This window comes from Pseudomonas sp. R37(2017) (genome assembly GCF_002113375.1).
Classification (GTDB): domain Bacteria; phylum Pseudomonadota; class Gammaproteobacteria; order Pseudomonadales; family Pseudomonadaceae; genus Aquipseudomonas.
In genome coordinates, this window is the sequence record NZ_NEHO01000023.1 from 1 (window position 1) to 56,297 (window position 56,297).

Annotated in this window: 55 protein-coding genes and 3 pseudogenes; 25 read left to right on the forward strand and 33 right to left on the reverse strand. The window is 59.1% G+C overall.

Annotated features, from left to right (window positions below):
* The 3 genes from CAG47_RS25115 to CAG47_RS25125 form a co-directional block, all read left to right on the forward strand.
* Positions 1-166 (forward strand): oligopeptide/dipeptide ABC transporter ATP-binding protein (locus CAG47_RS25115; protein ID WP_371917245.1); only part of this gene is annotated, 166 nt, incomplete at its 5' end.
* Positions 167-485: 319 nt separating this feature from the next.
* On the forward strand, positions 486-887 hold the full coding sequence (locus CAG47_RS25120) for a GFA family protein (protein WP_085728500.1): 402 nt from the start codon (positions 486-488) through the stop codon (positions 885-887).
* Positions 888-964: 77 nt separating this feature from the next.
* Complete coding sequence (locus CAG47_RS25125) at positions 965-1,585, forward strand: tyrosine-type recombinase/integrase (RefSeq protein ID WP_085728502.1); 621 nt, start codon at positions 965-967, stop codon at positions 1,583-1,585.
* A 90-nt stretch (positions 1,586-1,675) separates the two neighbouring features.
* Here CAG47_RS25125 and CAG47_RS25130 read toward each other — a convergent pair whose 3' ends face one another.
* The 3 genes from CAG47_RS25130 to CAG47_RS29125 form a co-directional block, all read right to left on the reverse strand.
* Positions 1,676-2,005 (reverse strand): nuclear transport factor 2 family protein, encoded by a 330-nt coding sequence (locus CAG47_RS25130; protein WP_158091330.1) that lies wholly within the window; start codon positions 2,003-2,005, stop codon positions 1,676-1,678.
* Between the two features lie 137 nt (positions 2,006-2,142).
* Positions 2,143-3,132 (reverse strand): aldo/keto reductase, encoded by a 990-nt coding sequence (locus CAG47_RS25135; RefSeq protein ID WP_085728506.1) that lies wholly within the window; start codon positions 3,130-3,132, stop codon positions 2,143-2,145.
* Positions 3,129-3,260, reverse strand: a complete 132-nt coding sequence (locus CAG47_RS29125) for a hypothetical protein (protein WP_256577537.1) — start codon at positions 3,258-3,260, stop codon at positions 3,129-3,131. Before CAG47_RS29125 ends, CAG47_RS25135 begins: the two co-directional genes overlap by 4 nt.
* Before the next feature lie 59 nt (positions 3,261-3,319).
* Here CAG47_RS29125 and CAG47_RS25140 point away from each other — a divergent pair, with 59 nt between their 5' ends.
* Positions 3,320-4,234 carry a helix-turn-helix domain-containing protein gene (locus CAG47_RS25140; RefSeq protein ID WP_085728508.1) on the forward strand — a complete coding sequence of 305 codons (915 nt, stop codon included), beginning with the start codon at positions 3,320-3,322 and terminating at the stop codon, positions 4,232-4,234.
* A 78-nt stretch (positions 4,235-4,312) separates the two neighbouring features.
* Here the strand turns inward: CAG47_RS25140 and CAG47_RS25145 are convergent, their stop codons facing one another.
* Positions 4,313-5,206: a LysR family transcriptional regulator gene (locus tag CAG47_RS25145; RefSeq protein WP_085728510.1), complete on the reverse strand. Its 894-nt coding sequence runs from the start codon at positions 5,204-5,206 to the stop codon at positions 4,313-4,315.
* A 272-nt stretch (positions 5,207-5,478) separates the two neighbouring features.
* On the opposite strand from CAG47_RS25145, the gene CAG47_RS25150 reads away from it, so the two are divergent.
* From CAG47_RS25150 to CAG47_RS25170, 5 genes are all read left to right on the forward strand, one after another.
* Positions 5,479-5,883, forward strand: coding sequence for a cupin domain-containing protein (locus tag CAG47_RS25150; protein ID WP_008019303.1), 405 nt, complete (start codon positions 5,479-5,481; stop codon positions 5,881-5,883).
* Positions 5,867-7,105 carry a multidrug effflux MFS transporter gene (locus CAG47_RS25155; RefSeq protein ID WP_085728515.1) on the forward strand — a complete coding sequence of 413 codons (1,239 nt, stop codon included), beginning with the start codon at positions 5,867-5,869 and terminating at the stop codon, positions 7,103-7,105. The genes CAG47_RS25150 and CAG47_RS25155 overlap by 17 nt, the downstream gene beginning before the upstream one ends.
* 45 nt (positions 7,106-7,150) lie before the next feature.
* Positions 7,151-7,987 (forward strand): SDR family oxidoreductase, encoded by an 837-nt coding sequence (locus CAG47_RS25160; RefSeq protein ID WP_085728517.1) that lies wholly within the window; start codon positions 7,151-7,153, stop codon positions 7,985-7,987.
* 66 nt (positions 7,988-8,053) lie between these two features.
* The gene (locus tag CAG47_RS25165; RefSeq protein WP_085728520.1) at positions 8,054-9,112 is read left to right on the forward strand and encodes an NAD(P)-dependent alcohol dehydrogenase; all 1,059 of its coding nucleotides are present in this window, start codon (positions 8,054-8,056) and stop codon (positions 9,110-9,112) included.
* Between the two features lie 54 nt (positions 9,113-9,166).
* The gene (locus tag CAG47_RS25170) at positions 9,167-9,406 is read left to right on the forward strand and encodes a carboxymuconolactone decarboxylase family protein (protein ID WP_143515926.1); all 240 of its coding nucleotides are present in this window, start codon (positions 9,167-9,169) and stop codon (positions 9,404-9,406) included.
* Between the two features lie 513 nt (positions 9,407-9,919).
* On the opposite strand, the gene CAG47_RS25175 is transcribed toward CAG47_RS25170, so the two are convergent.
* Positions 9,920-10,579 carry a hypothetical protein gene (locus CAG47_RS25175; protein ID WP_085728522.1) on the reverse strand — a complete coding sequence of 220 codons (660 nt, stop codon included), beginning with the start codon at positions 10,577-10,579 and terminating at the stop codon, positions 9,920-9,922.
* Between the two features lie 545 nt (positions 10,580-11,124).
* Between CAG47_RS25175 and CAG47_RS25180 the strand changes: the two genes are divergently transcribed.
* Together CAG47_RS25180 and CAG47_RS25185 are read left to right on the forward strand one after the other, a co-directional pair.
* Positions 11,125-11,370, forward strand: a complete 246-nt coding sequence (locus tag CAG47_RS25180; protein WP_085728524.1) for a hypothetical protein — start codon at positions 11,125-11,127, stop codon at positions 11,368-11,370.
* 25 nt (positions 11,371-11,395) lie between these two features.
* Complete coding sequence (locus CAG47_RS25185; RefSeq protein ID WP_085728526.1) at positions 11,396-12,361, forward strand: MvdC/MvdD family ATP grasp protein; 966 nt, start codon at positions 11,396-11,398, stop codon at positions 12,359-12,361.
* Positions 12,362-12,848: 487 nt separating this feature from the next.
* Here CAG47_RS25185 and CAG47_RS25190 read toward each other — a convergent pair whose 3' ends face one another.
* Positions 12,849-13,469 (reverse strand): tyrosine-type recombinase/integrase, encoded by a 621-nt coding sequence (locus CAG47_RS25190; protein ID WP_085728528.1) that lies wholly within the window; start codon positions 13,467-13,469, stop codon positions 12,849-12,851.
* A 1,043-nt stretch (positions 13,470-14,512) separates the two neighbouring features.
* On the opposite strand from CAG47_RS25190, the gene CAG47_RS25200 reads away from it, so the two are divergent.
* The 3 genes and pseudogenes from CAG47_RS25200 to CAG47_RS25210 form a co-directional block, all read left to right on the forward strand.
* Positions 14,513-14,863 (forward strand): DUF3147 family protein, encoded by a 351-nt coding sequence (locus tag CAG47_RS25200; protein ID WP_085728532.1) that lies wholly within the window; start codon positions 14,513-14,515, stop codon positions 14,861-14,863.
* Between the two features lie 72 nt (positions 14,864-14,935).
* Positions 14,936-16,177, forward strand: coding sequence for an MFS transporter (locus CAG47_RS25205; RefSeq protein ID WP_085728534.1), 1,242 nt, complete (start codon positions 14,936-14,938; stop codon positions 16,175-16,177).
* A gap of 49 nt (positions 16,178-16,226) precedes the next feature.
* Positions 16,227-16,691, forward strand: a pseudogene (locus CAG47_RS25210) (DUF1214 domain-containing protein); the annotation flags it as partial.
* Positions 16,692-16,870: 179 nt separating this feature from the next.
* Here CAG47_RS25210 and CAG47_RS25215 read toward each other — a convergent pair.
* The gene (locus CAG47_RS25215) at positions 16,871-17,788 is read right to left on the reverse strand and encodes a bifunctional helix-turn-helix transcriptional regulator/GNAT family N-acetyltransferase (RefSeq protein WP_085728536.1); all 918 of its coding nucleotides are present in this window, start codon (positions 17,786-17,788) and stop codon (positions 16,871-16,873) included.
* A 354-nt stretch (positions 17,789-18,142) separates the two neighbouring features.
* On the opposite strand from CAG47_RS25215, the gene CAG47_RS25220 reads away from it, so the two are divergent.
* Positions 18,143-18,805, forward strand: a complete 663-nt coding sequence (locus tag CAG47_RS25220; protein ID WP_085728538.1) for a hypothetical protein — start codon at positions 18,143-18,145, stop codon at positions 18,803-18,805.
* A gap of 294 nt (positions 18,806-19,099) precedes the next feature.
* Positions 19,100-19,798: a potassium channel family protein gene (locus tag CAG47_RS25225; protein ID WP_085728541.1), complete on the forward strand. Its 699-nt coding sequence runs from the start codon at positions 19,100-19,102 to the stop codon at positions 19,796-19,798.
* Positions 19,799-19,943: 145 nt separating this feature from the next.
* Here CAG47_RS25225 and CAG47_RS25230 read toward each other — a convergent pair whose 3' ends face one another.
* The 7 genes from CAG47_RS25230 to CAG47_RS25260 form a co-directional block, all read right to left on the reverse strand.
* Positions 19,944-21,356 carry an aldehyde dehydrogenase family protein gene (locus tag CAG47_RS25230; RefSeq protein WP_085728543.1) on the reverse strand — a complete coding sequence of 471 codons (1,413 nt, stop codon included), beginning with the start codon at positions 21,354-21,356 and terminating at the stop codon, positions 19,944-19,946.
* Positions 21,357-21,360: 4 nt separating this feature from the next.
* The gene (locus CAG47_RS25235) at positions 21,361-22,410 is read right to left on the reverse strand and encodes a homoserine dehydrogenase (RefSeq protein ID WP_085728545.1); all 1,050 of its coding nucleotides are present in this window, start codon (positions 22,408-22,410) and stop codon (positions 21,361-21,363) included.
* A gap of 510 nt (positions 22,411-22,920) precedes the next feature.
* A complete protein-coding gene (locus CAG47_RS25240; RefSeq protein WP_085728548.1) occupies positions 22,921-23,358 on the reverse strand; it encodes an Lrp/AsnC family transcriptional regulator in 438 nt (145 codons plus the stop codon).
* A 22-nt stretch (positions 23,359-23,380) separates the two neighbouring features.
* A complete protein-coding gene (gene thrC, locus CAG47_RS25245; RefSeq protein WP_085728550.1) occupies positions 23,381-24,760 on the reverse strand; it encodes a threonine synthase in 1,380 nt (459 codons plus the stop codon).
* Positions 24,761-24,776: 16 nt separating this feature from the next.
* The gene (locus CAG47_RS25250; RefSeq protein ID WP_085728552.1) at positions 24,777-25,667 is read right to left on the reverse strand and encodes a LysR substrate-binding domain-containing protein; all 891 of its coding nucleotides are present in this window, start codon (positions 25,665-25,667) and stop codon (positions 24,777-24,779) included.
* Positions 25,668-25,727: 60 nt separating this feature from the next.
* Positions 25,728-27,158 carry an amino acid permease gene (locus CAG47_RS25255; protein WP_085728555.1) on the reverse strand — a complete coding sequence of 477 codons (1,431 nt, stop codon included), beginning with the start codon at positions 27,156-27,158 and terminating at the stop codon, positions 25,728-25,730.
* 150 nt (positions 27,159-27,308) lie between these two features.
* Positions 27,309-28,586 (reverse strand): cystathionine gamma-synthase family protein, encoded by a 1,278-nt coding sequence (locus CAG47_RS25260; RefSeq protein WP_085728558.1) that lies wholly within the window; start codon positions 28,584-28,586, stop codon positions 27,309-27,311.
* A gap of 272 nt (positions 28,587-28,858) precedes the next feature.
* Here CAG47_RS25260 and CAG47_RS25265 point away from each other — a divergent pair, with 272 nt between their 5' ends.
* The 4 genes from CAG47_RS25265 (at position 28,859) to CAG47_RS25280 (ending at position 30,804) form a co-directional block, all read left to right on the forward strand.
* Entirely contained in the window at positions 28,859-29,788 is a 930-nt protein-coding gene (locus CAG47_RS25265) for an alkaline phosphatase family protein (protein ID WP_085728560.1), read from the forward strand.
* Positions 29,789-29,964: 176 nt separating this feature from the next.
* Positions 29,965-30,348 carry a hypothetical protein gene (locus CAG47_RS29485; RefSeq protein ID WP_371917244.1) on the forward strand — a complete coding sequence of 128 codons (384 nt, stop codon included), beginning with the start codon at positions 29,965-29,967 and terminating at the stop codon, positions 30,346-30,348.
* Positions 30,278-30,568, forward strand: coding sequence for a hypothetical protein (locus CAG47_RS25275; protein WP_085728564.1), 291 nt, complete (start codon positions 30,278-30,280; stop codon positions 30,566-30,568). The genes CAG47_RS29485 and CAG47_RS25275 overlap by 71 nt, the downstream gene beginning before the upstream one ends.
* Before the next feature lie 11 nt (positions 30,569-30,579).
* Entirely contained in the window at positions 30,580-30,804 is a 225-nt protein-coding gene (locus CAG47_RS25280) for a YMGG-like glycine zipper-containing protein (protein ID WP_085728629.1), read from the forward strand.
* Between the two features lie 252 nt (positions 30,805-31,056).
* Here CAG47_RS25280 and CAG47_RS25285 read toward each other — a convergent pair whose 3' ends face one another.
* Positions 31,057-31,509, reverse strand: coding sequence for a hypothetical protein (locus CAG47_RS25285; protein WP_085728566.1), 453 nt, complete (start codon positions 31,507-31,509; stop codon positions 31,057-31,059).
* A gap of 574 nt (positions 31,510-32,083) precedes the next feature.
* Between CAG47_RS25285 and CAG47_RS25290 the strand changes: the two genes are divergently transcribed.
* On the forward strand, positions 32,084-32,437 hold the full coding sequence (locus CAG47_RS25290; protein WP_085728568.1) for a DUF6124 family protein: 354 nt from the start codon (positions 32,084-32,086) through the stop codon (positions 32,435-32,437).
* Positions 32,438-32,928: 491 nt separating this feature from the next.
* Here CAG47_RS25290 and CAG47_RS25295 read toward each other — a convergent pair whose 3' ends face one another.
* Positions 32,929-33,945, reverse strand: a complete 1,017-nt coding sequence (locus tag CAG47_RS25295; RefSeq protein WP_085728570.1) for a succinylglutamate desuccinylase/aspartoacylase family protein — start codon at positions 33,943-33,945, stop codon at positions 32,929-32,931.
* Between the two features lie 172 nt (positions 33,946-34,117).
* Here CAG47_RS25295 and CAG47_RS25300 point away from each other — a divergent pair.
* Positions 34,118-34,603 (forward strand): annotated as a pseudogene (locus tag CAG47_RS25300) (TetR/AcrR family transcriptional regulator); the annotation flags it as partial.
* Here the strand turns inward: CAG47_RS25300 and CAG47_RS29130 are convergent.
* From CAG47_RS29130 to CAG47_RS25330, 6 genes are all read right to left on the reverse strand, one after another.
* Positions 34,559-35,563, reverse strand: a complete 1,005-nt coding sequence (locus CAG47_RS29130) for a DMT family transporter (protein ID WP_085728574.1) — start codon at positions 35,561-35,563, stop codon at positions 34,559-34,561. The pseudogene CAG47_RS25300 and the gene CAG47_RS29130 overlap by 45 nt on opposite strands.
* Positions 35,563-36,261, reverse strand: a complete 699-nt coding sequence (locus CAG47_RS25310; protein WP_085728576.1) for an ABC transporter permease subunit — start codon at positions 36,259-36,261, stop codon at positions 35,563-35,565. Before CAG47_RS25310 ends, CAG47_RS29130 begins: the two co-directional genes overlap by 1 nt.
* Positions 36,262-36,279: 18 nt before the next feature.
* Positions 36,280-36,993, reverse strand: a complete 714-nt coding sequence (locus CAG47_RS25315) for an ABC transporter permease (protein ID WP_085728578.1) — start codon at positions 36,991-36,993, stop codon at positions 36,280-36,282.
* 153 nt (positions 36,994-37,146) lie between these two features.
* The gene (locus tag CAG47_RS25320) at positions 37,147-37,929 is read right to left on the reverse strand and encodes a transporter substrate-binding domain-containing protein (RefSeq protein WP_085728580.1); all 783 of its coding nucleotides are present in this window, start codon (positions 37,927-37,929) and stop codon (positions 37,147-37,149) included.
* 27 nt (positions 37,930-37,956) lie between these two features.
* Positions 37,957-39,960 (reverse strand): aminotransferase class I/II-fold pyridoxal phosphate-dependent enzyme, encoded by a 2,004-nt coding sequence (locus tag CAG47_RS29260; protein WP_085728581.1) that lies wholly within the window; start codon positions 39,958-39,960, stop codon positions 37,957-37,959.
* A gap of 156 nt (positions 39,961-40,116) precedes the next feature.
* Positions 40,117-41,517: an MFS transporter gene (locus CAG47_RS25330; protein ID WP_085728583.1), complete on the reverse strand. Its 1,401-nt coding sequence runs from the start codon at positions 41,515-41,517 to the stop codon at positions 40,117-40,119.
* Between the two features lie 253 nt (positions 41,518-41,770).
* Here CAG47_RS25330 and CAG47_RS25335 point away from each other — a divergent pair, with 253 nt between their 5' ends.
* On the forward strand, positions 41,771-42,658 hold the full coding sequence (locus tag CAG47_RS25335; RefSeq protein WP_085728585.1) for a LysR family transcriptional regulator: 888 nt from the start codon (positions 41,771-41,773) through the stop codon (positions 42,656-42,658).
* A gap of 7 nt (positions 42,659-42,665) precedes the next feature.
* On the opposite strand, the gene CAG47_RS25340 is transcribed toward CAG47_RS25335, so the two are convergent.
* Entirely contained in the window at positions 42,666-43,118 is a 453-nt protein-coding gene (locus CAG47_RS25340; protein ID WP_085728587.1) for a cupin domain-containing protein, read from the reverse strand.
* A 421-nt stretch (positions 43,119-43,539) separates the two neighbouring features.
* Positions 43,540-44,205, reverse strand: coding sequence for a M24 family metallopeptidase (locus tag CAG47_RS25345; RefSeq protein WP_085728590.1), 666 nt, complete (start codon positions 44,203-44,205; stop codon positions 43,540-43,542).
* On the opposite strand from CAG47_RS25345, the gene CAG47_RS29145 reads away from it, so the two are divergent.
* Positions 44,186-44,494, forward strand: coding sequence for a hypothetical protein (locus CAG47_RS29145; RefSeq protein ID WP_256577539.1), 309 nt, complete (start codon positions 44,186-44,188; stop codon positions 44,492-44,494). The genes CAG47_RS25345 and CAG47_RS29145 overlap by 20 nt on opposite strands.
* 14 nt (positions 44,495-44,508) lie before the next feature.
* On the opposite strand, the gene CAG47_RS25355 is transcribed toward CAG47_RS29145, so the two are convergent.
* From CAG47_RS25355 to CAG47_RS25395, 9 genes and pseudogenes are all read right to left on the reverse strand, one after another.
* Positions 44,509-45,705, reverse strand: a complete 1,197-nt coding sequence (locus CAG47_RS25355) for an ABC transporter permease (RefSeq protein WP_085728592.1) — start codon at positions 45,703-45,705, stop codon at positions 44,509-44,511.
* Positions 45,705-46,916: an ABC transporter permease gene (locus CAG47_RS25360; protein ID WP_085728595.1), complete on the reverse strand. Its 1,212-nt coding sequence runs from the start codon at positions 46,914-46,916 to the stop codon at positions 45,705-45,707. The genes CAG47_RS25355 and CAG47_RS25360 overlap by 1 nt, the downstream gene beginning before the upstream one ends.
* Positions 46,916-47,602: an ABC transporter ATP-binding protein gene (locus CAG47_RS25365; RefSeq protein WP_085728597.1), complete on the reverse strand. Its 687-nt coding sequence runs from the start codon at positions 47,600-47,602 to the stop codon at positions 46,916-46,918. The genes CAG47_RS25360 and CAG47_RS25365 overlap by 1 nt, the downstream gene beginning before the upstream one ends.
* Positions 47,599-48,750: an efflux RND transporter periplasmic adaptor subunit gene (locus CAG47_RS25370; protein WP_085728599.1), complete on the reverse strand. Its 1,152-nt coding sequence runs from the start codon at positions 48,748-48,750 to the stop codon at positions 47,599-47,601. Before CAG47_RS25370 ends, CAG47_RS25365 begins: the two co-directional genes overlap by 4 nt.
* 846 nt (positions 48,751-49,596) lie before the next feature.
* Positions 49,597-49,848: pseudogene (locus tag CAG47_RS25375) on the reverse strand (hypothetical protein).
* Entirely contained in the window at positions 49,845-50,372 is a 528-nt protein-coding gene (locus CAG47_RS29150) for a hypothetical protein (RefSeq protein ID WP_256577540.1), read from the reverse strand. Before CAG47_RS29150 ends, CAG47_RS25375 begins: the two are co-directional and overlap by 4 nt.
* Positions 50,373-50,548: 176 nt before the next feature.
* On the reverse strand, positions 50,549-50,746 hold the full coding sequence (locus tag CAG47_RS25385; protein ID WP_085728601.1) for a hypothetical protein: 198 nt from the start codon (positions 50,744-50,746) through the stop codon (positions 50,549-50,551).
* A 613-nt stretch (positions 50,747-51,359) separates the two neighbouring features.
* A complete protein-coding gene (locus CAG47_RS25390; protein WP_085728603.1) occupies positions 51,360-52,769 on the reverse strand; it encodes a DUF1254 domain-containing protein in 1,410 nt (469 codons plus the stop codon).
* An 893-nt stretch (positions 52,770-53,662) separates the two neighbouring features.
* Entirely contained in the window at positions 53,663-54,232 is a 570-nt protein-coding gene (locus CAG47_RS25395; protein ID WP_085728605.1) for a YSC84-related protein, read from the reverse strand.
* Between the two features lie 518 nt (positions 54,233-54,750).
* On the opposite strand from CAG47_RS25395, the gene CAG47_RS25400 reads away from it, so the two are divergent.
* A complete protein-coding gene (locus CAG47_RS25400; protein WP_085728633.1) occupies positions 54,751-56,130 on the forward strand; it encodes a cytosine permease in 1,380 nt (459 codons plus the stop codon).
* Positions 56,131-56,297: the final 167 nt, after the last annotated feature.

The window sequence follows — 56,297 nt, forward strand, 5'->3', positions numbered from 1 at the left end:
CAAGATCGTCGGCGAGCTGCCCAACCCGCTGAACCCGCCGCCGGGCTGCGCGTTCCACAAGCGCTGCCCGTACGCCACCGAACGCTGCAAAACCGAAGAGCCGGCCCTGCGCCTGCTTGACAGGCGTCAGGTGGCTTGCCATTACGCGGAGGACATCAGCGACTGAGCCACCGGCTTGACAGGCCGCGGCTTCATGCCTGGAAGACTGCTGTTGAACGAGGCTGTGTAAAAACGTGTTAGAGCAGGTTTGACGGTCAGAACCAGAACGAAAATCGTGTTCCTACGCAAATTTCAGGTCTGGCCGACTAGCCAAGTGCTGGCAGATTTTACGTAGCAACGCAGACTTCCAAACGGTGTCTGCGTTTTTACACACTCAGGGCCGGTTTCAGCCGGTCGTGACAGGCGGAAATCGGCCACGAGCGGTCTGTCGACTGACTAGGTTGAGATGGTTAAGCTGGCATGTTTTCAAGCGCAGGGTTCGACGCATGACAGAGGAATATCAAGGAAGCTGCCTATGCGCAGCAGTCAGCTACGAGCTACTCACTCCACCAAAAGCAGTGAGTCATTGCCATTGCAGCCAGTGTCGCAAAGGTCACGGAGCAGCATTCGCTTCGTACGGCAGCGTTCCCCGCAAAGCGCTACGGATACTTAACGGCGCCACCTGCATCAAAACCTATGCGTCCTCCGAGACGGTGTTACGCGAGTTCTGCGCGACCTGTGGATCGACGTTGTTCTGGTCACGATCTCAAGGTGATTTTGCCGAATGGGTTTCGGTAGCGCTGGGCACGCTAGACACGCCCTTCACGCCTCAAAAGCAAAAACACATTCATGTCGACTCCGCAGTCCACTGGTATACGCCATCCAGCTTATGTCCCGAGATCGACTGACAGCTGTGGGTCGGTTAGCGACCACCACGCACCGTGACTAATCCAACCTTGTCCTCCCTCAATGTGGAGGACGAGCCATGAACACTATTGCTACATACAACCATCAGCCTTGGAACAAGGGAAAACTTGTCGGGCAAAAAGCCCCGCTCCGAGTCAGAGATATCTGGGCCATCCGGGTCAGACTCCAGCTCGCGGAGAAGACACGGGATCTGGCCCTTTTCAACTTGGCCATCGACAGCAAGCTGCGCGCCTGTGACTTAACCAAGCTGCGAGTACGAGACATAGCCCATGGGGAACATGTGTCGTCACGGGCCATCGTGATGCAGCAGAAAACTCAGCACCCAGTCCAGTTTGAAATTACTGAGCAAACCCGAACAGTTCTGGAGGCTTGGATGCATCAGGCCCACCTCCGCAGTGAGAACTTCTTGTTTCCGACCCGGTTGCACGGCTCAGATCATCTCTCCACCAGGCAATACGCTCGCATAGTCAAAGCCTGGGTAACAGCCATTGGCCTTGACCCAACCATGTACGGTACTCACACGCTACGGCGAACCAAGGCATCGTTAATCTATCGTAGGACAAAGAACTTGAGAGCAGTCCAACTCTTGCTTGGTCATACGAAGCCTGAAAGCACCGTCAAATACCTAGGCATCGAGGTCGATGATGTTCTGGAAATGGCTGAGCAGACGGAGGTGTAAATCCCCCAGCGACGGTCACAACTTAACCGTCGCTATCCGACCAGAAGCAGGCACAAGCCCGTCTCAACTGGAGCACTCTCTCAAGCTGCTCTAGAAGCTCGCGGTTGTGGTGTGAAGATTGACCAGTTTCCATTGGCCCATTTTCACCACATAAACCTCTGTATAAACCAGTTTGTAAACGCTACCTCCATTCACGGTAAACGCAGCTTTACCAGTAACGACAGCCACTTCTCCATACACCCTTGCGGAAGCTTCTTTTAGAGCGATTTTGTCGTATCTAAACCGTTTGCTTCGCAGTTCACTCATCCATTCCTGTTTCGTGGTGACAAACCCGGTGATGTGCACAAACACCAGGTTGTCATCGAATAAATCCTCGATGAGGTCGAAATCCCCTGCTGTTTTCCAACGGAACTTTTCCATGGATAGACTAAGAATTTCACTTTCCCAAGAGGAAGTGTTGCATGGCATGAGCATATTGGAAGGTATCTCAACGGTTATGACTATGGGCTTTTGGGGAGGGGCTAAAGGCGTGCCTCTAAAAAGACACGCCTGCGGTATCAGTCTTCAGACATCGACAGCAAACCCTCGTCCAGCCGGCCACCCTGGATATTGATTACCGACAATTGCTCATCGATCTCGCGCAGGTCCGTTGCGGTCAGCTCAAGCTCGATCGATTTGATGTTGTCGTCCAGGTATTCGATTTTGTCCATTCCAGGGATGGGCACAATCCACGGCTTTTGGGCCAGTAGCCAGGCCAGTGCAATTTGCACCGGGGTCGCGTTCTTTTTCGCGGCCATGGCGCGGAGCATGTCCACCACCGGCATGTTGGCCTGCATCGCCGCCTGGGTGAAGCGCGGGAAATTCGCTCGCAGGTCGGTGGCGTCGTCAAACTTCGTGTTGGCATCGATGGTGCCAGTCAAAAAACCGGTCCCCAGCGGTCCCCAAGGCACAAATCCAATGCCCAGTTCTTCGCACACAGGGATCACTTCAGCCTCTGGCTCCCGTGTCCAGATCGAGTACTGGTTCTGCACCGCTGCAACCGGGTGCACGGCATGCGCTCTGCGAATGGTCGAGGCGCCGGCTTCGGACAAGCCATAGTGCAAAACCTTGCCCTCGGTGATCAGGTCTTTCAGCGTCCCCACCACGTCCTCAATCGGCACATTAGGGTCAACACGATGCTGGTAGAAAAGATCGATATAGTCTGTCTTCAAGCTGGCCAGCGAAGCTTCGGCCACCGCTCGAATGGTTTCTGGTCGGCTGTCGGTGCCGACAATGCCACCGTTCTCCAGCTTGAAACCAAACTTGGTCGCGATAATGACTTGGTCACGAAACGGAACGAGAGCTTCACCGAGCAGCATTTCGTTGGTGTAGGGGCCGTAGGCCTGTGCCGTGTCGAAGAAGTTGATACCCCGCTCCACGGCAGCGCGAATAACCTTCACGCCTTGGCTTTGTTCGACGGCTTTGCCGGTGCCGAAGCTCAGGTTCATCACGCCCATGCCCAAGGCAGACACTTCAAGGCCGCTGCTGCCCAACTTGCGAGTCATCATTTTTCACCTTTTGCGTTAGCAGTTAGTTTTGATGCCGCCAGTGTGTGCCCACGAGAAACGCTGCTCCGCTGTGCTTTTGCCCGACCTGTTGTGATTTTGCTTATATATTCAGGATTGGTGGTGCGCATGCCCTGCTCCCACTTCAAAGCCCAGGCGAGGCAAATCTGTCGTCCTATCGGAGCGCACCATGATCAACACTTCAGTCCCGCAGATGACTTCAGCCGAACACCTTGATGCCTACCCCGCCGGCCAGCGAGTGAGCACCACCAACGGCCCCGCCTGGCAAGACGTGCGGCTGTCCGTGTTCTCGCTGGCGTCAACCTCGGAGGTCTTCAGCATGCCGGCGGTCGCTGAGCCTTTGATCGTCTGGGTGACCTCGGGTGAGGCTGAAACCCAGGAGCGCGAGGAAGACGGCCCGTGGATGATCAGCCGGATTAAACAAGGCTCGCTGTTTGTAACTGCCGCCGGTGCGCCTTATGACTTTCTCTGGAAACGCTTGAGCACCGAGCCGTTCGAAGTGGTCATGGTGCTTCTTAACCTGGCGCTGTTCGAGGAGGCCTTGCACGACCTCTACGGTGCGAACGCTAAGCACGCCACACTTCGCGATATCTCGGGGTTCGAAGATTCGCAACTGGTCACCTTGCTGCAATGCTTGCGCGAAGAAGCCGACCGTCCCGAGGCCAGTAAACTGTTTACTCACGGCATCGCCCAAGCCTTGTGCATCCATCTGGCCCGCCACTACGTAGAACTCGATACAGGCTCGATCAAGGGGGCGTCATCCCTGCCAGCCTTCAAGCTGCGCCGGATCACCGCCTGGATGGCCGAGCATTTGGCCGAGGAGTTCAGTCTGGCGCTGCTGGCCGAACAGGCAGGCATGAGCGAGTACCACTTCAATCGCCTGTTCAAACGCGCCGTGGGCATTGCACCGTCGCAATATCAAATCAAATTGCGTATAGACACGGCACGACGTCTGTTGCGCGAAACAGAGATGACGGTCATCACGATCGCGAACGAAGTCGGATACTCCAACCCGAGTCACTTCTCTCGCATATTCCGCAAAGACACCGGTTTTTCACCGAGCGACTACCGGCGCCAGCGCTAACCCACCCTCCCCGGCGCGCGGCAGATACTTACAACTCTACAACATGAATCTGATGCGCGTTGTTGGTGCCGGTGAGGATTAGTTCTTGTAACGCAAAGCGTCCACCAGCAAAGCAAATGCGGGCGATGCCTGGCGCCGACTCGGGTAGTAGAGATGGAACCCGGCGAACAGCGGCGACCAGTCTTCCAGCACATGAATCAGCCGGCCAGTCTTGAGGTGGGGCGTGACCAGGTCGTGGGGAATGTAGCTCAGTCCGAAACCATCCAGCGCCGCCTGCAGCAGCTGGTAAACGCCGTTGTATGTCACTTGGCCCGTCACGCGAACCTTGAGGCTTTCACCATCCTTGGAGAACTCCCAGGCGTACAGGCCACCGTTTGTGGGCAGTCGCAGGTTATTGCATAAATGATTGGTGAGTTCTCGGGGAGTCTTGGGCAATTCACGGTTTGCAAAGTAGGCAGATGAGCCAACCACCGACATACGCATATCCGGCCCGATACGCGTGGCGATCATGCCTTCTGCCACGTCCTCACCCAGCCTGATCCCGGCGTCAAAGCCTTGGGCTGCAATGTCGACAAAGCTGTAATCGCAGCAGACTTCCACCGAGATGTCCGGGTATTTGGGCAAAAACTCTTTCAGCACGGGCCGGATGATGAGATCCAGTACATGGTCCATGGCGTTGATGCGGATACTGCCAGCGGGGGTATCGCGCAGATCACTCAGACCTGCCAGCTCGATTTCAATCTCCTCAAAACGGGGTCCGACCTTACTGATCAAACGCTCGCCCGCCTCGGTGGGCGAAACGCTGCGCGTGGTACGGGTCAGGAGCCGCAGGCCGAGTCGCGCTTCCAGGCCACGAATGGTATGGCTTAGCGCCGATTGAGAAACCCCCAGCTTGGCAGCGGCCTTGGTAAAGCTCCTTTCCCGGGCGACAGCAAGAAAGGCGAGCAGATCGTTGGCATTTTCCCGCAGCATTAATGAATCACTCACATAAGTCTATTCTGATTCTAGCGGCTAATCATCTTAATACGCAGCTGATAAATTTGTGACCTTGCTCTGGGTCAGCTGACCGCACGCCTGCCAGGTTCAGGAGGCGCTTTTGAGTTCTCCATGTTCCGCTCCGTTATTCGTCAATCCAGGCCGTCACTGACGGCTGTTGCCTAAGGGGGATCGTCATGAAAAGCCTCGCAGCCACGGCATTATCGCTGTCATTGCTCGCTCTTGATGTACCCGCAGAGGAAAAATCCATGCTAGTCATCAACACCAACGGCTCGCAGCCATCGGCCAAGGGACCCGCCGATTATTTCACCGGCACTGTTCGCGTCGACGCGCCGTTCAAGGGCACAGAAGACGCTCGGGTCAGCGGCGCCACCGTGACCTTCGAGCCGGGTGCGCGCACTGCCTGGCACACTCATCCTTTAGGCCAGACCCTGATCGTCACCGCTGGCTCCGGCCTGGTGCAGGAGCTGGGCCAGCCGGTGCGTTCCATCAAACCGGGCGATACGGTGTGGATTCCACCGAACGTCAAACACTGGCATGGCGCGACCGCGACCACTGCGATGACTCACATCGCCATTGCCGAGGTTCTGGACGGCAAGGTGGTCGACTGGATGGAACAGGTCAGCGACGAACAATATGCCCAAGGACTTTGATACCGCTGAAACGCCATCCGACCGCCAGAGCCTGTCGACGCTGGCCATCCTCAGTATGTTGATGGCGTTCGCCTCGGTTTCCACCGATCTGTATCTGCCCGCCTTGCCCGCCATGGCCCACGCCCTGCACGCCAACGCCGGCCAAGTGGAGCTGACTATCTCCGGATACCTGATCGGCTTCAGCCTTGGGCAGTTGTTGTGGGGGCCAATTGGAGACCGTCATGGTCGCCGCTTGCCGATTGCTCTGGGTTTGGTGCTATTCATCATTGGCTCTGCGGGGTGCGCGCTTTCCGACAGCGCCAGTGTGATGATCGCCTGGCGTGCCGTGCAAGCAGTGGGAGCCTGCGCCAGCGTAGTGCTGGCACGCGCGATGGTCCGTGACCTGTACAGCGGGCATCGTGCCGCGCAGATGCTTTCGACCCTGATGACGGTCATGGCTATCGCGCCGCTGCTGGGGCCCAGTCTCGGTGGACTGATCCTGCATGTGGCGTCGTGGCGGGCGATCTTCTGGGCACTGGTGCTGGTCGGGATAGGAACCCTCGCAATGCTCTATGTTCTGCCGGAAACCCTGCCCCCTCAGCGCCGTAATCGGGAACCTCTCAGTAATGCGCTGAGCCGCTATGTGCGGTTGCTGGGCGACCGCAGCGTCCTCGGTTACATCGGTGCCGGTGGATTCTTCTACGGTGCAATGTACGCCTACATTGCAGGAACGCCCTTCGCCTACATCAGCTACCACCACGTCTCACCCCAGCAATACGGCGTGCTGTTCGCCGTAGGCATAGTCGGCATCATGCTGACCAATCAACTCAACTCGCGCTGGGTGGCACGCCATGGCAGCGACCGCTTGATGCGGATGGGCACCCTGGCCGCCGTGCTGTCGGCGCTGCTGCTGGCCATCGACGCCTGGACTGACTGGGGTGGCCTTGCGGGGCTGGTGATCCCGCTGTTCCTGTTTGTGTCCGCGACCGGTTTCATCGTGGCCAATTCTATCGTAGGGGCCATGAGTGCGTTCCCCGAGTTCGCCGGAGCGACCTCGGCACTGGTCGGCTCTCTGCAATACGGCACAGGCATTCTCGGCTCAGGTCTGGTTGGCACGTTCGCCGATGGCACCCCCCGGCCGATGGCGGCGGTGATCCTGTTGTTTGGCGTCGGCAGCCTGCTCTGCGCCAAATGGCTCGTCCCCGAAGTAAAAGTACCGACTGCCACAGCGGCATCTCTTTAGAAGAAACACTCAGCCAATGGGATTGAATTTCACACGAGGTTTTCCATGAAAAACACCCGTAAAGTCACAGTCGTCATCGGGGCCGGATCGATAGGTCAGGCGATTGCCCGCCGCGTCAGCGCGGGTAAACACGTCGTGCTGGCTGACCTTCGCCAGGAGAACGCCGATGCAGCGGCCAAGGTGTTGCTCGATGCAGGGTTCGACGTCACGACAGCCATCGTCGATGTGTCCTCGCGTGAGTCGGTGCAAGCGCTGGTTCAGACGGCAACCGCCATCGGTGATATCACCGGCGTAATCCACGCTGCGGGTGTTTCACCTTCGCAAGCGCCGGTGGCGACCATCCTGCGTGTGGATCTGTACGGCACCGCGCTGGTGCTGGAGGCATTCGGTGACGTGATCGCCGAAGGTGGTTCGGGGATTGTTATCGCCTCGCAATCCGGGCATCGCTTGCCTGCCCTGACACCTGAGCAGAATAAGGCGCTGGCAACCACGCCCGTCGAAGAGCTATTGGCGCTGCCGATGCTGCAAGCCGACAAGGTGACGGACCCGCTGAATGCTTACCAGATATCCAAGCGCGGCAACTCACTGCGCGTGATGGCCGAGGCCGTGCGCTGGGGCAAGCGCGGAGCACGTGTCAACACCATCAGCCCCGGCATCATCTTCACCCCGCTGGCCAGAGACGAATTAAGCGGCCCGCGAGGCGAAGGCTACCGCCGCATGATCGACCTCAGTGCCGCGGGCCGTGGCGGCACACCCGATGAAGTGGGTGCCGTCGCGGCACTACTGATGGGGCCTGAAGGGACTTTCATCACCGGCAGCGACTTCCTCATGGACGGCGGTGTCACCGCAGCCTACTGGTACGGCGACCTGGCGCCTCAGTAGGACGACTGGCGTTCACCGGAAGCAAGTCCACCCCTCTCCCATTTCTAGCGTTTTCGAGGACTCCCAATGAAGACCGTAGGCTACGCAGCCCTTACCGCCGAATCACCCATGGCACCGTTCGTGTTCAATCGTCGTGCCCTGCGTCCCAACGACGTCGCCATGGAAATTCTCTACTGTGGCGTCTGCCATTCGGACCTGCACACTGCACGCAATGATTGGGGCTGGACGGTTTACCCGGCGTTGCCTGGCCACGAAATTGTCGGTCGGGTCACCTCCGTGGGTGCCGACGTGGGCCGCTACGAAGTGGGCGACATCGTTGCCGTCGGCTGCATGGTGGACAGCTGCATGGAGTGTGATCAGTGCCGCAAGGGCGAAGAGCAATTGTGCCGCGAAGGCAATACCAACACCTATAACGGTCAAGACCGGGTGACCAGGGAAAATACCTACGGCGGTTACTCCAAGCACCTTGTGGTTCGCGAAGAGTTCGTCTTGCGCGTGCCCCAAAACCTGGATCTGGCAAAAGTCGCTCCCCTGCTGTGCGCGGGCATTACCACCTACTCGCCGCTGCGCAGCTGGAATGTCGTGCCCGGCAGTCGCGTTGCCGTGATCGGTCTGGGCGGGCTGGGTCACATGGCGGTCAAACTGGCCCACGGCATGGGTGCCAAGGTCACCGTACTGAGTCGCTCCGCCGACAAAAAAGACGACGCTCTGGCGCTTGGCGCCGATCACTTCCTGCTGTCGACCGACAGCGACGCGATGACCAAGGCGCAGTCGAGCTTCGACCTGATCATCGACACCATTCCGGTGAAGCACAGCGTCGACCCTTATGTATCGCTACTGGATGTCGACAGCACGCTGGTCCTGGTCGGCCAGGTCGGTCCGATGGCCGAACACAATTCAGTGCCGATGCTGCTCGGTCGTTGCCGCATCGCCGGGTCGCCTATCGGTGGCATCAAGGAAACGCAGGAAATGCTCGACTTCTGCGCCGAGAAAAACATCCTGCCCGACTGCGAAATGATCCGCATGGACGAGATCAACCATGCCTTTGACCGGATGGAAAAAGCCGATGTGCGTTATCGCTTCGTCATCGATATGGCGTCCCTGAATCAGGGATCGAATCCATGAAACTGATCATCACCATGCTCGCCAGCGTGGTGTTTTCCGCCTTGGTGGGCACTGATGAAGGCAAGCCCCGGCCTGACCCCGAGGGATCGCAGCCTGATCACCGTGGCCACACTGATCAGACAGAACCAGTCGGCACAACTGGCCTTCCACCTCAACCGCGCAATGGACAACGGATTGACCCGCGAACAGGCGTCAGAAGTGGTCATCCATCTGGCCTTCTATGTTGATTGGCCGAAGGCGATATCGGCAGTGCCGGTACTCAATGACGTGTTCGCTTCGCGCAGCAGGGGCTGACGCCACAAAGCCACTTACAGCCCCTCTGGACACCCGGATTGTTTAAATCGAGCCATGGATAACATTGTCCATGGCGACCTTAACCGGTCAGTCCTGTCTTCGCTCATGGAATTCATACCTGGAAATCAGTCACTGGTGTTTGGGCGAACTAACTTCATGGTTTTAGTCACCGCCGCATTGCTGTTGCTCGCACACAAACACACTGGATGAAGCCTGTTGCTTGAGCAGGGACTCAACTGTTCAGCGAACCAGAGCAGTGTCCGCTTTGGGTCGTTTTTCTGCCTCACTCGACAGGCAGAAATCGGCCAGAAGCGGTCACTCGCGCTTAGGTTTCACAGCGTGTGACAACAGAGGCTGATAGCTGGGTGCACCAAACGATGATCCTCTAAAACCAGCCGCCACAAAGGTGGCGGCCAGCACTCTTTTATAGGCGGACGCATATGGCTGAGGCATAGAATCCGCCTTTCGGGCTGATAAACCAGTCAGTCTGCAACCCAGTGATATAGGTCCCGACTATTGGCGCTTATGCGGAATAACGGGTATACGCAGGAAGTGGAAGCCTTGGGAGACCTTATCCCAATTGAAGTCATAAGAGCCGTAGAGAGTGATTGGCTTGCCGTACGGCTTCGTTGTGCGATAAGTAACAACTGTTCCTGATGTGTAGGTACGGCCGTCACGAAAGTCAAAGTCTTCGGTATCTTTGGAGTACTCAGGCCAGCTTACATAGTGGCTATGATCTGTCGCAACGACCATGAAGCATAGATCTGAGATCGGCCCATACTGCTCGAGATTATGAAGATCTGCAAATACGTCGTAGCGATTGTTAGGCTCTCTCTGGTTTTTCTTTTTAAAAAACTTCAATTCGACGGCGCATGACTGCCGAATTTTAGTGGCTGCATTCGTGTAATAGAAGTAAATATCTATCTTCGCTTTTTCCGAGCCACTCTTTCCGAAAAGCTGCCCCTCTAAAGAAAAAGGTTTCTCAAGTTCAATACTGAAGTGCTCTCCTTGCTCGACCTCAAATAGCTCGCCAACCGACTTGAGAATCGATGCAAATTGGAGCTGTAACGACGCTTCGTTTTCTATCTTTATTCGACCGCTATTTATTTTTTGACGCAGGCACTCATAAGCAAGATCAAATACTCGGACTAGACGATTTTCGGATGAAAACATAAGCCACTCGCGTTGAAAGTAGAAGCTTTAAAAATCGCATCATATAGCATTTGTCGTGAACATTGGATATTTTATTTTCCTTGAATATCCTTTAGTTGATGCAATCTCTGCTAGGAAAAATCTGCGGCAGTTTAATCACGAGTGAGGCCAGTTAATTTAAGCATGGTAGTTCAAATTAGCCACTGAGCATCCATTTTGACCTGATACCTGTCGCCAGCGAATGTATGCTTTGGGTCGAACTCTGCCGGTCTCAACGGGAAGAGATCGGCCATTTTCTGCCAGTCGCGAGAGGCAGAAAGCGACCCGAAGCTGCCCTTCGCAGCCATTGCGGCCTGACTTAAACGAAATGGCCTCCACGGAACCCGGGGCGATTCACACAGACGAAAAATACGCGTGAGTATCGCAACAGTTTCTAACATTTACCTACCGGGGTGGCACAAAGGAAAAAAATGACTACTCTACAAGAGGCTGCGGCTTGGGGAGCAAGTCTTCTAGCGGAAGCCACCGAAAGCCTTTTGACCCATTAGTCTCATTAGGAGGCGAGCATGAGCGAATCCGAGAAGTTGCCCTTCGCACTGGCCGTCCCGTCTGCGACCTCGGCTTTGACACCGGACGATCAGCAGTGGGCCGAATTTTTTGCAAAAGAGCAGGCTTACATTGCATATGTCCTTCCGGCGGGAAGATCCCTTCCGCTAGCCGGACCCGGCTCGACGAATTGCGGTACTTATTGCGGGACGACCGGGAATGGCCTCGACGACATCAGCAATGACATCTCAGAAGACACTGCGTGATTCCGATTGATTCAGGAGGAGAATTATGTCTGCCACGCAGCTTCCAAAAGTTCTGATAATTGCAGACGATGATGATGTCCATGCGCAAGCGTTGTGTCGGCATTACGAAGCTGAAAAGTCAGCCGAGGCCTACCTGCTTAATTCTGCGCACTTTCCTCAACAAGTGAAGCTGACCTACACGACCTTAGAGCAATCTACTATCCTGAAGCTTGCATCAGGTAGGGTCCTAGTAGAGGAGGAGATAACTGGGATATGGTACCGGCGGCCGAAACCACACGAGATAGATCGGGGCATCAGAGAAGACAGAGCCAGGAAGTTTGCCGCCGCAGAAAGCCGGGCTTTGTTCCAAGGTTGGCTGTGTCGCTGTGGAAACAAAGTCGTAAATCCTGTTGCCGCTGATCGGCTCGCCCACTTTAAGCCTTTGCAGCTGGCCAAGGCCAGATCGGTCGGATTGAACGTACCGGACACTTTGATCTCTAACGATCAGTTGGACGTAGCGGAGTTTTTGGATCGCTGGGACAAGAGAGTTATATTTAAGATACTGACTACAACACCATGGCAGGTTACCGAAACGAAGAGTTGGAAGTCCGAATATGATTCGATGCTTGGCTTGATATCCTTGGCCCCAGTGATTTGGCAGCAACGTATAGAACGGGGGCGCGACTTTAGAGTCACAGTTATCGACAATGACGTAGCGGTAGCTGAAATCATCCCCGACCGACCTAACGCCCAGCTTGATTGGAGGTTGGATGTCAGCGCCCGGGTAATTCCTGCGGTGCTATCTAATGAAGTTTGCGAAAGGCTCCTGCGCTTGACGCGAGAGCTTGGTCTTCGCTATGGGGCTATTGACTTAAGAGAGGATAATGACGGCAAGATGTGGTTCTTTGAAGTGAATCCTGGCGGTCAGTTTCTCTTTAAGGATGTTCACGGAAACATTCCCGTTCTGCCGCTAATGGCAAAAGCTCTCGCTCGATCGACAGGTGGAAGTTGATCGAAAGTGAGGGACTGTCGAGTTCCTTTGCTTCATGGCAGCATTCTTCCGATAGAGCAGCGAAATTCGATCTCTACACCCGGCTCCAGTTGCAGCGTTAGACAGGAATCGAGGAATTGGGAACCAGGCTGACCAGCAGCTGATCCCGTCGGTCAATCCTTTGCATTACAGAGACTTTTCCTACGTATCGTCACAACAGTTCTGCAGTTCTGCAGCTCTGCATTGAAGGCAGGAAGCCTGACCGTATTGGGCTCTGGCTTTTGGTGCATTACTCGACGCAGTGGTTCGCTTCGCTGAGGTCGAGCGCTTGCTCCACTGTTTTGCGCACAGGTCGGCTCATGACCAGTTGATCGAGACCGATAAGACCGCTGTCCGGATGTCAGGCGAGGCGGACCAAGTAGGAGTCGTGAGAGTCGGTCTGGATAATCGTGAACGGCTGCTGAGGGTCGGATAGCGACGGTCTGGCCTAGACCGTCGCAGTGGATGGTCAGACTTCTGTCTGCTCTGCCATTTCCAGAGCATCATCAACCTCGATGCCCAAGTACCTGACAGTGCTTTCAAGCTTCGTGTGACCAAGCAAGAGCTGGACAGCTCTCAGGTTCTTCGTCCTGCGATAGATCAGCGATGCTTTGGTTCTCCTTAGCGTATGAGTACCGTACATGCTTGGGTCAAGGCCAATGGCTGTCACCCACGCTTTGACTATTCGAGCGTATTGCCTGGTGGAGAGATGGTCTGAGTCGTGCAACCGAGTCGGAAACAAGAAGTCCTCGCTGCGGAGGCGGGCCTGATGCATCCAAGCCACCAGAACCGTTCGGGTTTGCTCAGTGATTTCAAATTGCACTGGATGCTGGGTTTTCTGCTGCATCACGATGGCCCGTGACGACACATGTTCCCCATGGGCTATGTCTCGTACTCGCAGCTTGGTTAAGTCACAGGCACGCAGCTTGCTGTCGATGGCCAAGTTGAAAAGAGCCAGATCCCGTGTCTTCTCAGCAAGCTGAAGTCTTACCCGGATAGCCCAGATATCTCTGACTCGGAGCGGGGCTTTCTGCCCAACAAGCTTTCCCTTGTTCCAAGGTTGATGGCTGTATGTAGCAATAGTGTTCATGGCTTGTCCTCCACGTTGAGGGAGGACAAGGGTGAATCAGTCACGGTGTGTGGGTCGCTAACCGACCCTTTACGGCCATTCACTGCTGGCAGGCACCTGCCACGTTCCATGAGCGACTGGCCTCGTTGCGTGAACTACAGAGTGGCCAGGGCGAGCACACCCAACACCGGCCAGATAGACGAATGCAATCGCACTGACGACAGGGTTGGAAAGCATTACTCACCACGTGTGGGGAGAGTCCACAAACGACTTGTTAGCCGCTTCAGAACCCCCCGAAACCGACAAACCAGGGAATCAAAGTCCTGCCTTTATGTCCTTCGTACTCCGATTCACTTTCAAGCTGCTTTCGACAATAAAACAAACTGATAATGGCTGGAATAAATAACAAGCTGAACAACCATTGAGGCACATCTGTTGATTTCGAAGTGATTGCCACAATTAAATTAATTAGAGTTATGCCAATAATGATTAGGTTGTATCTAATATGTCGACGCTTCATTGAAGCAAAGCTTTCCCAATCATAAATCAGCCAGTCGTGGGAAAAACCGTCGCATTTAGGACACCTAAGGCTTGGCGGAAGCTTTTCTGCGATACAACCACAGCTAGGGCATCGAACTTTCATGGCGCTATCCTGACACTCTCTCATTAGGTGGACATGCCATGTCGCGTTTCTTGTCTTAGTAAGCGCGAGATCTATCGAAGGGTAACGCGACAGGGGTGACAGCTAGCCCGACTAGGTAAAGAGGATAGCAGGACAGTATCTATTTGCTACTAATTGTCCACCTGCTGCTTTTGGCCGATTGTTGCCTGTCGTCGAGGGCAGTTGTCGACCCAAGCAGCCAGTCGCGCCCTACTGCTGTTCAAGCTTCGAACTCTGGTGAATTGCCGGGGTAGAGTACGCAACGCGCACACAAAAAATTGCGTGGATTGGTAAAGCCTGGTGAGAAGTTTTGTGCTGTTTGAGCATATCTCTCCTCGGGGGGATATGCTTTCCATCATTATCGAAGCGGAAAAACCACCTCAATATTCGATTGGGAGCAGCCATGACCTGGGTCATCACCAAGTACTTCCTGACCGCTGGAGTCGTGGTTCTGGTGTCCGAGCTTGCGAAGCGCAGCGACAAGTTGGGCGGCCTGGTGGCGGCGCTTCCGCTGGTCACTGTGCTGACATTGATCTGGCTCTACGTCGAACATCAGAGCCAGGAAAAGATTGCAAACCACGCCTGGTACACCTTCTGGTATGTGGTGCCGACACTGCCCATGTTCCTGGCGTTTCCGCTGCTGCTTCCCCGGTTGGGGTTCTGGCCGACCTTGATCGGCTGCATCGTCATCACAATGGTGAGTTTCGGACTGTTCGCCCTGTTCGTGCGTCGATTCGGTATTGAGTTGCTCTGAGTAGAACGCCACGCGCAATCGTAAACGGGTAGACCATAAACACGGTATGTGGCGCACTGCGGAGTTTTCGCAATGATTCCAATCATCACGCGCTTCTCATCAAGACTCGCTCTCACGGGCGTCGAGAGGGGCGTGTGGCGGCTACTGGCGGCAAGGAGTCTGCGTGGCTTTTGCGACGGTTTCGTCGCGGTGTTGCTTCCGGCCTACCTGCTCGCACTCGGTATGTCGACGCTCTCGGTCGGCCTGGTCAGTACATCGACCCTGCTTGGTTCCGCGATCGCTACGATGGTGATCGGGATGCTGGGCAATCGCTATTCGCGCCGGTCACTGCTGTTGATCGCTGCCTTGGCGATGACGGCAACGGGCATCGGCTTTTTCAGCTTCTCGACACTGTGGCCTTTGCTCCTGGTGGCATTCGTGGGCACGATGAATCCCAGTGCGGGCGATGTCAGCATGTTTCTTCCCATCGAGCATGCATGCCTTGCCGAGGCGTCGCAAACGCAGACACGCACCTCACTCTTTGCGCGCTACAGCCTCGTCGGAGCGCTTTCAGGTGCACTGGGTGCGCTGCTGGCCGGGGGGCCGGAATGGATCGCTGCTCATCTCGGCGTTCTCCCGCTCTCGGCCATGCGCAGTATGTTCGCGATCTACGCGCTGTCGGGGCTCGCGATCCTGGCCCTGTACATGCGCATGCCTACCCATCAGCCCGCGTCGACAAACGTTCGTACATCGCTTGGGCCATCGAGGTGGATTGTCCTGCGCCTCGCGCTGCTCTTCAGCGTGGATGCGTTCGCTGGCGGACTGGTCGTAAATGCGTTGCTTACCCTTTGGCTCATTGCACGGTTCGATCTTTCAATCAGCGCTGCCGGACAGTTCTTTTTCTGCACGGGATTGCTGAGCGCGGGGTCGCAACTTGCAGCGGCACCACTGGCACGCAAGATCGGCCTTCTGAACACGATGGTATTTACGCACATACCTTCGAGCTTGTTCCTGATCGCGGCAGCCTTCATGCCGTCATTGCCGCTCGCACTGCTGATGCTTTTGCTGCGCAGCGCGCTGTCACAACTCGACGTCCCCACGCGCAGCGCCTACGTCATGTCTGTTGTCACGCCATCAGAGCGAGCTGCGGCGGCGAGTATGACAGCGGTGCCACGTAGTCTCGCCGCAGCCATTGCCCCGACCATTGCCAGCGGATTGATCGGGTTGGGTTGGCTCGCAGCACCGCTACTCGCATGCGGCGTGCTCAAGATCATCTACGATCTGGCGCTGTTGACTGCGTGTCGACATGTCAAGCTCGAGGGGGATTCCTCATGAGCTCACGACGATATAAACCGCGCATCGCCTTGATCGGTGTCGCACTGATGATTGGCTGATGCGTGCCGCCGCCGCGAAGGGCGGTCTGTACGGCAATGACGCCGCTGAGGCGATGTACCCCATCACGCGTACCGATGGCAACGGCCAGACGTTGAATACCGGCAAGCACAGCTACACGCTCACCTTCCCCGCCGGCAAATTACCGCCAGTCAATGCCTTCTGGTCGGTGACCCTGTACGACGGTTAAAGCCAACTGCCGATCAAGAATCCGATCAACCGCTACCTGATCAATTCTCCGATGCTGTCGACCATGAAAAAGAACGCGGATGGTTCACTGACGCTGTATATCCAGAAGGATTCGCCGGGCGAGACCAAGGAGTCCAACTGGTTGCCTGCGCCTGACGACACGGCCTATCTGGTGATGCGCCTCTATTGGCCGAAGGCCACGCCACCTTCGATTCTTCCCGCCGGTGCGGGCAGCTGGCAGCCACCGGCGCTGGTGGTATCGAAGTAGTGCGACTCTTGCGATCCATTGCTGGCACTCGCCGTAGGTCGGTGTAGGCCAGCGCTACCTTTTTGCCAATGGCAGCCGAGCATAAAGGGCTGCTATTGGCCGTTCTCTAACGGTCGCGGCCGGCTGAAGTCGACCCACTGCGGACGGTGCCCCGGACACTTACAGTGCTATCAACGCCACTACAGGTCCCGAGCCCAAGTCTGGCTGACAAGGTCTTTTCCGAAGCTGTGTACCTGTTCCTCTTCGACCAATTGAAAACCTGCTTTCTGGTATAGCTTTCGGGCATCGGCAAGCACACTGGTTGTCCAGAGGATCATGCGCTTGTAGCCCGCGTGCCGCGCAAACCGAAGACTCTCTTCCAGCAACCGATTGCCGATTCCCATGCCCCTGGCGCTCGCATCCACGTAGAGCATCCGCAGTTTAGCGGTCGTCTCGTCATGTTTGACGACAAAGACCGAACCGATGACCGTGCAATCTTTTTCCGCGATCCAGCATCGCTCGCAGGACTGATCGAACTCACGAAGATAGTTGGCGACGATTTCCGCCACCAGCGCTTCGAACTCTGTATTCCAACCGTATTCGCGGGCATAGAGTTGAGCTTGTTGCTGAACAACAATGCCCATGTCACCCGCTCGTGGATCGCGCAGGATGTAGGAGGGATCCCCGTCGCCCAATTGCGTCTGTATCCTTCTCATGGCTTGGATCAATTGCTCTTGCTGTGGCTCAGACAAGCCTTGCAGCATCACCACGACTTCTTCACGAGCGGCTTGCTCCAGCGAGGCCAGCACGGTACGACCTGGCTCGGTGAGCTGGATTTGAGAGGCTCGGGCGTCGATTGCCGAGCGAGACCTGCTGATCAGTCCTTTTTTCTCGAATCCACCGATGACTCGGCTGAGGTAGCCAGCATCCAGGCCGAGCAAATGGCAGAGGTCTGAACTCTTCAGGCCAGTACTGGCGCCCAATTCATAAAGGATGCGTGCCTCGGTCAAGGAAAATTCGGCTTGAAGCAGGTGCTCTTGCAGCGCGCCAATCTGCCGGGTGTAGAAACGGTTAAAACGGCGGACTGTGTCAGCGCGCTCCATGATGGTTGGGGCCATGAAAATTCTCATATAGTTGCTTCTGGCAGCTATATTATTGCCTAAGGCAACTATGTCAATCCTCAGATGTCCAGGTGCATTGGTGGTTTACAGTTACGACAGTTTGGGGATGATCGTCTCCTTTTGGCCGAGAGCCGCAGGTCGCGTAGGGCGGCTCTCGAACTTGAGTGCGCGAGCAGTGAGATTTCGCGGTTCGCCTGTCGCGAGACTGGGCGATTGCCTGCGGCGTCACCGAATGGATTGCCGGATCTGCCCCCCCTGTCCAATAGCAAGTGACATGACGGGATTGAGCGGTGCATATCTGACTGATAGCATCTAGCTATCAATCTCAATGCTCATTCAGGAAGGGAATCCATGTCAAAGAAAGTTCTTGCTGCAGCGCTGGCCGCCATGGGGATGTTGACCGGCATGCAGAATGCGGTGGCTGAAGACAACCTGTTCAAAAATTATGCCTATGACACGCCGATTGCCAAATACACCGAGGCAGCAGGCTACTACGACTGTTCAGCTGAAATAGGGGCTACTGCACGATGCCTGGACGACGTGGATTTTCTGGATCAGAAGTTCACAGCGGCCCTGGTTTTCAGTGGTGACAAACTGATGTTGGTTTCGCTGTTTGCACCCTATGATCGTGACCTGTTCGGTCGCGCCATTGGCGCTCTTGCAAAGACATTTACTCTGGTGTCGCTCGCTGACGGGAAATCCGTGCTGGATCTCGTTGAGCTCGCGGGTAGAGCAAAAAACAAGGATGAATACACAGCGAAACTCACGAACTACGAGAGTGTTGCGTTGACCGCCAACGACTTGACCTACTCCTTTGTTGAAGGGCTCACCCTGGCCAAGGGGGCCACCAACGTCCATAGTTTGATGAATTCAGCGCCTGCCAACATCAGGGGCGCTGATTTGATCGTCTCTGGCGAGGGTGACGAGTCCAGCATCATCATTAAGTTTTCTTTCCCGAAACTGGACGAAAACAAGCTTGTTCAGCAAGCCAAGAAGCCAGTCGAGTCGTTCTGACCTCGTGCTTCCATTTGTGTTGAGCCCCGCAATAGCGGGGCTTTTGGTTTTTGGAGGGCTGTATCCTGACACCAGCATTTCGAGTGGCCAGGGCAGCTGAATCGACCGGTTGAATCCACAGCCGTTTTCTGCCTGTCGCGAAGGGCGACAAACGCCCCATAGCCGACAGGCTGAATCCTCCCACAGGCATTCGCGACTAGTATTTCACTGCCGACTCTTTCAAAGCCTGGTTGGATTTCAATCAGGCAACGTCGGGTCTTGAGCATTGTTTGTTTCGGTCCAGGGGAAACCGGTATGACAAATCCGCAAGTCAAAGCCGAATCCGACGAAGATTTGGGTCAGATGGTAATAGGGCAAGGGCCGTGCACCTATCTGTTGCTGCTCTTGCTGGGATTGATTCTCCTGTTCCCCTTTCTTGAGGAAGGGATATTTGCGCGTACGCTGCTCGGCATTCTGTTTTCAATCGTGCTGCTCGTGGGTGCTTCCGTCACCCGGCAGACGCGGCGAGGGTTCATCCTGAAACTGGGCCTGGCGTTGCTTGGTGTTGGCCTTCAATGGGTGGCGTTGTGGACTGAGAGTCTTGCGATTCTTTACCTTGCCGGGATTTCTTATGCGGCGTCCCTGGCAGTCTCGTTCATCGGAGTGCTGCGCTATATCCTCAAACGCGGGCCGATTACCGCCGACAAGCTGCATGCCGCCCTGGCGGGTTACATCATGCTGGCCTTCGTCTGGTCCTTCGTCTATGCCCTGGTCGAGATGTCCAGCGCTGGCTCATTCGGCCCTGCCCCTCTCGACTTCGCACAACCCGGCACTTTCTTCAAACTGATCTATTTCAGCCACACGACGCTCACGACCACCGGTTACGGTGATGTGATCCCGTTGACCAACCATGCCCGCTCACTGGTGATGATCGAAGAGTTTTCAGGCGTCTTTTACGTTGGCGTGGTGATCGCACGGCTTGCCGGTCTGTATCCGTCGATTCAGACCAGGTGAATCCAGATTTTCCTGAGCCATCCTCGGGCATCAGTGGTCGGTGCGGGCTGTTGCGACTGATCGAAATCGCATTCGGCAAAACGCATTGGGCCGGTGATCAAACCGACCCAATGCCATAGGAGCTGATCCATTTGCCGCGAATCGACTAACCCAACGTGTTAAGGCACACCACCTTGGGTTGAGTCATTTCCTCATAGGCAAAGCGCACCCCTTCCCGGCCCAGGCTACCGTACTTTGAGCCGCCAAACGGCATTGCATCAAAGCGGTAGTCGGAAGAGTCGTTGATCATCACGCCCCCGGCTTCGATTCTCCGTGCGGCGCTCATCGCGGTTGCCAGATCATTGGTGAAGATCCCCGCATGCAGGCTGTATTCGGGCTCATTGGCCAACGCGATGGCTTCATCGAAACGCTCGAAGCATTGCAGTACCACCACCGGAGCGAAGACCTCATTGCGCCAGAGTCGACTGGCGTGATCGACGTTTTCCAACACAGTGGCGGCATAACACGATCCTTCACGCCGATGACCGCAGAGCAATGTGGCGCCCTCCTGCAAGGCCTCGTTCACCACTTGTTCGGCATTCTGCGCGGCTTGCGCAGTAATCATGGGGCCGATATCGGTATCGGCCAGCAATGGGTCGCCGACCACAAGCGCGCGGGCCTGGCTGACAAAACGCTCTCGGAACGCTTCATAGATCGACGCCTGAATCAGCAAGCGCTGGGTGCCTACGCAGTTCTGTCCCGCTGCCCAAAAGGCCCCGGATACGCAACTTTCGACAGCCGCCTCAAGGTCGCAATCGTCCATGACGATGACTGGCGCATTGCCGCCCAGGTCCATGGCCAGTTTCTTCAGCCCGGCTGTGCGAGCGATCTGCTCGGCGGTGACGAAACCGCCGGTGAAGGAAATCATCCGCACCTCTCGGGCGGCGACCAACGCCTTGCCCAGTTCCGCGCCGCCGGTGGCGACTGTAACCACCGATTCAGGCAAGCCTGCTGCGACCAGATAAGACACCAGTCTAATGGCCGACAAGGGTGCGAGCTCGGAGGGTTTGAGAATCACCGCATTACCGCCCGCAATGGCCGGACCGAGTTTGTGCGCCACCAGGTTCAACGGATCGTTGTATGGCGTGATCGCCACGATCAGTCCCAAGGGCTCGCGAGAAAACCAGCCCTGACGCGACTCGGAGCCTTCATAAGCGTCGAAAGGCACCACCTCCCCGGCATTGCGCCTGGCCTCCTCGGCCGACAGTTTGAGGGTGTTGACGCAACGCTTGACCTCCTTTTCCGCTTGTTTGAGGGTCTTCCCGGCCTCGTCGACGATCAGCCTGGCAAACACGCTGGCATCACGTTCAATGTTGATCGCCGCTTGCTCAAGAATACGAGCCCGACGATGACGCGCCAACGCGGCGCACGCGCGTGCACCGCTGCGTCCCGTCTCCAACAACTGCGGCACCTGCGACGCACAGACATTCGTTACGCTACCGATGACGGAACCGTCATAGGCGTTCAAGACTTCAATGGACGGTTCCACGATATCCAGAACCAGGCGCGATAGTTTCACAGGCTTACTCCTGGTTGCGTGCAATGGATTGATGGATGCTGATGATGTCCGAGAGCAGCGCAAACGCTGTTTCCGTGCGCCCGGCGCCCGGCCCCGAAACCGTTACCGCACCGAGCAGTTCAGAGGTAAACGACACCGCGTTCGTTGCGCCGCCGATACTGGCCAGCGGATGGTCGTTGTTCAACAGCCGCGGTTCGACACTGGCGCTGATCGATCCGTCGGCATTACGCATCGCCGACCCGATCAGCTTCCAGCGAGCGCCGTCCTGCCGCGCTTTTTCGATGTCGCCAAGGCTGAGGGAGGAAATGCCGCTGCACGTGACGTCACTGACCTTCAGCTTCGCGTCCAGCAGTTCGTTCGCCAGGATCACCACCTTGAGGCGTACATCATGACCTTCGACATCCGCCGTCGGGTCGGCTTCGGCGTAGCCCAGCGCCTGAGCCTTTTCGACGGCCTCGGCAAACCCCAGGCCGCCTTCCATGCTGGTCAGCACGAAGTTGGACGTGCCGTTGAGAATGCCTTCAAAACCGACAATGGAGCTGCCGGCCAGCGCCTGCCTGGCCAGGCGAATAACGGGCGTGCCGCTCATGACCGAACCTTCGTATTCAAAGGCGACATGCTTGCGTCGAGCCAGTGCCTTGAGCTCGGCGCCGTGCAAGGCGATGGGACCCTTGTTGGTGGTGACGACATGCTGGCCGCCCTCCAGCGCCCAACGACAGAACGAAGTCGCCGGTTCACCGTCCACCGGGTTGGTGAAGGTGGCTTCGACGATAATGTCCGCGCCGGAATCCTTGATCACCGCTTCATTGAGGGCTGTGGCGTCGCCACCGGACAGTTGCGCCAATGCACCTTTGACTGCCGGTAACTGGGCGAGCACATTGGCGTCCAGCCCTTGGCGACCGATCACAGAACCGAGAAACAAGTCAGTCACACCGACGATTTTCAGAGTGAATCCCAGTTCTGTTTTCCACTGTTCGTTACGTTCGGCAATCAGCTGAGCCAATGCCCGGTTAACACCGCCAAAACCAACCAGCGCCAATTTGTATTCAGTCATTTTGTTATGCCCTTGATCCGGGTGATGGGTTGTCGGGCACTAGGTTAGGGCTGGCCCCAGGGCAGTGAAATAGGCCAATTTGCTCTATTTTGTGGGCGTTTTGACCAGAGCTTGAGCAACGCTTCAGGCAAAAAAAACCCGGACACTGTCCTGATGCTGGTCACTCAAGATCTTGAGCTGGGCTTGGGATGTTCCGCCCCCCCCTGTAGGAGCGAGCATGCTCGCGATGGACGTCAACGATAACGCGTGCTGCCTGAATGCCCGCGTTGTCCTGGCGTTTTTCGCGAGCTTGCTCGCTCCTACAGAGTAAGGCACGGGCGTCAAAGTATGGGCCGGCCGGTAGGCCGCCTCGCTTTGGCTTTTGATCTTCTTGCCCCATCGAGAGGCCGAGTGGAGGTTCTGCGCAGTGGGCAACCCGGCATGAATGCCGGGTTAGCCGCCCTCGGCCACGGATGGTCGATGGCGGCGGGGCGACGGAGCAGGGCCGGAGCGAGGTACCGTACGAAAGGGCTACACAACAGACGACAGCACAAAGGAAGTCACGGTGTTTTCCACCCCGGGCAACGCGGCAATTTCAGTCCAGACCTTGTGCACCCGCTGCGGGCTCGCAGCGCCCACCCGCAGCATCAGGTCGAACTCGCCACTCATGACATCGCACTGGATGACTTCCGGAATGGCCCGCAGTGCTTGCAACACTTCCGCCCCGCGCATCCGGTCGTAGCGGTAGACGAAAATCACCGCGTTGATGTTCGACGTGGCTTGTCGCCCCTCCCCCGTGCGTACCGTGTATCCCTGTATTACACCGTCGCGTTCAAGTCTTTCTATACGCTGGCGCACCGCATTGCGTGACAGATTGACCTTGGCCGCGAGCTCGGCGTGTGCAGCCCTGGCATTGAGTTTCAGTTGCGCGATGATGTGTTCATCGAGAGGGTCCAGAACTCGCTTCACTTGGCCTCCTGTTGTCGCGCTTTCACAGCGCACCGAGCCGTTCATGGATGATGTCGAGATCGTCCGGTTGAATCCGGTGAACCTGCGCCTGTCCTTGCGCAGCGACCTCGGGTTGCAGCCCCGCCACACTGATGCCCAACTCGCCAAGCAATGCCGTCGACTTGGCCGGTGAGATTTCCCCCAGGGTCACCATTGGCGCCACCAGGCTGCGCCGATACAACCGGGCGGCCAGCACGCCCGTGGCCGTGTGCGGGTCGATGACGTATCCCGTGTCGCGATACAGCGAGGTGATTTCCGTCAGCGTCTGCTCATCACTGACTGCGTAGGAGTCGATGATCATCCGCGCCTGCAGCCAGAACTCGTTGGCGATGACCATCTCACCGCTGGACTCGAACCCCTCCATCAGGGCACGCACCGCCTGGTCGTCACGCCCGTAGAGCTCCCAAAGGAACCGCTCCAGATTGGAAAAGATCGACAGGTCCATGGCCGGCGACAACGTCTTGTTGGCGCGTGACCTGCTGTAGTGGTTCTTCTGAAACAACTGATGCAACGCGTCATTCTGGTTGGTCGCAACAATCATCTGGGTGATCGGCAGGCCCATTTTTTGCGCGATGTAGCCTGCATACACCTCGGCAAAACTCGCTGCCGGTACGCTGAAACCGATCGGACGCTGGCCGCCCCCCAGTTGCAGCACGGCGTGGAAGTAAAACACCAGTTGCGCCAACACACTGACCCAGTTACTCGAGTTGAAACCGATCACCTCGTACTGCGCATACGGCCATTGTCGCAATAGCCGGGTGACGATGGTCTGGCACTCGTCGAAGCTGCCGTTGACCGCGAACTGATGAACGCTTGGGTGCGCCGCGGCTTGCAGATGCTGGAGTTGGTCCAGGGGTACGCCCGCCTCCGGGTAAAACACCACCACGGGAGTGTCCTCGCAGTGCTTGAACGCCTCGATCGCCGCCAGCCCGGTATCGCCGTTGGTGGCACCGATCACCACCCCGCGACGCCCGCGCTTGCGCAGAAAACAAGACACCAGCCGCGCCTGCAATTGAGCGGCAAAATCCTTCGAGGAACGAGTCGGCCCATGGAACAATTCCAGCACCCACTCGTTACGATCCACCTGATGCAAAGGTGCCAGGGAACGGTGGCGGAATTGGCTGCCCGCCTCTTTGAGCAGGCGCTTGAGGTCTGTCTCGGGGATCGCCTCCCCCACGAACGGACTGATCACCCGGTAGGCCAGTTCGTCATAGGGCAAGGTCGACCAGTTGGCGATCTCCCGGGATTCAAACAGCGGCAGCTCGAGCGGTACGAACAGCCCACCGTCCTCGGCAATGCCAGACAATACGACCTGTTCGAAGTCGACCTGCACGGTCGAATTTCGGGTACTCACATAACGCATGGTTGGCTCCGGCCATTCATTTGAAACGATGTGCCTGCTCGACCAGCCAGGTGGAAAACGTCACCGCGTCGGGGTGCTGCTCGGCCCCTGAACCGCGCACCAGGTAAAAAGACTCGCTGGCTTCGATACGCTGGGTAAAGGGTTCGATCAAACGTCCATCCTCGAGCATTTCCTCTACCATCGAGGACCGCGCCAGTGCGATCCCCTGCCCTAGCTCGGCCATGCGCAATGTGGAAATCAATGTGTCGAACTGCATGCCGGTCGAGGAGTCGACAGTGTCTGCACCGACCATGTTCAACCAGTAGCCCCAACCCTCTTCGTAACCCAGAACATGCAACAGCGGATGACGCGACACGTCCGCGGGAACCGTCAGCGGCGACTTCGCCATCAGGTCCGGCGAGCAGACCGGGAACAACGTGTCCCAGGTCAGGCGCTGCGACACCAGGCCGGGCCATTGACCGTGGCCCCAGCGAATCTCCAGGTCATCCTCACCGTCCAGCTCCTTGACCCAGATATTGCTGATGTAGCGGATATCGACATGCGGATGCGCCTGGCTGAACCCCGCCAGCCTGGGCGCCAACCAATGCACGAAGAACGCCAGGCTGCCACGCACCTTGATCGGCCGACGTTTGTGCTGGCCAAAGATTTCGTTGGTCCCCACTGCCAGTCGCGTGATCGCATCCTGCACCACCGGCAGATAAGCCTGGCCTTCCTCGGTCAGTCCCAGACCACGGGGCAAGCGCTTGAACAGTGCCACCCCAAGATGGCTTTCCAGTTGACGGATCTGCTGACTGACCGCGCCCTGGGTCAAAAACAGTTCTTCGGCGGCATGGGTGAAGTTCAAACAGCGGGCAGACACTTCGAATGCCCGCAGCCAGTTCAATGGGGGTAGCGTCTTTTGCTTCATGGCTTGAACCTCTTGGACGCCCCCTCCACCGAGCACACTTGCCCATCCCGTCGACGCGCACTAGAACGCATCGGACGATTGTGCCAAGGGGGCAACCGACAAGCGTCGCTCGCGGCTTTTGCGGGTAATGTAATACACGAAGTAGCACCAGGCGATGAAGGGCAAACCAAAGTACAACGCCACGCGCTGCTCCGGATCGAACCCGATCCCGACACACGCCAGGCTGCAGCAGACCAGCGCTCCCAACGGCACCCACGGATAACCCCGGACACGGAATTTCAAGTCGCGGATGTCACCGCCATTGGCCACATAGTGACGGCGGAAAGCAATCTGGCTTGCGGCGATGCTCATCCATACCACCACGACCGCCAATCCGGAGATCGACACCAGCGCCAGATAGATGGTGTCGGCAGCGAACACGCTGCTGAGCAACGAGGCGGCTCCACCCGCCATGCTGACGATAATGGCGTTGAGCGGCGTACCCATGCGAGTCAGGGCCGAGAACTGCCTGGGCAGGTGCCCCTGGTCACTCAGCGTCCAGAGCATCCGTGACGCGGCATACAAACCGGAGTTGGCGGCCGACAGCAAGGCACTGATGATCACGAAGTTCATGATGTCTGCCGAATAGGGAATCCCGATGTAGGTGAACACCGTGACGAATGGACTCTCCACGAGACCGGCCTGCTCTCGGGGCAATAGCGTCGCCAGGACGAAAATGGTCCCCACGAAAAAGATCGCCAGGCGCAGCACCGTCGTGCGAATGGCGCGCGGCACGTTGCGCTGCGGATCCCTGGTTTCCCCGGCGGCGATACCAATCAGCTCAGTACCCGAGAAGGCGAAGGACACTGCCAGCAAGGTCATGGCAATCGACATGAAGCCAGTGGGAAACAAACCTTCGCGGGTGAAGTTGCCCAGGCCGATGCTGTGGGCCTGATCGATATTCAACAGGCCGAGAATGGCCCCGCCGCCGATCACAAGAAACACCACCACCGTCACTACTTTGACCAAGGACAGCCAGAACTCGGTCTCGGCAAACAAACGCACCGAGATCACGTTGCTCAGGAAGACTACGCCGGCGAACAGCGCACTCCAGATCCACACTGGCGTTTCCGGGAACCAGCGCGCCATGAGGATACCGGCGGCGGTGAACTCGGAACCGATGGCCACTGTCCAGGTCAGCCAATACAACCAGGCCACGGTATAGCCGGTGCCAGGCCCGAGAAAACGGGTGGCGTAGGTACTGAATGAACCGGTTTCCGGCATCTGCACCGCCAGCTCGCCCAGGCACATCATCACCATGTAAACCATTAGCGCGCCGATGATGTAAGCGATCACCGCGCCCAGGGGACCGGCCTGATTAACCGTATACCCGGAGGTGAGAAACAGTCCGGTGCCGATGACGCCGCCTAATGCCAACATGACGATATGCCGCGTCTGCATTTCCTGTTTAAAACCGGAATGTGTATTGAGTTGTTCTTCTTTTATGGACATGGTTGTTCTCATGAAAGTTATTAGGGCACGAACTAACGTCTGCAGTGATTGACTCGGCAGAGTAAAAACAGATCGCCACTAAGTTTTATTATTATTCCACTTCATGAACGCCCCACTCACATCCTTGCAGTGAGGTTTAACGCTAATGCTTCAGTCTGCAACTTCGGCGCAACTTTCATTGATTGAAAACTGCGTGTTTGCTTGTGCGGGTTCGTTACCCGCCCCCCGGACAAATGCGAACGCCTGTTTCAGGTCGTCGAGCAGATCATCGGTGTCTTCGATGCCGACAGAGATCCGCACCTGTCCTTCGGAAATCCCCAGGGCCAGGCGTTCCTCCAGCGTGTTCTCGACATGGCTGGTGGTTCGCGCCGGACCGTAGATGGTTTCCACCGCACCGAGATTGCCCGCGCAGTGGGCGAATCGCAGTCGTGGCAACAGCACCTTGACCGTGTCCATACCGCCCGCCACCACAAAACTGACGATTGCACCGAAGCCGGACATTTGCGCGCACGCCACCGCATGATTCGGATGGCCGGGCAAACCCGGATAATTGACCGCCTCCACCAACGGTTCGGTGCAGAGGTACTCTGCCAGTGCACGGGCACTGCGTTGCTGCTGGCGCATGCGCAGCACCAGGGTTTTCATGCCGCGAATGATCATGTAGGCGGAGAACGGGTCGAGCGCGGCACCGTTGATTTCCCGGTAATGACGTACCTTGGCCATCAGCGATTCGCTACCGCACACCAGGCCGCCCAACACATCGCCGTGGCCGCTGAGGAACTTGGTCGCACTGTGAATGACCACGTCCACGCCCAGCGCCAGGGGGTTCTGATTCAACGGCGTGGCGAAAGTGTTATCCGCCACCACAATGGCACCGACGCGCTTGGCCGCAGCCACCAGACGCTCGATATCGAGTATTTTCAAGGTCGGGTTGGTCGGTGTTTCCAGATACACCAATTGGCAACCCCTGGCGATTTCTCGCTCGATCTCTTCGTGATCGAACGTCTCGCACAACGTCACGCTCACACCGGTGCGCGGCAGGAACTCTTCGAAAATCTTGTTGGTGCCGCCATAGCTGTCCCTGGTCGACACCACCCGATCGCCATGGGCCAGGAAGGTGTAAAGCACACTGCTGATCGCCGCCATCCCGCTGCTGAAAGCCACGGCGGATTCGGCCAGCTCCAACTCGCGAATCTTTGCCTCGAGGGTCTCGACGGTCGGGTTGCTCATGCGGCTGTAAATAAAGCCGGGCGCCTTGCCCAATGCTACGTCGTACCAGACGTCTATGTCGTCGTAACCATAGGCGGCACTGACTACGATGGGGGTTTGAGTGGCGTTGTAGGGATGCCTGACTTGCTCCCCGCCCCACACGACACGGGTCCCCGCACCCGCATTAACAAACCCTGCGTTGCCTGGTTTTTTATTCATAGAGACTACTCGCACTGAGGGTGGCGAATGTTGAGTCACTCACCGGATATGGCGGCCAATATATTGAAATGCGGCGGCGCCGAGAAACGATGTTATCGGTGCCAAAGGGCCGCTTTTTTTAATGGCTGCGATGTTGGACAGTTGCAGCCGCTTCATCGATTTCGGCAAGATTTACGTGATGCCCACCGGCAAGTGCTGCGTGCAAGAGCGGGAAATCATCAAGCGTGGTCCCGGCACACCCCATACCTGTAGTTCGTGGACGATATTCAACAATGGTTTTCAATATTCAACATCTCACTCCGCGCTCAGGACTAAAACTGCTGGCAGCGCTGTGCGCAATAAGCCTGCTTGGCTGTTCACACGGCGAGGAAGCAGGACAATGCAACGCTGCACCGCATGCGCCCGTCCGGCAGGTGGTCATCGTCGGAATCGACGGCCTGCGTGCCGACGCGATCAGCCCGGTACTGACGCCCTTCCTGTTCCAGTTGGCCGACTCTCATGGATTGGCTTGGAAAAGCGTCGATGTCAGCAATGGCCGCTCGCAACAGACTTATTCCGCACCTGGCTGGATCAGTGTGCTCACCGCAAGTTGGGCAAGCGCCCATGGCATTGTTGATAACAGCAGCGCAGGTCCAGTCAGAATCCCGACCGTGTTTGAACGCCTCCAGGGGCGCAAGCCCGATAGTCGCAGCGTTCTGATCACCTCCTGGAAGCCGCTGTATGACTTGGTCGAGGGGCGGTTGCGAGCTTTGCCAGCGATACACCATGCCGCGTTTTTGCGTGAGGACGATGCAGCGATCGAGCGGGAAGTATTGAGCACCTGGCAAGCATGCCAGCCAGATCTGGCCTTCATTCATCTCGATGCTGTCGACAAAGCGGGCCATGACGGTTCCTTCGACCCGTCTGACCCGGGCTACGCTGCTGCCGTGCGTGAAACGGACTCGCGCATGCGTCGCTTGTGGGAGAAGGCATTCGCGTCACCCTCCGCGCAGGGTGAAATGCCTCAGCGTCTGGTCGTCATTGCCAGCGATCACGGCGGCATCGGCAATAGTCACGGCCGCTATTCAGATGCCGAGCGCTGGGCACCGGTCCTGGCAATATCGCCGTCCGGTTATCCTGCCGTGAGCATCAGCCGGTTGGTCGATATCGGTCAGGCTTCGCTGGATTTTGTCCAGTCAGGGGATGCTGACTCGCGCCAGTAGACACACCCGATCAATGTTTGAACTCAACAGTGGCCCTTTGTTTGGTTTTAGAGGTTTCCGACTGTGCAGGGCCAACTGTGGCACGAAGATTTAAACACATTTGGATAACAGCGAAATCATCTAACTAATCCAATACTGGCTCCTAAACTTACTGATTGGATCGAGGTGCAGTAGGCGTGATGCAGGTCATGCCGGCGACAGGCAAGGACTTGAAACTCGGTGATATCAGGCAACTTCAACCGAGTATCGAAGCCGGGGTCAAGTTCATTCGGTGGATGATAGGCAGGAACTACCGTGACGAACCGATGACCGAACTGGACAAGGTACTGTTCACCTTCGCGCCGTACAACGTGGGTCCGGCCACAGAATTGAGCTTCAACCTGGCGAGGAGGAGAAATGATGAAGAAATTGCAAATGGGTATGCTGGTGATGGCGGCATGCATGGCACTGGCGACGGCGTCGAGCATCGCCCTTGCCAGCGAGGTGCCCATGGTCACCGGCGAGCAATGGATAACTTCGTCAGAGCAGCTCAAGAAGGTCTATCTCGTCGGTATTTCTAACGCCTACCAAGTGGAAGCGGCCTACCATGGGTCAAAAACCCCGTCGGATGAGCAGAGCCTGATTCCGCGCTTCCAAAGGGGTTTGAAGGGAGAATCGCTTGACTCCATACGCGAAAAGCTCAACCAGTGGTACGCCGCCAATCCCGACCGCGTGAAACAGCCCATCATCGAGACCATCTGGTTCGAGATGGTCGTGCCCGGTCTTCAAAAGAACAAGTAGCGGAGATGAACATGAAGCGGTTCCTCACGTTTGCCGCAGTCCTCACCGCAGCCAGTGTGATCGGCTGCACCTCAATGACATCCGAGCAACAAGGGACGGTGAGCGGCGCGGCCATTGGCGCCGCCGCCGGCGCCGGAATTGCTGCAATCGCTGGTGGCAGTGCGTGGACCGGCGCAGCGGTTGGTGCCGTTGCCGGGGGCGTAGCCGGCAACATCAAAGGCAAGCAGCAGAAGTAGGCAGGCCGGTGCGTTCGATGACACAGAGCTTGCTTTCACAGGGTTCTGACTTATTTTCAGACCAGGCATGAACAGCTGCTTTGGGTCGTCTTCTGCCTGCCACTACGGGTGGGTATCAGAACCTGCTGATTAAGTCCGATGCAATCGGTGATCAGTGCAGCGCCAATTCGCACCTGTCGACCAAACCAATACCTTGCACGCAAGAACCCTTCCTGCGCGTCAACGCAGGAAGGGTTTTTTGCTTGCGGCCGATCAGTCTTTGGCCTGGCTCAGTTTGGTGTACAGCTCGGTCGGCACTTTCTTGCCATTGGAGATGAACTGGTTGGTGCGGTACTTGTACGTCTCACCCTCGGACAGGAAACCGTCACCGTTGGTGTCTATCGCCTTGAACTCCTCTGCGCCCTTGGGCGCCACCGCCAGCAGTTCCTTGAGCGACACGCGGCCGTCATGATCGGTGTCGGTGCGCGCGAAAGACGCATCGCCGCACTTGCCTTCACCGCACTTGCCCTCGGCTTGAGTCTTTTGCGCGCTGGCTTCGCCGGCACCGCACTTGCCTTCGCCACACTTGCCTTCGCTGGTTTTTTCCGCGGCGGCCAGTTGATAGCCCTGGGGCAAGGCTTCGGCGGAAAACGCGGTGGACGCGAAGTTGATACCGCCGACCAGTGCAACAGCGATCAGGCCAATTCGGGTTTGGATACGAGACATGTTGATACTCCGGATCAATGGCGTGGCCGGACCACTATTGGTCGTACCACAAGGGTTGCGAACTGCGTTGTGCAACTCGCTTTGGCAGGTCCATTTGGCCCCAGTGGTGTATCCGGGCTGTATCCGTGAAGAGCGGGTTTTGTATGGCTGTATGGGGATGCCGTGCCCTGATACACAGCGATACACGAAAGCCGGTACTCAGTTGCTCATGTCCGCAAAAGCGCCTGTTTAAAAAGGTTGTAGGGTATTTCCCGAGGGCTACAAGACCTTGCGTCGTTGCCTACGGTTACGCCAGAATCCGCCGGCTTGTGCGCCTTGCTCCTGGTCTCTATCGTTTCCACGCCACTGTCCATCAGTGGTCGGGTCTGGAAACCCCGAAATGAATATGGCGCCACTGCGCCCTTCATAACCATGCTTGCGCGCTTTTAAGTGTGCACTCCGTTATGGCGGCTGTGCGCGGGAGACCCTTGGGTCTACCGGGTTGCCGTTTCCCCGGGTTTCCAGCCTGCGTACAGCTGCCACCTCTTCGTCTGGAAACGAATGTGGCAGCTTCAACCATGAAGCGGAGACAGCCATGTTCAAAGTCACCCCCAACCCGCCGGACACCGATCCGGCATCCCCGCTCGAACCCGACTCGAAACAGCTCGACGAGGCTATCGAACCCACGCCCGCCTTTCCCTCGATTGCCGACATCAAAGCCACACCGCGCACGCCCGGCTCACTGTTTACCGTCGATCCCAAGGTCGATACCGAAACCCTGATGGTGTACCTGGTCGAGACGCTGGCCTCGGTCGATGTGATGGTGCATCAGTTGGTGGATCATCTGGACGGCGGATCGCGCAATGCCCTGCTGGGGATATCCAATAGCGTGATGTTGGCGGAGATCACGGCGAATCGGGTGCTGGACCAAATCGACCCGTGCGAATAACCATTGAATTTGTGGCTGCCCCTGCCCCCTGTGTAGGAGCGAGCATGCTCGCGATGAACGTCAACGATAACGCGTGCTGCCTGAATGCCCGCGCTGTCCTGGCGTTTTTCGCGAGCATGCTCGCTCCTACAGGGGAATGCATGTGCTTCAAAGGACAGGCCGGCCGGTCGGCCGCCTCGCTTTGCTTTTGCTGTTGATCTTCTTGCCCCATCGAGAGGCCGAGTGGAGGTTCTGCGCAGTGGGCAACCCGGCATGGATGCCGGGTTAGCCGCCCTCGGCCATGGATGGCCGATGGCGGCGGGCCCACGGAGCAGGACCGGAGCGAGGGTATGCCGAGCCTTGGCGAGGCACCGAACGAAAGGGGCAAGAGCCCTTGGTTACTTGGGGCCGGGCGGCGTTCCGCTTTTCCAAGTAACTCGCCGTAAGGGCGAAACCACAGGTGGCCGTTACCGCAGCAACGGATATGTACACCATCAAAATACGCGTCGCCTTCAATTGGGGTCCAGCAACCCACCGCTCCAGTTACGCGACACCCGGCTGCCGGTGAATTTCGCCACGCCCATGCCCTGGGCTATCAGCCGGTCACGATAGCGCGTCACCAGGCGCCCGGCTTGCTCGGCATGCAGCACCACTTCGGAGGACGGGTCGCCCGGGCGCCCGAGGATTCGCGCAAAGCGCTGGCCCTCCTCGACAAATTCTCCCAGTTCCTTTTCGAAGATCAGCACGCCGGGTTGCGGCGCGATGATGGTCTCCATGTGGCCCATTTCCACGGGTTCGACGGGCCAATCCGCAGGCGCCACGTATTCATCGATGACGCCGTAACCGCACAGCCAGTTGTACAGCCCATTGGCATCCGATTCGGCAAAGCGATCGCTGACATCGCCCTGCCCGCGCAGCTCCAGGGTGGCCGCCATGCGGTGCTCGGTGAGGCCTTCACGCAACCACGGGGCGATGATGGTTTCCTCGAAGGAGCCATCGCCGCCGTCATCCCAGATGATCGCCACGTCCATCTTCATCGCCGCCGCCAGTTCGCGACCACGGGGCCAGAAACTGCGGTGGACGTAGAGGTATGGCAAGGCCTCGTCGTCGGTGTGCAGATCGAGCATCACATCGGCCGGAGCGGCCAGTTGCACCAGTTTCTTTTGCCATTGCTGAACGCAGGTCGAAGGTCGTTCCATGGCCGCCGACTGGTCGAACGCACGATTGAAGTTATGCCCCGTGGCATCGTGATAGCGGCCGAGAATCCGCCCCTGGCGAAATTGCCCGATGCCCAGCGGATTGGCCTGCGGCACGACGGTGACGGTGCCCTTGAGTCGGCCCTGGATCTCGGCGTTTTGCAGCCGTTGCATCAACAGGTGCAGGACCAGCATCCCGGCGATCTCATCGGCATGTACGCCGGCTTGCAGGTGCACGTTGGGCCCGCTGCCATCGCCTGCATAACGCCAGGCTCCGACCCGCACGGCGTCACCGTTGTTGTTGCGAACACTGAACGAAATATCCTGGGGCATTGGCTTTCCCTCCCGTCATGAACGTTGAAAAAACGCTGTATCGCTGCTGTCGAGGCTGGAGATTGAACAGACGTTCAACTAAGCTCGACTGCGTGGAACCTCACCCAAGGACAGCCTAGTGACAACCGTTGCCCCGAAAAACCGCCGCGCCGAACCCGATGACCGCCGCGAAATGCTGGTGGCCGCGACCCTTCGCTGTCTGAGCCGCGATGGTCACGCCGGCATTTCCGTGCGACGCATCGCCACCGAAGCCGGCGTTTCGGTCGGTCTGCTCAATCATCATTTCGGCAGCATCGATGCCCTGATCGCCGACACCTATCAGAAGCTCGCCATCGAGCTGACCACCGCCCTGCAACACGAAATCGAACAAGCCGGAACCCCCGCGCAAAAGATGGACGCGTTCCTCGTCGGCTCGTTTTCCCCCAGGGTCATGGACCCGAAACTGCTCGGCGTGTGGGTGGTGTTCTGGAGCCTGATCCGTCACTCCGAACACGTCAGTCAGTCCCATGAAAAAAGCTACCGGGCCTACATCGACCTGCTCCGCCAATTGCTCGACGAATTGGCCGCCAGCGAAGGCTTCGTGATCCACGACACGCGCCTGGCCGCCATCGGCCTATCGGCGATGCTCGACGGTCTCTGGCTCGAGTGGTGCCTGAACCCCGAGACCTTCAGCGCCGCCAACGGACTGCATATCTGCCGTTGCTGGATAAAGGGGCTGCGAAACGGAGCATTCGGCACCGACGACGTCCTGTGACGCATGCCGGCCGAAGATCATCGCCAGGGTGCCACTGACCGCGATCAACCCGGCACCGATCATCAGCGAGGTGTCCATCAACGTGCCCCACACCAGGCTCGACAAGGCAAACGCCCAGATCAGCCCGGTGTACTCGAACGGCGCGAGCAAGGTCGCGGTGGCGCGGCGGAAACTGGCGAACAACAGGAACTGGCCGATGCCGCCCACCAGGCCCGCGCCGAGCATGCCCAGCCAGGCGGGTGTCGGCGATGGCGTATGGGCCCACGGCAGGGCAAGCGCCATGCAAATCACAAACACCACGTTGGTGATCAGCATCTGCTCCAGCACCGAGGTCTGTTCATCCACCTGACGCAACTGGATGTAGGTGAACGCCCAGCACATCGCCGCCAGCAGGGTCAGCACAATGGGCAACGGATCGGTCATGTTGTCGGGACGACAGGCAATGACCACCCCGACAAAACCGACGAGCAGGCTGAACCACTGCCAGCCGCTGGCGCGCTCCTTGAGAATCACCGCCGCCAGCACCGTGACCATGATCGGCGCGGAAAAGTACAACGTGGTCATCTCGGCCAGGGTCAGGTCCCGGGCCGCCGTGTAGTACAGCACCCAGGCGACAATCGACAGCAAACCGCGCACCACCAGCAGGCGCCGGCTCGGCGAGCGCCAGGCCCGCTGCACCAGGCGCAGGCGCCCCGCCAGCACCACCGCGGCGACCACCACCAGGCTGCGCCAGAACAGGATGGTCACCACCGAATAGTCGGCCACCAACCATTTGATGACCGCGTCCTGCAGCGCCAGGAACGCATAGCCCAGGGTGCACAGACCAATGCCCTGCAGCGAGCGGTCGACGGTCGACGAACGCATCAGGCCGACCTGCGCACGGGCGTCCCGCGCCGCTCGGCAAAGGCAAACAGCGCTTCGATCAGGAACGTCAGGCAGACGTAGACCCCGGCCACCAGCAACAAGGGTTCGTACACTTGCAGGGTTTGCGCGCGGACCACGTTGGCGGCACCGAGCAGATCGATCACGGCAATGGTCGAGGCCAGCGCCGTGGACTTGAGCAGCATCACGGTTTCCCCGGCCAGGGTCGGCAGCAACAGGCGCAAGGCCCGGGGCAAGCGCACCCGCAACAGGGACTGGCGCGCGGTCATGCCAAAGGCCGAAGCCGCTTCCATTTCGCCTTTGGGTACCGCCAGCAGGCCACCGCGAATCACTTCGCCGACATAAGCCCCCACCGACACCACCAGGGCGAACACGATGTACCAGTAACCGTCGCGCAGGTACGGCCATAGAAAGCTGCCGCGAATCAGCGGGAACTGGGCAAACAGGCTGCCCAGGCCGTAGTAGAAAATGTAGATCTGGATCAGCAACGGCGTGCCGCGGGTGACGCTGGTATAGAACAGGCTGACCTTGGCGATCACCCTGTTTTTCGAGATCCGCGCCAGCGCCACGAAAACCGCGAGGACAAACCCGAACAAACTGGCGATCGACAGGATCGCCAGGGTGGTTTGCAGTCCCCGGCCCAACAGTGCCGCGTATTCAACTATCCACGCTGGAATCATTTCATTCTCTCTGCCGGTTCAGTCAACAAGAGGCATCCAGCGACGAATGCGTCGCTCCAACCGTCCCGAAAGATAGTTCGACGCCAATGTCACCGCGTAATACAACGCGGCGGCCGTGAGGTAGAACAACAGATAGTGGCGCGTCGAACCCGCGCCTTGCTTGGCGGTGTACAGCAGCTCGTTGGTGCCGACCACGCTGATCAGCGCGCTGTCCTTGATCAGGTTGATCCACAGGTTGGCCATCCCGGCCATGGCGTAAGGCGCCATGATCGGCAGCGTGACCCGGCGGAACAGCCCGAAACCGTTCAGCCCGAACGCCTTGGCCGCTTCGATCTGGCCGAAGGGAATCGCCTGGATCGCCGCGCGGAAAATCTCCGAGGCGTAGGCCCCCTGCACCAGCCCCAGCACCACGATGGCCGCCAGCGGACCGCTGACATCCACCACGCCGTAGCCGAGCCGGGTCATCAGCGAATTGAGGAGCATGGAGCCGACGTAGTACAGCAACAGGATCAGCAGCAACTCCGGAACCGCGCGGAACAAGGTGGTGTAACCGCGCATCAGTGCGGCAATCGGCTTCGGCGCGCCAAGCTTGAGGCATGCCACCACCAGCCCGATGACCAACCCGAGCACAAAGGCCCCGGCGGAAATCTGCAGGGTCATCCAGAGCCCCTTCAACAGCGCACCGCCCCATCCCTGTTCGGTGAAATTGATCAGATCGAACATTGCCGGCATTTCAGTCTCCAGTTGGCGGACACGGTCCCCTGTAGGAGCGAGCATGCTCGCGATAGCGGTATGCCAGTCGACATCAATGTTGAATGTCGATCCGCATTCGTCGGATCGCCGCCCGGAGCATGCTCGCTCCTACAGGGGATTGCGTTCAACTCATCAGAACGCAGGCTTCACGCTGGTGCCGAAGTAGCTCTGGGACAGGTCCTCATAGTCCTTGCTCGCCAGCAGTTCCTGGATGGCCTTGTCGAGTTTGGCCTTGAGTTCGGTGTCGTCCTTGCGCAAACCGGCGCCCACGCCTTTGCCGAAGATCGGGTCATAGGGCACGGTGCCGAGGTAGGCCAGGTCCTTGGCATCCGGGGTTTTGACGAACGAAGCCATGGCGGTGCCGTCGGCCATCATCAGGTCGATGCGCCCGGCAATCAGGTCAGCGTTGGCCGAGTCCTGGGTGTCGTAGTACTTGACGTCGGCAATTTTTTCGTAGTAGGCCTTCAGGTAGCTGGCGCTCACGGTGGAGTTCTGTACGCCGATGATCTTGCCCTTGAGGTCATCCGGGTACTTCTTCACCGACGCCTCTTTCGGGCCGACGACGGCAATCGCCGAGTCGTAGTAAGCCTTGCTGAAGGCGATCTGTTTTTCGCGCTCTTCGGTCACCGACATCGAGGAAAAGATCACATCGATCTTCTTCGCCAGCAGCGACGGAATGATGCCGTCCCATGCCACTTCCTTGATCTCGCAGTCGGCTTTCATTTCGCTGCACAGCTTGTGGATCAGGTCGACTTCAAAACCCTTCCACTCGCCGTTGGCCTGTTTCTCGGTGTACGGCGGATAGGGTTCGGCTGCCACCGCGAAACGGATCGGCTGCGCCTGAGCGGCACTCATACCGACCAGCATCATGCAGGCCGCACCGGTCAACCAGTTTGCAAAACGTCGATTTCCCATGTTGTTTTCCCGTCTTTTTATGATGAGTTAGCGAGTCTGATGAGCGTTGACGAATTGCCGGCAACGCTCGCTGCGTGGGTGTACGAACACTTCGTCCGGCGAACCGGTTTCCTCGATCAGCCCTTGATGCAGGAAGGCGACTTTGGAAGAGACATCGCGTGCGAACGCCATTTCATGAGTCACCAGGATCATGGTCCGGCCTTCTTCGGCGAGGGAGCGGATCACCCGCAGCACTTCCCCGACCAGTTCCGGGTCGAGTGCCGAGGTGGGTTCATCGAACAGCATGACCTTGGGCCGCATGGCCAGGGCCCGGGCGATGGCCACCCGTTGTTGCTGTCCCCCGGAGAGAAACGCCGGGTACTCGTTGCGCTTGGCCGCCAGCCCCACGCGCTCGAGCAGCGCTTCGGCCCGTTCGGTGGCCTCCGCCCGGCTTTCACGCAGGACCTGGGTCGGCGCTTCGATGAGGTTTTCCAGCACCGTGCGATGGGGCCAGAGGTTGAAGTTCTGAAACACCATGCCCAGGCTGGACCTTATGCGCACAAGCTGCCTGGCGTCGGACACCAGCGGTGCGCCGGGACGATTCTGGTTCAGGTGAATGCTTTCGCCATCGACCAGGATGCGTCCCTGGTCCGGCACTTCGAGCATGTTGATGCAGCGCAGCAAGGTACTTTTGCCCGAGCCGCTGGCACCGATCAGGGAAATCACGTCGCCTTCGCGGGCCGTCAGGGAAACGCCCTTGAGCACTTCGATATTGCCGAAGCGCTTGTGCAGGCCATCGACCTCGATCATGGGTCTGGCGGCGACCGGTTCGACGGTCGCGGTGCTGGTCACCGTGCCTATCACCGGCCTCGGCGCTTCGCCGTCGAGTACCTGGACAAAGCCGCGAATGCGCTGGCAGGCCTGGGTCAGGCGCTCTTCGCTCAAGGTAAACGAAAGCCGCACGAACCCTTGGGCCGGTTCGCCGAATGCCGCCGCATCGAGCACCGAGACACCGGCCTCGCGCAGCAGACGCCAGGCGAACTCCAGCGAGGTCAGGCCGGTGCCGCGCACATCCACCAGCACGAACATCCCGGCATCGGGTTCGAGCACGCTGATGCCCGGGCAATCGGCCAGGCCGGACACCACCAGATCGCGGCGCCGGCGATAGATCTCGCGCATGCCGTGGGTGACTTCGTCATGGGACTGCACGGCCTTGAGCGCCGCTTCCATGACGAAGCCGGGCAAGCCGTACAGCATGCTCAACACCAGGGTTTCGACATGATTGACCAGGGCTTCATTGGCCAGAATCCAGCCGATGCGCCAACCGGTCATGGCATGGGATTTGGACAGGCTGCCGATCACCACGCAGCGCTCGGCCATCCCCGGCAACGCCGCCAGGCTTTGGTGTTCACGCTCGTAGGCGAGGCTCTCGTAGACCTCGTCCACCACCACCCACAGGTCATGGGCGATGGCGAGGTCGGCGATGGCCTGCAGTTCTTCGCGACCGAGGACCACGCCGGTGGGGTTGTTCGGGTTGGAGAAGAACATCGCCCGGGTACGCGGGGTAATGGCCTTGGCCAATACAGCGGCATCCAGGCGGAAACCCGAATCCGCCGCACAGGGCACCCGCACCAGCGTGGCGCCGGACGCCTTGAGCGTGGCTTCGTAGGTGACGTACATCGGATCGAAGGCGATCACCTCGTCACCGGCACCGAGCAGGCACATCGAGGTGGCGAACAAGGCGTTCTGCGCACCGGCGGTGAGAATGACGTTCGACGCCTGCAGTTCGCGGTCGATCAGTCGGCTGTAGCGACCGGCAATGGCCTCGCGCAAAGCCTGGCGACCGGCGATTTCGGTGTAGTGGGTATCCCCTTCGCGCAAGGCGTGGATGGCGGCATCGGTAATGAAGTCGGGGGTGGGGAAATCCGGGTCGCCGACACTGAGGATGATCACGTCCTCGCCATTGCGCTGTGCGGCATTGGCCGCGTAGTGAATATCCCAGGCGGCAACGCCCTGGCCACTGATCCGCTCAACAAAGGGTGAAAACCGCATGCCAGTGCCTCGTTCGAATTGAAGAAACGCAAGCCCGCAACCAGCCGGGGGAAGGTGGCCCCAACATAGTCGAGACTGAACACTCGTTCAATAGAAAACTCACAAGGCTTCGCGTTCAGCGCAAACAGGTCGTTTTCACGACAGTCGCGCCGTTTTTCAGCACGAGGTTGCCGGGCGCCGGGAATCCCGTTGGCCGAGCGTGCCAATGACCAGCGCCACGACGATCAACACCGCCGCGACAGCGAACGTGACCCGCATGCCCTGGGCGACAGCGTGCGGTTGTGCTTGCAGGATGTCGCCACCGGCCGTGGCGAAGGCGAACACCGCCCCCATCACCGAAGCCCCGGTGATCAACCCGAGGTTGCGTGACAGGCCGAGCACACCGGATATCACGCCACGTTGCTGCGGCGAAATGTCCGCCATCACGGCGGTGTTGTTCGCCGCCTGGAACAGCGCGTATCCGGCCGTAAGGACCACCAGCGGAATGAGGTAGCCGGGGACGCCGACGCTCGTCGGCACGGCGGGAAGGACGCACGCGCCAGTCAACATGACCAGCAGCCCGACCGTGCTTGAGCACTGCGCGCCCCATCGGTCGACCAGCCAACCGCACGGCATACCGGCCAATGCCGCCACCAGCGGCCCGACCGACATCACCAGACCGACACTCGCCGCGCTCAAACCCAGCGCGCCCGACAGATAGAACGGGCCGACGACCAGCGTCGCCATGACCACCGAGGTCACCAGGGTACTCATGGCGAACCCGCAGCTCAGCCGCGGGTTGCGCAACATCGCCAGATTGACCAACGGCGACGCGGCCGTCTGCTCGACGAACACGAACAGAATCAGGCCGATCACCGCGACCAGCAGCAGCGCCGCATTGAGCGGGCCGAAGCTGCCGCGTCCAAGGGTCATTGCCAGTGCGTAAGCGGACAGGGTCAGGACCAATACCAGCGTACCGAGCGTGTCGAAACCTGGCCGGGTGGAGGTCATTTCGTGGCGATCAACCGGCAAAAAGGCCCAGACCAGCCCCATCGCCAACACACCCAAGGGCACATTGAGCAGAAAAATCCCCTGCCAGCCCATGTGGGCAATCATCAGGCCGCCGAGCGTTGGCCCCAGTGAGGTGCCAATCGCCGACATTGTGCCGAGCACCCCCATGGCGCTGCCCATTTTTTCCTTGGGCACCGCCCCGCTCACCAGCGCCATGGTCAACGCCATCATGGTCGCCGCGCCGATGCCCTGTAAGGCCCGGGCGGCAATCAGCAACCACAGGTTGGGTGCCAGGGCGCAGAGGATCGAGGCGACGGTAAACACGGCGATGCCGACCAGCAGCAAGCGCCGCCGCCCCACGAGATCGCCGAGCCGACCGACGCTGACGATCAGCGCCGTGATGCTCAGCAAGTAAGCGAGCACTACCCACTGCACAGCCTGGAACGACGCTGAAAACGCCTCGGCCAGTGTCGGCAAGCCAACGTTGGCAATGCTGGTGCCCAGGGACGACAGCAGCATGGATAACGACAGGCTGGCCAAGGTTCCTCGTATCGACAGGGATTTCATTTCTCGCGACTCCGCAAACAGGTTGTCCGGAGCCTAAGCCTGGCCATAACATGGCGGAAGACGCAGCAGTTGCACGTTATTCATGCACCAGACGCCACATACAGGAGCGAGCCCTGTGGCGAGGGGGCTTGCCCCCGTTGGGTTGCGAAGCAGCCCCAAAATCTCTGGTGCACCATAGATCTTGTGAGTGCTACGCACTCAAACGGGGGCAAGCCCCCTCGCCACAGGGCTCGCTCCTACAGGAATCGACTCGATGCCAGACCTGAATCTGCTGATCACCCTGAACGTATTGCTCGAGGAAGGCAGCGTCGCGCGAGCGGCACAACGCTTGCGCCTGAGCCCTTCGGCCATGAGCCGGGCGCTGGCGCGATTGCGCGAAACCACGGGCGATCCGCTGCTGGTGCGGGCCGGGCGCGGACTGGTGCCCACGCCGAGGGCGCTGGAACTGCGTGAACGCGTCGGCGTGCTGGTGCAGGACGCCGAAGCCGTCCTGCGCCCCACCGAGGTACTCGATCTCAAGCAACTGACCCGCACCTTCACCCTGCGCACCAGCGACGGCTTCGTGGAAAACTTCGGGCCGTCACTGCTCGCACGCATCAACGAAGCGGCACCCGGTGTCCGCTTGAATTTCCTGCAGAAGCTGAACAGGGACAGCACCTTGCTGCGCGACGGCTCGGTGGACCTGGAAACCGGCGTGATCGACGAAACCACCAGCCCGGAAGTACGAACCCGGATGCTGTTTCGCGACCGGTTCATTGGCGTCGTGCGTGAGGGTCACCCGCTGACTCAAGGCGAGATGACAGCGGTACGTTATGCCGCCGCCCGACACATTCTGGTTTCGCGCCGCGGCCACGAAAAAGGCGTCATGGACGACGCCTTGGGTGAGCTGGAGTTGCAACGCGACATCGTCACCATCGTCGCCGGCTTCGCCTCTGCGATTGCCTTGGCGCGGGCTTCAGACCTGGTCGCCAGCGTACCGCAGCGGCACGTCGGCAACCTGTGCCAGGGGATGCATTGCTTTGCCCTGCCCTTCCCCACGCCACCGATCACGGTTTCTATGCTGTGGCATCCGCGCATGGACGCCGACCCGGCGCATCGCTGGCTGCGCGGCTGCGTGTGGGAGATTTGCAGTACGCAATGACCCTCGCCTACGGCTTGAGGATCAGCAGCGGCTCGCCTTTTTTCACGATGTAGGTCGCCAGTTCCGCTGCCTTGTCCCGGCCTGTGTTCTTCGCCACATGCGCGACGCCTTCGGGGATGTACAACGAATCGCCGGCCTTGAGCGTTACCGGTGCCCGCCCTTCCAATTGATACTCGAAGGTGCCGCTGATCACATGCGCCACCTCTACCCCCGGATGAGCATGCCTCGGCGCTGCGACGCCCGGATCGAAGTCGACGAGCACCTGAATGACTTCGTGATCGGCGGCGCCCAGGTCATCGCGCAACAGGTCCGTGCGATGCAGCCCTTGTTGCCAGCTTTTGACGACTGGAGCCGCCTGTACTTCCTGGGCTTGGGAGAGGCTCGCAAAGGTCGCGAGCCCTGCGGCGGCCAGAACCAACCCCAGCTTGCCGATGGTGTGACGGGTGTGGGTACGCAACATAGTCTTTCCTCCAGTTGAACCACGCCTGGCCGCGTCGGAAGCGGCGCGATGCCGGTGGGTCCATTTGAAGGCAGTCGTGTATCGCCCGGGTGTCGGGAAACGGCGATTTTGTATGCCTGGGTAACGACGGATGTCGCGGATACCTGCGGATACAATCCTGCCGCTGCCAGAGTCGCTGCCCGAGGGTAATTCCCTGGGGCTGCCGCGCATTGTGGATGGTCGGTGAACGGAAAACTCCATTGTGTTTACTGTAGGAGCGAGCCTGCTCGCGATGGACTCAAGAGCACCGCGTTTAGCCAGCCAGCATGCGGATTCGTTAATGGCCTCGCGAGCTGGCTCGCTCCTACAACAGGCGCTCACGCTGTGCGTCCAGCAACACCAGACAATCCAACCGAGGATGAAAAACACCAGGAGGCCTTGTTCAAATCAGCAAGTCTTCATAGAACGCGCCAAATGGACGCTCGGGATGGGCAAGCTGGATTTCCAGAATCCACAGGCCGGTGTTCGGATATTGATCCAGATCCCCGAGGTCGCCGCCCCGGTAAATCGCATGGGGAAAATCGCTGACCCTGTGACCCTTGATATCGAGGTTGAGCGTCCAGCCCATGGTCTGCGCTTGAGCGGCCGCAAAGTCGTAAAGCGCCACCCCCGAAACCCGCTCGCTGCGCCAGAAGCTTTCGACCCGATTGAACAGCTCCTTGGCCGCCGCGGCACAGGCAATCATTTGCGGATCGGAACCGGTGGTGAACGTCGCGCCGGCATCGCCTTCATGTCCCTGCCACACCACCCCCATGTCGATGAAGAAAATGTCGTCGGTCCCCAGCACGGGATCGCCATCCGAGCGCTGCTTGAAGGTCTTGAGCGTGTTGCCGCCGAAGCGGATCAGCAACGGATGCCAGATCCGGTCCATACCCAGTTCCGCCAGGATCTCTTTGCCTCGCGCCTGTGCCTCGGATTCGCGTATGCCGGGGGTGATGACACGGGCGATCTGTTCGATGGCCTTCCAGGTCATTTGCTGTGCGTGACGCATCGACTCGAGCGCATAACGCTCACCTACCGCCTCTTTGTTGCTCAAGACCGTACTCATCATTCATTCCCTTGGTAAGAAAACGCAGGCCAACCGCTATATAGTTTTGTATATTGCGATATTCAATATCAAAGATAAAGCCATGACCCAGGCTTCACCTGACCTTATGACAATCGCCAGCACCGTGACCGGTGATCAATTCGGCGCGCTGGATCACGTCCTCAGGCCCACAGTGACGCGCATCCGCCAGCGCAATCAGCAATTGATCCTGAAGGCGGCCAGCAAAGAGTTTTCGGTGACTGGATTCGACGCTACCCAGGATCTCGAACGGCCGCCAAGGGTCGGATAGCGACGGCCTTGCCGCTATTCACTGCGCAGTGCCGCCACCGGATGCAGGCGGGCCGCCCGCAGTGCCGGAGCCAGGCCGGCGAGAATGCCGAGCACCGCCGCCAGCAGCAACGCCAGCAGCAGAAACAGCGGCTGCAGCGCCAAGGGCAGGCTCGGCATGACCAGGTGCAGTAGCCCGAGCAGGAGCCCCATCAACAGCAGACCAAGCAGGCCACCGGCCAGGGACAGCAGCGTCGCTTCGGCGAGAAACAGCCCGAGCACCTGCCGCGGACTGGCACCAATCGCCCGCAACAGGCCGATTTCCGCCGTGCGCTCGCCCACAGTGGTCGTCATGATGGTGAGAATGCCGACGGCGCCAACCAACAGTGAAATGCCCCCCAAGGCACCGATGGCCAGGCTCAGGGTGCCGAGAACGCGGTTGAAGCTGCGCAGCATGTCGTCCTGGGTGCTCAGGCTGAAGTCCTCCACGCCGTGCCGTTCGCCGAGCACCTGGCGAATCTGTCGACTCAACGCCTGCGAAGTGGTGCCGGCGCCGAACACCACATGGGCCTTGACCACCCCGGTACGGTTGAACAGGCTTTCGGCCCAATCCACCGGGATGTAGGCGATATCGTCGAGGTTGAAGCCGAGCAACTGGCCCTTCTGCGCCATCACGCCGATCACCCGGAAACGCACGCCGCCGACGCGGATCAGTTCGCCCAGCGGATTGCGTGTACCGAACAGCTCGACACGCAGTTGATGGCCGAGCACCACATAAGGCGGCGAGCGACCGTCACGGGCCACGGGCAGGAACTCGCCCAGGCTCAGCTGCATGCGCCAGGCCTGCGCCAGTTGATGGCCGCCACCGAGAATGTCGCTGCGCCGGCTCAGTTGGCCGAACTGGATATCCCCGCTGCCCGGAATGATCGGCACCGCCGCCTCGACATGGGGCAAGCGTCGCAGGGTGTCGATATCACCGATAGTCAGTGGCCGTACGCTGCCGAGCAGGCCGCCGAGGCCGCTGGTCTGGGTCTTGCCCGGGCGCACGGTGATGATCCGCGTGCCAAACTGCGAGAAGTTCTCCAGCACATAGCCGCGCACGCCTTCGCCTATGGCCGTGAGCAGCGTCACGGCGGCTATCCCGATCGCGATCCCGAGCAGGGTCAGCAGGCTGCGCAAGGGGCGACAGGTCAGCGCCGAGCTGGTCAGCCGCAAACCATCCTGCCAGCGCATCAGTGCGCTCCCGGCGGGCGTAGCGCCGCCACCGGTTCCAGCGCCGAGGCCCGAGCGGCCGGCAGCCAGGCGAACAGCAACGCCGTGCCGAGTGCCAGCAGTACCGCGCCAGCCCGCGCCCACCAGGGCGCATAGAGCGGCAGATCGAACGCCAGGCGCCCCAGCCAGAGCAAGGTTTCGGCCAGAAGCAGCCCCGCCAGCGCCCCCGTCAGGGCGAGCAGCGCCGCCTCGCCGAGGAACAGCAGGCGCAGCTGCGCCGCCGTCGCACCTATGGCTTTGAGCAGGCCGATTTCGGCGCTGCGCTGGCTCACCGCAATCCAGGTCACGTTCATGATCAGGATGCCTGCCACCAGCAGGCTGATCGCGGCAATCCCGGCCACCGCCAGGGTCAGTACCGCGAGTATCTCGTCGAAGGCACTGAGCACACTGTCCTGACTGACCAGGGTGATGTCTTCCTCACCCTCGTGGCGCTCCTTGAGCGCGGCGATTATCAACCGCTTGCTACGGTCGAGAAAGCTCGGACCACGCACCTCGACAAACACCCGCAACAACCCCTCGCGATTGAACAAGGCCTGGGCACTGGCCACCGGGATGATCAACATCTCGGCGAAATCCATCCCCAGGGATTCGCCCCGCTCATCGAGGATGCCGACCACCCGGAAGCGCCGGTTGCCGGCGCGCAACCATTCACCCAGTGCCGGGCGCGCACCGAACAGCTCGCGCCGGAGTTTGCCGCCAATCACGCAGACGGCCTCGGCCTGTTCAGGGTCCAGCGCCGGCAGGGGCTGGCCCTGGACGACCTTCAATTGGCGAATGGCGAAGAAGTCCCGGGTGGCGCCCAGGGCCAGCACCTCACGATTGCGGTTGCCGACTATCACCTCCATCTGCCCGGCCTGCAGCGGCGCGACCCGGCGGATGCCCGGCAACCGGGTGATGGCCTGGACGTCCTGCAAGGTCAACTCGTGCGGCGTCAGGCCGGTGAGCGGCGGCATGCGCCCCGTGGTTTCCTTGCGGCCCGGGAAAACGATCAGGATGTCGCGCCCGAGCAGCGAGAACTCGTTCAGGACGAAAGCCCGCGCGCCCGTGCCGAGACCGGTGAGCAGGTTGACCGCAACCACCCCGATGGCGATGGCCAGCAACAGCATCAGGCTGCGCGAGCGATGCCCACGCAGGGCGCCGAGCCAGAAGCCCAGGGCATCGGCAGCGCGCATCAGACCAACGCCCGCTGCGGCGCAGCGCTGTGGATCCGCCCGTCACGCATGTGTAACTGGCGCTGCGCGCGGGCGCCCAGGCTGGCGTCGTGGGTCACCACTATCAGGGTCAGGCCCTCGCCGTTGAGCTCCTCCAGCAGGTTGAAGACCTCGGCGCCGGCCTGGCTATCGAGATTGCCGGTGGGCTCGTCGGCCAACAACAGTGCCGGTTGCATGACCATCGCCCGGGCGATGGCGACGCGCTGGCGCTGACCACCGGACAGCTCGGCCGGGCGGTGGGCAATGCGCTCGCCCAGCCCCAGGCGCGCCACCAATTGGCTGCTGCGCTTGTGCCGTTGCGCCGCGCCGATGCCGGCGAGGACCATCGGCAGTTCGATATTTTCCAGCACCGTCAGCCGTGCGATCAGGTGGTAGGACTGGAACACGAAACCTATCAGCCGGCTGCGCAATTGGGCGCGCCGCGCCTCGCTCAGCGTCGCCGTGGCCTCGCCCTGCAGCCAGTATTCGCCGGCACTCGGCGCATCGAGCAAACCGAGGATGTTGAGCAGGGTCGACTTGCCCGAGCCCGACGGACCCATCACCGCCACGTAGTCGCCGGCGGCGATGTCCAGGTCCAGGCCATCCAGCCCCATCACCTGCTGCTCGCCCAACTGGAAGCTGCGGCTGCCGCCGCGCAGGCGGATCATTTCTCAGTCTCCGGCGCAGCCACCGGGATCACCGACACGGTGTCCTTGAGCCCTTCCTGGTCGAGGCTGGCGACTATACGCGCGTCCTCGTCCAGCCCAGCGAGCACTTCGGTCCAGCGCCAGTTGCTCAACCCGGTTTGCACCTCCACCTCGCGCAACACCCGGGCGCTCGGGTCATATCGCAGCACACGCCGCCCCTCCAGCAGGGTCTCGGTGGGGATGCGCAAAGCACGTGCATGCTGCTCCAGGAGGATCTCGACATCGGCGCTATAGCCGGTAAGCAGGACCAGATCGGCCGGCGGCTGGTCGAAGCGCACCTCGACATCGACGGTGCGCGCCTGCTTCTCCAGTTCACGCACATAGGGCGCGATGCGGCTGACGCGGCCGGCGAAATGCTGGCCTCGGAAGGCATCCAGGCTGATGCGCACGGCGGTTCCGGGGTGGACCCGGGCAGCGTCCACCTCATCGATCGGCGCCTCGACATACAGGCAGCTGTCGTCGATCAGATCGACCGCTGGCGGCGTGGGAATACCCGGCGGCGAAGGAGTAACGAACTCGCCGAGTTCGCCATTGATTTCTGCGACTATGCCGTCGAATGGCGCGCGCAGGGTCGCCTGCTCCAGCAGTGAACGCTGCAACTGCAGGTTGGCGTCGGCCTCGCGGATCCGCACGTCACTGGCACTGCACATCAACTTCGCCAGGTTTGCCTTGGTCTCGGCCTGATCGAGGCGATCGGCGGCAACCAACTTGCGGTCGGCCAGTTGGCCCAGGCGCTCGAGGTCGCGCCGGTCCAGATGAGCCTGCTGGCAACGCTGTTCGCGGGCGTTGCGTTGGGCCTCCAGACGCGCCTCGGCCTCCTGCAACCGGGCCTGTTGCTCGTCCTGCCGCAGGCGCATGAGCACCTGGCCCGACTGGACCCGCTGGCCCTCGCCGACCAGCAACTCGGCAACCTGGCCGCCGACCTTGAAGGACAGATGCGAGCGTCGACAGGACTTCAGCGTACCCGCGCGAGTGTTGGCCACCAGCGTCTCCACCGGTCCCCGCTCAACCTCCAGCAGCCTGACCGGCAACGGCTGTGGTCGACTCAACCAACCGCCCAGCGCCACCAGACAGGCCAGCATCGACGTGCCAATCAACAATTTGCGCATGGACTGTACCTCCTCCCCACAAGCTTGAGCCTAGGTCAGGAGGGTAAAAGCTCAACGCAAAACGTCATTTATCCGACGATTTTCGGACGAGCGTCAGATAAATGGCGTAATGAGATTTATTTCTCTCGCAACTGCTGTTGCCCAGCTATGCCAACTCAACAAGATTCCTTGCCGCGGCGACGCCATGCCGGCGAAGTATCCCCGGAAACCGGGCCACGCTTTGCCCATATACGAAGGTCTTCAAGCGGCCAAGAACAGTCGTTCAATCGGATGTCGCCTCGCCCGCTGACACTGCCTGCTGAAGAGCGAGCCGATCCGGATTATTACCTGCGTGGGGTCTACCTAACGTTCGAACGATAACGGATGGGAGGTGTCTACGAAATTAGGGGGGACTCACATCTATCCTGAATAATGTGCATGCCCTGTGGAGGAGAAATCATGCCATGTAGGGTTTGTTACAGCTTTCAAGGGAAGAGAGTAGCGTTTGAAATTGCTGCAAATCGACTCTCACCACATGACGCGGTGTGTTACGCATTGATCCATTCGGATGTTCCCTTCCATGCGAGTGGTGCGGATTGGACGGGCTGCTATTTATCCATCGCTGAGATAGCAAAGCGATACGGCATAACCGATGTCAGGCGGCATCAGTCCATTACACACCCAGCTCACTAGGCGCGCATCTCAGGGCCCCCTTACAGGCCCTCTACGGTGTCTGTAAGGGGTCCAACTTATGATCAATTCGTGGACCATTCAGCGAAGCGCCAATCGAAGCGCCTATTCGCGCGCACAAACAAACCGCCCCGCCAACGGCGGTTTTTTGTGCCCGGCATTGGCCCGCGCACCGCGTCACAGTTCGACCACAACCCCCTTGAGCCCCACCGCGTCGGCAAAGTGCCCGACTGCCGTCAGGCTCGCCCAGGTGCGCACCTTCTCGCGCCGCGAGCGTACCGGGATCAGCCGCGCGCTCGGGCTGCCCAGGCGCACCGACAGCGACTAGTGTTTTTCATCCCCCGCGACCCGGCCGACCACCGCTTCCCACACTGCGTGCTGCTCGACCAGGGCGCGCAGCACCTCTTCCTGAATGCCCTCGCCAATCATTGCTCCAGTTCCAATTGCCGCGCCGTGGCCGCGTTGTCGAAGGCCACATACAACGCCTCGAGGCTTGCCGCATTCAGCGCCTTGACCGTCTCCAGCCCCAGGACGAAGCCTTCGGCGCGATCAGCCGCGCGCAGGCAGGCGGTCGGTGTGTCGGCCTGGGCGATGCGGACCAGCAGTTTCAGCGCTTGGGCATGCACCGCTGCCGGCAGGTTGTACGCGGCAAACGGGTCGTGCCCATCGCGGCCGCTCATTACTCGGCCTCTTGGAGACGCGACGCGCTTGCACACCCGCTCTCGCACGCGGACAAGGGAGCGGAACGTGTCGCGGTCAATCACTTCGGCCTGAATCAGCGCCGAGGCCCAGGCTTGCGCATGTTCTGCGCGCAGCTCCAGAGCGGGCAAGTCGCGGGCCAGCTCCAGGCGGCGCACGATGTCATGCCAAGCGTCCTGCAGGGGGGTGGTCGGCAGACGGGGCGCCAGGGGTGACCGTTGGTCGGCGGGGAGCGGCAGTTGCTCGCGGGGCATGGCGAAAATCCTTTTTCGAGTGAGCGGCCGACTCGGCGTAAACCAGAGGATGAGGTTAGGGTAGACCAGTCCCTGGGGGACTGGTGGCCGTGGGGCCCAAAAAAGGCCCCCACACTCCTGACACGTGTGGGGGCCTATTTACCTTTCTCTCCGTTACTCGTAAAGCGTGGGACTTCCTACTCGACGGTAAATTCGCCGGAGTTTGGTGCGGTGTCTTTGGGCTTACCAACCACGTAGTGCACTTGGATGCGCGCCGGGTCGGTCACGCTCGATGCTGACATCACAGCCAACAGCTTCCAGCCGTCCTGTAACGCCATGTTCACCTCGCGGTAATTGGTCAATTCATTCACGACGTAGGCTTCATGTAACTGCATCGTTCTGCCTCCTGAAGGTACTTTCAGCGTAGCAGGGCCTCGGCTAGCGGCGCGGGGGTTCCTTTCTGGTTGAGCGAAGTGGGATTTTCTCACTTCGGTTCGGGTCGTTACGGGTGCGCGAAGGGAAGGCGAATCCCTATCCACATGTCGGCTTCTCAAAGGTACAGGAGGAACAATACGTTCACTTTTCTGAGGTAATAAGTCTCTACTGGTTTGTCGAGTTCGAGCTCAAGTCAGATTGAAAGCCAACCCAGAAGCGACCAGCGCCCGATCCACATTGCATAGACCGGGCGCCGATCAATCCGCTCTAGTGCACCACTATCGGCACCATCACGGTTTTGCCAAAGGCTGATTTGTCGGTCGCCGTTGGGCTAGGCAACGGGCAACTGCCGGTGGTCGTCACTGCTATTGGCCGTTTTCTGCCCGACGCAAGAGGTAGAAAACGACCCGAAGCTGACGGAGGCGAAAGGCAGAAATCGACTCACATCGGCGGTACGTTTCGGGCAGGCAGGAGTAAGGACCGCAAAACCCGGTGGCCTTGCGAGGAGAGACTACGTGAAGTTGCAAAGGCCCCACTGCGTGGCACAGTGGGGCCTGCTTCGGGGGGGGGGGGTTACTCGACCTTGTGGACCTGCGGCGGAGTCCAGGTGCCATCCAGGATGGAGAGACTGCCATCCTTTGGCCAGTACATCCGCATCATCGGCAGGAACTCACCCTTAGGCGCAGGCAGCCAGTTCGCTTCCTTGTCCTTGCCGGGAGATTCGTGCTGGAAGTACAGGGTCAGCGAGCCATCGGCGTTATAGTGCAGGTTGTTGCGGGCGCTGACGGTGAACTTGTTCAAGGGGTTCGGCACGAACCACCAGCCCTTGTCGATCTCGTACATGGTGATCGACCAGAAACCGCTCACCGGAGGCGTCTGACCCTTGGCGAAGGTCAGGGTGTATTTGTTCTTACCCTCGAGCTTCTGACCTGTGCTGTCGATCTGGGTGTACGGGTAAACCGCGTCCTTCTCGACGTTCGCCGGCCAGCCAAAGGCTGCAACCACGGCGCGCTTCATGTAGTCAGTACCGTATACACCGAGTCCTTTAGTGAACCGCCAGCCGTTGATCTCACTCCCCACGGACGGCTGACCGGCGACAATTTCCTTCAAGGCGACCTGCGGCAGATCGGCCAGCTTGGCCTGCAGCGCCGGGTCTAGATTGGCGAGCTTGAACGGCTTGCAAGGCTCAATGCCAAGCTTGGCCATACGGGCGAGCATGGGCGCGTCCGCAGCGGGCGGCGGCGCGTCCTTGCACATCAGGTCGGCGAGCTTGTTGAAGTAACCCTCGGTCCCCATGGCCAGAATTACTTCCTGCGGCTTGTCGGTCATGCTGAAGCCCGGGTTCGGGTCCACAGCGGGGGCCTTGGGTGTATAGGGCTTGCCCCAGGCCGAGAGCGGGGTAATCTTCAGTTGTGCCTGCAGCGCGTTGACCGCCTTGTAATCCTTTTCGGTGCCGTCGGCGTAGGTACGCCCCAGGATCAGCATCTTGCGAGTGGCCGACTTCACCTGGGTCATGCCCTCAGGCACCTTGCCCTCCCAACCCGGTCCGGTCAGCAGGTAATTCGCTGCGGTATCACCAGCAGTACGCTCGCCGGGGGAATCGAAGACGTCCATCCACAGGCTGTACATCGGCATCAGGTAATAGCGCTTACCCATATTGGGCTGGCTGAACACCTGCGGCTCACTGACGTCCACCCAGGCAATCGAATAGAGGGTGTCAGCGTTCGGAGCGGACACACCGCGATAATCTGCCGCTGGATAACGCTTTCTATTGGCGAATTGCCCCATGGGCGCATGCTCGGTACCCACCTTGTCCACGTTGGACATTTGCACACGCGTGACCTCGGTGGTGATCAGCGAGTAGCCGTAGACATAGGCGTCCTTGGCGATCTGCAGGAGTTCTTCCTGATCAGTTGCCGACGAGTAGCCGACGTGGCTTAGGCTGATTGCGGAAGCCAGTATGGCTGTTGGCATTACTCTCATATGCATTCTCCTTGGCTATGAGATAGAGCTGTATGCGCCGTAGTCCTTCGCCCCCTGGATAGCGACGCTATTGAAGCGGGCAAAGGGCCACCGCCGGTAGAATAGCTGCTGTTTCGACATTTGTTTACTTCGATGCATGGGGAAGCTGGCCCCCATCATTACGTCAATCATTCTTGTCCGTCTCCGAAGGTTGCTGTTATTCCAATCCCCCGGATACGAGTGTCCTGAGCCAATTCTGAACCTATACAGCCGAGGCAGCACATCCAATGGTGGTCTAGGCGAAAATCCGCAGTTTTCGAGAGCGCGGCTCAATGCCCCACTCACCGGCTTCCCCGCCTGGGAAGGACAGTTAAGCCGTGATAGGTGCTTTAACGCACTACGCGAACAGCCCTCCAGAATTGCTGTCACCTTTCGGCTCCATACACCCCTTCAGCCCACAACCCGCGAGCTACTTGGTCCGCCCTACGATTCAGCTTTTGGTAGGTGATGGAACGGTTTTCTAAAGATAGAGCAAGGTACATGGGGGGACTTGAGAGTGTTGCCGAGCTATACGAGCAAGCAGTGAGGCATTCATTGTCGTCTCCAGAGGCGCCTGATTTGTATTTGTAAGGCTTCGGACTCAATGGCAAGGACACCTCTGGATCGAGGATATCGTCCGAAACAGCACTCTAGCGATCTTCGTCGTCACACCGGTTGAATCCACAGTCGACTACAGCCCTTCAAGCGGGTAGATGCGACATTTGATTATGACGACATACCGGGGAATATGGGGTTTGATCCCATAGCCGGACGCCGCCAAACCCTCACAAATCGCCACATCACCCCGCCCTCCCCCTGAAAGATGGGCCCAAGAATTGACCCAGCCCTCTACCGCGTCCTGCCGAACGAAGGCTTCAGCGATTGAGCCTGGTAATTTTTGAACCCTGCAATCCCAGTCCAGCCATTAAGCCCTTCTGATCAAAGATGAACGCATAGACATCGGACTGAGCCGTTGAAGTCGTCAGCGACTTAGCCATGCCTGAATCTACAAACACGATGCTTGGGCCCACTCCGACCTCAAATCCTTTGACATTTTTCAGATCGTTCATCGCTGAATAGGTCATGAAGAACATCACGTAACCAAACTTCTGCGCGCCCGCCTGAAGACCGTAGGAAGCTGCAGTGGTCGAGTAGTATCCCGTGACTTTGCCGTTCTCGATCAATTCGCCTTCGCCATGCTGTCCACCGACGATGAGACCCGCTTTCAGCACATCCGGGAAAACGAGGATACCCTTGGCTTTCTGCGCCAGGACACGCGCTTCTGGCGTACTGATATACAAACTCTTCAATGCCGCTTTCGCCTCCCGATCCATCTGAGCGTTCGCAGCCTTCACATCGGAGGCGGAAGTCGATTGATTCGTTTGGCACCCCGCGGTGATCGCGAAGATAGAAATCAATGCCATTATTTGAAGGTGTTTGATCATGAGAAATACTCTTTTTCTACCCTCACCATTGATGAACCTGCGTGACGACAGCCGTTGCTGATTGACGTCTGACAGGTCGGACCTTTATTACGTCGTACTCCAAACAATTGGACTCTAGCCCTGCCAAGCGTTTGGTCAAACACGATGCGATGAACGCTACGGATCGGCCCGGCAAACCAAAATGGATCGCGGTGGTTTTAGACAGACTCGGCGCCTTTTCCCGTCGTTCTGCCGACCTGAGCCTCTGGCTACGCTGACCTTGAAACCGAGAATTCATCAAGATGACACTCGCAGTGATGACGCCGGAGTGACTGAATTCCGCTGTGGGTTGCCGTCCTTCGCAACAGGCAACAATCGGCCAGAAGCTGCGATTAAGTCCGTCTGCGAAAGCAGGAACAGTCCAGTGGCAGACGAACCATTGCTCGCGTGGGTCGTTAGTAGTTACGAAGTGTTCGTGGTCAGGCCGATGAACCCCGATTCACCCACTGATAATCGTGGGAATGAATCTGGAGGTGGTCGTGAAGCTTGAAAAACGAAGTATCGAGTTTGTCCCTCACGCTGAGCGCTATGGCACACCCAGACGGTTGTTCACTATCTGGTTCAGCTCCAATTTCCAGGTGACTGCTCTGATGGTCGGCACGTTGGGCATCGCCTCGGGATTGAGCTTCGCCTGGACATTGCTCGGCCTGCTGATCGGCAATCTCGTCGGCACCATCTTCATGGCCGCACACTCCGCCCAGGGCCCTCATTTGGGCGTCCCACAGATGATTCAGAGCCGCGCACAATTCGGTGTCTATGGCGCTGCGATTCCCTTACTGGTGATGGTCACAGCGGCGGTGCTGTTCCTGGCCGCCAGTGGCGTCCTGATGCGCGATGCCTTGAAGGCACTGGTGCCCGTCAGCGATGACCAGGCCATCGTGGTGGTGGGCATTCTGACCTTCGTTATCGGTTTCGTGGGCTATGAGTTGATCCACCGTCTGGGGGCGTGGATGAGCCTGATATCGACGCTGGTATTTGCCAGCGCGCTGGCTTTGATCCTGCTGCACCCCAACGACGCGATAGCGACAACGGCAACAGGCCAGGGCTTTTCGCTGATTGCCTTTAACCTGGTCGTCGCGCAGGCGGCGTCCTGGACATTGGGTTACGGCCCTTACGTGGCGGACTACTCGCGTTACCTGCCGGCCCATGTCAGCACGCGCGCCACGTTCTGGACAACTTACTGCGGCTGTGCGCTCGGCTCTTTCGCCATGATGGCTTTGGGCGCTCTGGTGGCCGTTGCAATCCCTACAGCGCTCGGACATGACCCGGCAACCGCAATCGCCATGTTGTTCGGCCGCTGGGCACCATTGGCGTTGGGCGTGATTGCGCTCGGGGTGATCCAGTACAACGTGCTCTGCCTGTACAGCGCCTACATGTCTTCGGTGACGATCTTCGGAGCCTTTGGCGGGCTGCGATACGTCACAGCTTCTGCAAAAGCATTGGTGATGGCAGTGCTGAGCGTAGCCGCCACCCTGATCGCCATCGCCACCCAGTATCGTTTTGACACCTTCTTTGCAGACATTTTGATTGGCCAGCTCTACCTGCTGATCCCCTGGAGTGCGATCAACCTGGCTGACTACTACTGGGTGTGTCGCGGTCACTATGAGGTGGGCGAACTGTATGACCCCAAAGGTCGGTACGGGCGCTTCAATCGACGAACGCTAGCGGTGTATGCCGTCTCGATCATCGGTACGATCCCGTTCATGAAGCTTTCGTTCTACACCGGCTTTGTAGCGAACTGGCTGGAGGCGGACATCAGTTGGGCGGTGGGCCTGGTGCTCGCAGGGGCACTGTACTGCATGGTGAACAGCCAGCCCTCGCTCAAACAACATCAATCCCAATCGCCTGTTCCTGACTGATGCCTTGGCCACATGGGCTATACGGAGATGATGAAGTGGCCAGCAGCATGCCCATGGCGGAGAGCTGCCAACGCTACACCGGAAACGAAAAAGCCCGCTGTTTAGCGGGCTTCTCGTTTCCGGCGGTGATTACCAGTTCATGGCATACATCGCCGGTCTTGAGTGGG

Bases quoted from the DNA above. Each gene is read 5' to 3' on its own strand.
- CAG47_RS25120 (WP_085728500.1), top strand. From the start codon at position 486: ATGACAGAGGAATATCAAGGAAGCTGCCTATGCGCAGCAGTCAGCTAC.
- CAG47_RS25125 (WP_085728502.1), top strand. From the start codon at position 965: ATGAACACTATTGCTACATACAACCATCAGCCTTGGAACAAGGGAAAA.
- CAG47_RS25130 (WP_158091330.1), bottom strand. From the start codon at position 2,005: ATGGAAAAGTTCCGTTGGAAAACAGCAGGGGATTTCGACCTCATCGAG.
- CAG47_RS25135 (WP_085728506.1), bottom strand. From the start codon at position 3,132: ATGATGACTCGCAAGTTGGGCAGCAGCGGCCTTGAAGTGTCTGCCTTG.
- CAG47_RS29125 (WP_256577537.1), bottom strand. From the start codon at position 3,260: ATGCGCACCACCAATCCTGAATATATAAGCAAAATCACAACAGGTCGG.
- CAG47_RS25140 (WP_085728508.1), top strand. From the start codon at position 3,320: ATGATCAACACTTCAGTCCCGCAGATGACTTCAGCCGAACACCTTGAT.
- CAG47_RS25145 (WP_085728510.1), bottom strand. From the start codon at position 5,206: ATGCTGCGGGAAAATGCCAACGATCTGCTCGCCTTTCTTGCTGTCGCC.
- CAG47_RS25150 (WP_008019303.1), top strand. From the start codon at position 5,479: ATGCTAGTCATCAACACCAACGGCTCGCAGCCATCGGCCAAGGGACCC.
- CAG47_RS25155 (WP_085728515.1), top strand. From the start codon at position 5,867: ATGCCCAAGGACTTTGATACCGCTGAAACGCCATCCGACCGCCAGAGC.
- CAG47_RS25160 (WP_085728517.1), top strand. From the start codon at position 7,151: ATGAAAAACACCCGTAAAGTCACAGTCGTCATCGGGGCCGGATCGATA.
- CAG47_RS25165 (WP_085728520.1), top strand. From the start codon at position 8,054: ATGAAGACCGTAGGCTACGCAGCCCTTACCGCCGAATCACCCATGGCA.
- CAG47_RS25170 (WP_143515926.1), top strand. From the start codon at position 9,167: ATGAAGGCAAGCCCCGGCCTGACCCCGAGGGATCGCAGCCTGATCACC.
- CAG47_RS25175 (WP_085728522.1), bottom strand. From the start codon at position 10,579: ATGTTTTCATCCGAAAATCGTCTAGTCCGAGTATTTGATCTTGCTTAT.
- CAG47_RS25180 (WP_085728524.1), top strand. From the start codon at position 11,125: ATGAGCGAATCCGAGAAGTTGCCCTTCGCACTGGCCGTCCCGTCTGCG.
- CAG47_RS25185 (WP_085728526.1), top strand. From the start codon at position 11,396: ATGTCTGCCACGCAGCTTCCAAAAGTTCTGATAATTGCAGACGATGAT.
- CAG47_RS25190 (WP_085728528.1), bottom strand. From the start codon at position 13,469: ATGAACACTATTGCTACATACAGCCATCAACCTTGGAACAAGGGAAAG.
- CAG47_RS25200 (WP_085728532.1), top strand. From the start codon at position 14,513: ATGACCTGGGTCATCACCAAGTACTTCCTGACCGCTGGAGTCGTGGTT.
- CAG47_RS25205 (WP_085728534.1), top strand. From the start codon at position 14,936: ATGATTCCAATCATCACGCGCTTCTCATCAAGACTCGCTCTCACGGGC.
- CAG47_RS25215 (WP_085728536.1), bottom strand. From the start codon at position 17,788: ATGGCCCCAACCATCATGGAGCGCGCTGACACAGTCCGCCGTTTTAAC.
- CAG47_RS25220 (WP_085728538.1), top strand. From the start codon at position 18,143: ATGTCAAAGAAAGTTCTTGCTGCAGCGCTGGCCGCCATGGGGATGTTG.
- CAG47_RS25225 (WP_085728541.1), top strand. From the start codon at position 19,100: ATGACAAATCCGCAAGTCAAAGCCGAATCCGACGAAGATTTGGGTCAG.
- CAG47_RS25235 (WP_085728545.1), bottom strand. From the start codon at position 22,410: ATGACTGAATACAAATTGGCGCTGGTTGGTTTTGGCGGTGTTAACCGG.
- thrC (WP_085728550.1), bottom strand. From the start codon at position 24,760: ATGCGTTATGTGAGTACCCGAAATTCGACCGTGCAGGTCGACTTCGAA.
- CAG47_RS25250 (WP_085728552.1), bottom strand. From the start codon at position 25,667: ATGAAGCAAAAGACGCTACCCCCATTGAACTGGCTGCGGGCATTCGAA.
- CAG47_RS25255 (WP_085728555.1), bottom strand. From the start codon at position 27,158: ATGTCCATAAAAGAAGAACAACTCAATACACATTCCGGTTTTAAACAG.
- CAG47_RS25260 (WP_085728558.1), bottom strand. From the start codon at position 28,586: ATGAATAAAAAACCAGGCAACGCAGGGTTTGTTAATGCGGGTGCGGGG.
- CAG47_RS25265 (WP_085728560.1), top strand. From the start codon at position 28,859: ATGGTTTTCAATATTCAACATCTCACTCCGCGCTCAGGACTAAAACTG.
- CAG47_RS25275 (WP_085728564.1), top strand. From the start codon at position 30,278: ATGGTCACCGGCGAGCAATGGATAACTTCGTCAGAGCAGCTCAAGAAG.
- CAG47_RS25280 (WP_085728629.1), top strand. From the start codon at position 30,580: ATGAAGCGGTTCCTCACGTTTGCCGCAGTCCTCACCGCAGCCAGTGTG.
- CAG47_RS25285 (WP_085728566.1), bottom strand. From the start codon at position 31,509: ATGTCTCGTATCCAAACCCGAATTGGCCTGATCGCTGTTGCACTGGTC.
- CAG47_RS25290 (WP_085728568.1), top strand. From the start codon at position 32,084: ATGTTCAAAGTCACCCCCAACCCGCCGGACACCGATCCGGCATCCCCG.
- CAG47_RS25295 (WP_085728570.1), bottom strand. From the start codon at position 33,945: ATGCCCCAGGATATTTCGTTCAGTGTTCGCAACAACAACGGTGACGCC.
- CAG47_RS29130 (WP_085728574.1), bottom strand. From the start codon at position 35,563: ATGCGTTCGTCGACCGTCGACCGCTCGCTGCAGGGCATTGGTCTGTGC.
- CAG47_RS25310 (WP_085728576.1), bottom strand. From the start codon at position 36,261: ATGATTCCAGCGTGGATAGTTGAATACGCGGCACTGTTGGGCCGGGGA.
- CAG47_RS25315 (WP_085728578.1), bottom strand. From the start codon at position 36,993: ATGCCGGCAATGTTCGATCTGATCAATTTCACCGAACAGGGATGGGGC.
- CAG47_RS25320 (WP_085728580.1), bottom strand. From the start codon at position 37,929: ATGGGAAATCGACGTTTTGCAAACTGGTTGACCGGTGCGGCCTGCATG.
- CAG47_RS29260 (WP_085728581.1), bottom strand. From the start codon at position 39,960: ATGCGGTTTTCACCCTTTGTTGAGCGGATCAGTGGCCAGGGCGTTGCC.
- CAG47_RS25330 (WP_085728583.1), bottom strand. From the start codon at position 41,517: ATGAAATCCCTGTCGATACGAGGAACCTTGGCCAGCCTGTCGTTATCC.
- CAG47_RS25335 (WP_085728585.1), top strand. From the start codon at position 41,771: ATGCCAGACCTGAATCTGCTGATCACCCTGAACGTATTGCTCGAGGAA.
- CAG47_RS25340 (WP_085728587.1), bottom strand. From the start codon at position 43,118: ATGTTGCGTACCCACACCCGTCACACCATCGGCAAGCTGGGGTTGGTT.
- CAG47_RS25345 (WP_085728590.1), bottom strand. From the start codon at position 44,205: ATGAGTACGGTCTTGAGCAACAAAGAGGCGGTAGGTGAGCGTTATGCG.
- CAG47_RS25355 (WP_085728592.1), bottom strand. From the start codon at position 45,705: ATGCGCTGGCAGGATGGTTTGCGGCTGACCAGCTCGGCGCTGACCTGT.
- CAG47_RS25360 (WP_085728595.1), bottom strand. From the start codon at position 46,916: ATGCGCGCTGCCGATGCCCTGGGCTTCTGGCTCGGCGCCCTGCGTGGG.
- CAG47_RS25365 (WP_085728597.1), bottom strand. From the start codon at position 47,602: ATGATCCGCCTGCGCGGCGGCAGCCGCAGCTTCCAGTTGGGCGAGCAG.
- CAG47_RS25370 (WP_085728599.1), bottom strand. From the start codon at position 48,750: ATGCGCAAATTGTTGATTGGCACGTCGATGCTGGCCTGTCTGGTGGCG.
- CAG47_RS29150 (WP_256577540.1), bottom strand. From the start codon at position 50,372: ATGCCCCGCGAGCAACTGCCGCTCCCCGCCGACCAACGGTCACCCCTG.
- CAG47_RS25385 (WP_085728601.1), bottom strand. From the start codon at position 50,746: ATGCAGTTACATGAAGCCTACGTCGTGAATGAATTGACCAATTACCGC.
- CAG47_RS25390 (WP_085728603.1), bottom strand. From the start codon at position 52,769: ATGAGAGTAATGCCAACAGCCATACTGGCTTCCGCAATCAGCCTAAGC.
- CAG47_RS25395 (WP_085728605.1), bottom strand. From the start codon at position 54,232: ATGATCAAACACCTTCAAATAATGGCATTGATTTCTATCTTCGCGATC.